Source organism: Brachybacterium netajii (SeqCode), from assembly GCF_054114245.1.
This window is the reverse complement of record NZ_JBSYXB010000012.1, coordinates 1-56,147: the sequence shown is the minus strand read 5'-3', so window position 1 is coordinate 56,147 and position 56,147 is coordinate 1. Positions and strand designations below refer to the sequence as shown.

General features: G+C 72.0%; 47 protein-coding genes, 2 pseudogenes and 1 other annotated feature. Of the genes and pseudogenes, 25 read left to right on the top strand and 24 right to left on the bottom strand.

What is annotated here, in order from left to right; all coding sequences use genetic code 11:
* Positions 1 to 87: 87 nt before the first annotated feature.
* The 3 genes from ACXET9_RS15420 (at position 88) to ACXET9_RS15410 (ending at position 3,374) form a co-directional block, all read left to right on the top strand.
* The gene (locus ACXET9_RS15420; RefSeq protein ID WP_457887570.1) at positions 88 to 825 is read left to right on the top strand and encodes a hypothetical protein; all 738 of its coding nucleotides are present in this window, start codon (positions 88 to 90) and stop codon (positions 823 to 825) included.
* On the top strand, positions 822 to 1,478 hold the full coding sequence (locus ACXET9_RS15415) for an OmpA family protein (protein ID WP_457887569.1): 657 nt from the start codon (positions 822 to 824) through the stop codon (positions 1,476 to 1,478). Before ACXET9_RS15420 ends, ACXET9_RS15415 begins: the two co-directional genes overlap by 4 nt.
* Positions 1,479 to 1,586: 108 nt before the next feature.
* Complete coding sequence (locus ACXET9_RS15410; RefSeq protein ID WP_457887568.1) at positions 1,587 to 3,374, top strand: helicase; 1,788 nt, start codon at positions 1,587 to 1,589, stop codon at positions 3,372 to 3,374.
* Positions 3,375 to 3,541: 167 nt separating this feature from the next.
* Here the strand turns inward: ACXET9_RS15410 and ACXET9_RS15405 are convergent, their stop codons facing one another.
* On the bottom strand, positions 3,542 to 3,988 hold the full coding sequence (locus ACXET9_RS15405) for a cytidine deaminase family protein (protein WP_457887567.1): 447 nt from the start codon (positions 3,986 to 3,988) through the stop codon (positions 3,542 to 3,544).
* Positions 3,989 to 4,031: 43 nt separating this feature from the next.
* A complete protein-coding gene (locus tag ACXET9_RS15400) occupies positions 4,032 to 5,045 on the bottom strand; it encodes a LacI family DNA-binding transcriptional regulator (RefSeq protein ID WP_457887566.1) in 1,014 nt (337 codons plus the stop codon).
* A gap of 150 nt (positions 5,046 to 5,195) precedes the next feature.
* Between ACXET9_RS15400 and ACXET9_RS15395 the strand changes: the two genes are divergently transcribed.
* Genes ACXET9_RS15395 through ACXET9_RS15380 form a run of 4 tightly spaced genes read left to right on the top strand, consistent with a single transcriptional unit; the run spans position 5,196 to position 10,871 of the window.
* Positions 5,196 to 6,572 (top strand): ABC transporter substrate-binding protein, encoded by a 1,377-nt coding sequence (locus ACXET9_RS15395; protein WP_457887565.1) that lies wholly within the window; start codon positions 5,196 to 5,198, stop codon positions 6,570 to 6,572.
* A 44-nt stretch (positions 6,573 to 6,616) separates the two neighbouring features.
* Positions 6,617 to 7,594: a carbohydrate ABC transporter permease gene (locus ACXET9_RS15390; RefSeq protein WP_457887564.1), complete on the top strand. Its 978-nt coding sequence runs from the start codon at positions 6,617 to 6,619 to the stop codon at positions 7,592 to 7,594.
* Between the two features lie 2 nt (positions 7,595 to 7,596).
* Entirely contained in the window at positions 7,597 to 8,415 is an 819-nt protein-coding gene (locus tag ACXET9_RS15385) for a carbohydrate ABC transporter permease (RefSeq protein WP_457887563.1), read from the top strand.
* Positions 8,416 to 8,423: 8 nt separating this feature from the next.
* Positions 8,424 to 10,871 (top strand): TIM-barrel domain-containing protein, encoded by a 2,448-nt coding sequence (locus ACXET9_RS15380; RefSeq protein ID WP_457887562.1) that lies wholly within the window; start codon positions 8,424 to 8,426, stop codon positions 10,869 to 10,871.
* 84 nt (positions 10,872 to 10,955) lie between these two features.
* On the opposite strand, the gene ACXET9_RS15375 is transcribed toward ACXET9_RS15380, so the two are convergent.
* Genes ACXET9_RS15375 through ACXET9_RS15365 form a run of 3 tightly spaced genes read right to left on the bottom strand, consistent with a single transcriptional unit; the run spans position 10,956 to position 13,880 of the window.
* Entirely contained in the window at positions 10,956 to 13,022 is a 2,067-nt protein-coding gene (locus ACXET9_RS15375) for an acetyltransferase (protein WP_457887561.1), read from the bottom strand.
* Positions 13,019 to 13,681 carry a hypothetical protein gene (locus ACXET9_RS15370; protein ID WP_457887560.1) on the bottom strand — a complete coding sequence of 221 codons (663 nt, stop codon included), beginning with the start codon at positions 13,679 to 13,681 and terminating at the stop codon, positions 13,019 to 13,021. Before ACXET9_RS15370 ends, ACXET9_RS15375 begins: the two co-directional genes overlap by 4 nt.
* Before the next feature lie 10 nt (positions 13,682 to 13,691).
* Positions 13,692 to 13,880: a hypothetical protein gene (locus ACXET9_RS15365; RefSeq protein ID WP_457887559.1), complete on the bottom strand. Its 189-nt coding sequence runs from the start codon at positions 13,878 to 13,880 to the stop codon at positions 13,692 to 13,694.
* A 107-nt stretch (positions 13,881 to 13,987) separates the two neighbouring features.
* Here ACXET9_RS15365 and ACXET9_RS15360 point away from each other — a divergent pair, with 107 nt between their 5' ends.
* The gene (locus ACXET9_RS15360; protein WP_457887558.1) at positions 13,988 to 14,359 is read left to right on the top strand and encodes a hypothetical protein; all 372 of its coding nucleotides are present in this window, start codon (positions 13,988 to 13,990) and stop codon (positions 14,357 to 14,359) included.
* Between the two features lie 30 nt (positions 14,360 to 14,389).
* On the opposite strand, the gene ACXET9_RS15355 is transcribed toward ACXET9_RS15360, so the two are convergent.
* Positions 14,390 to 15,028, bottom strand: a complete 639-nt coding sequence (locus ACXET9_RS15355) for a LysE/ArgO family amino acid transporter (RefSeq protein ID WP_457887557.1) — start codon at positions 15,026 to 15,028, stop codon at positions 14,390 to 14,392.
* 85 nt (positions 15,029 to 15,113) lie between these two features.
* Here ACXET9_RS15355 and ACXET9_RS15350 point away from each other — a divergent pair, with 85 nt between their 5' ends.
* Together ACXET9_RS15350 and ACXET9_RS15345 are read left to right on the top strand one after the other, a co-directional pair.
* The gene (locus ACXET9_RS15350) at positions 15,114 to 16,106 is read left to right on the top strand and encodes an ArgP/LysG family DNA-binding transcriptional regulator (protein WP_457887556.1); all 993 of its coding nucleotides are present in this window, start codon (positions 15,114 to 15,116) and stop codon (positions 16,104 to 16,106) included.
* A gap of 219 nt (positions 16,107 to 16,325) precedes the next feature.
* Entirely contained in the window at positions 16,326 to 16,823 is a 498-nt protein-coding gene (locus ACXET9_RS15345; RefSeq protein WP_457887555.1) for an N-acetyltransferase family protein, read from the top strand.
* Positions 16,824 to 16,939: 116 nt separating this feature from the next.
* Here ACXET9_RS15345 and ACXET9_RS15340 read toward each other — a convergent pair whose 3' ends face one another.
* Both ACXET9_RS15340 and ACXET9_RS15335 read right to left on the bottom strand, forming a co-directional pair.
* Positions 16,940 to 17,332, bottom strand: a complete 393-nt coding sequence (locus ACXET9_RS15340; protein WP_457887554.1) for a hypothetical protein — start codon at positions 17,330 to 17,332, stop codon at positions 16,940 to 16,942.
* Positions 17,333 to 17,342: 10 nt separating this feature from the next.
* Entirely contained in the window at positions 17,343 to 18,260 is a 918-nt protein-coding gene (locus ACXET9_RS15335) for an NAD(P)-dependent alcohol dehydrogenase (protein WP_457887553.1), read from the bottom strand.
* A 143-nt stretch (positions 18,261 to 18,403) separates the two neighbouring features.
* Between ACXET9_RS15335 and ACXET9_RS15330 the strand changes: the two genes are divergently transcribed.
* The gene (locus ACXET9_RS15330) at positions 18,404 to 19,054 is read left to right on the top strand and encodes a TetR/AcrR family transcriptional regulator (RefSeq protein ID WP_457887552.1); all 651 of its coding nucleotides are present in this window, start codon (positions 18,404 to 18,406) and stop codon (positions 19,052 to 19,054) included.
* A gap of 145 nt (positions 19,055 to 19,199) precedes the next feature.
* On the opposite strand, the gene ACXET9_RS15325 is transcribed toward ACXET9_RS15330, so the two are convergent.
* Positions 19,200 to 20,339, bottom strand: a complete 1,140-nt coding sequence (locus ACXET9_RS15325; protein ID WP_457887551.1) for an ADP-ribosylglycohydrolase family protein — start codon at positions 20,337 to 20,339, stop codon at positions 19,200 to 19,202.
* Between the two features lie 232 nt (positions 20,340 to 20,571).
* Here ACXET9_RS15325 and ACXET9_RS15320 point away from each other — a divergent pair, with 232 nt between their 5' ends.
* The 3 genes from ACXET9_RS15320 to ACXET9_RS15310 all read left to right on the top strand — a co-directional run bounded on the left by ACXET9_RS15320 (position 20,572) and on the right by ACXET9_RS15310 (position 23,476).
* Positions 20,572 to 21,435, top strand: coding sequence for a YoaK family protein (locus ACXET9_RS15320; protein ID WP_457887550.1), 864 nt, complete (start codon positions 20,572 to 20,574; stop codon positions 21,433 to 21,435).
* Between the two features lie 53 nt (positions 21,436 to 21,488).
* Positions 21,489 to 22,727 (top strand): ATP-binding protein, encoded by a 1,239-nt coding sequence (locus ACXET9_RS15315; protein ID WP_457887549.1) that lies wholly within the window; start codon positions 21,489 to 21,491, stop codon positions 22,725 to 22,727.
* Between the two features lie 83 nt (positions 22,728 to 22,810).
* On the top strand, positions 22,811 to 23,476 hold the full coding sequence (locus tag ACXET9_RS15310) for a hypothetical protein (protein WP_457887548.1): 666 nt from the start codon (positions 22,811 to 22,813) through the stop codon (positions 23,474 to 23,476).
* A 94-nt stretch (positions 23,477 to 23,570) separates the two neighbouring features.
* On the opposite strand, the gene ACXET9_RS15305 is transcribed toward ACXET9_RS15310, so the two are convergent.
* The gene (locus tag ACXET9_RS15305; protein WP_457887547.1) at positions 23,571 to 24,737 is read right to left on the bottom strand and encodes a hypothetical protein; all 1,167 of its coding nucleotides are present in this window, start codon (positions 24,735 to 24,737) and stop codon (positions 23,571 to 23,573) included.
* A gap of 282 nt (positions 24,738 to 25,019) precedes the next feature.
* Here ACXET9_RS15305 and ACXET9_RS15300 point away from each other — a divergent pair, with 282 nt between their 5' ends.
* The gene (locus tag ACXET9_RS15300; protein ID WP_457887546.1) at positions 25,020 to 27,797 is read left to right on the top strand and encodes a glycoside hydrolase family 78 protein; all 2,778 of its coding nucleotides are present in this window, start codon (positions 25,020 to 25,022) and stop codon (positions 27,795 to 27,797) included.
* Positions 27,798 to 27,861: 64 nt separating this feature from the next.
* Here ACXET9_RS15300 and ACXET9_RS15295 read toward each other — a convergent pair whose 3' ends face one another.
* The 4 genes from ACXET9_RS15295 to ACXET9_RS15280 form a co-directional block, all read right to left on the bottom strand.
* Positions 27,862 to 28,548 (bottom strand): hypothetical protein, encoded by a 687-nt coding sequence (locus tag ACXET9_RS15295; RefSeq protein ID WP_457887545.1) that lies wholly within the window; start codon positions 28,546 to 28,548, stop codon positions 27,862 to 27,864.
* Positions 28,545 to 29,324, bottom strand: coding sequence for a hypothetical protein (locus ACXET9_RS15290; protein ID WP_457887544.1), 780 nt, complete (start codon positions 29,322 to 29,324; stop codon positions 28,545 to 28,547). The genes ACXET9_RS15295 and ACXET9_RS15290 overlap by 4 nt, the downstream gene beginning before the upstream one ends.
* Positions 29,321 to 29,938 carry a DUF624 domain-containing protein gene (locus ACXET9_RS15285; protein ID WP_457887543.1) on the bottom strand — a complete coding sequence of 206 codons (618 nt, stop codon included), beginning with the start codon at positions 29,936 to 29,938 and terminating at the stop codon, positions 29,321 to 29,323. The genes ACXET9_RS15290 and ACXET9_RS15285 overlap by 4 nt, the downstream gene beginning before the upstream one ends.
* A 164-nt stretch (positions 29,939 to 30,102) precedes the next feature.
* A complete protein-coding gene (locus ACXET9_RS15280; RefSeq protein ID WP_457887542.1) occupies positions 30,103 to 31,074 on the bottom strand; it encodes a PfkB family carbohydrate kinase in 972 nt (323 codons plus the stop codon).
* A gap of 173 nt (positions 31,075 to 31,247) precedes the next feature.
* Here ACXET9_RS15280 and ACXET9_RS15275 point away from each other — a divergent pair, with 173 nt between their 5' ends.
* The 4 genes from ACXET9_RS15275 to ACXET9_RS15260 are packed head-to-tail and all read left to right on the top strand — an operon-like array spanning position 31,248 to position 33,603.
* A complete protein-coding gene (locus ACXET9_RS15275) occupies positions 31,248 to 31,643 on the top strand; it encodes a helix-turn-helix domain-containing protein (RefSeq protein ID WP_457887541.1) in 396 nt (131 codons plus the stop codon).
* A gap of 41 nt (positions 31,644 to 31,684) precedes the next feature.
* Positions 31,685 to 32,707 carry a DUF3039 domain-containing protein gene (locus tag ACXET9_RS15270; RefSeq protein ID WP_457887540.1) on the top strand — a complete coding sequence of 341 codons (1,023 nt, stop codon included), beginning with the start codon at positions 31,685 to 31,687 and terminating at the stop codon, positions 32,705 to 32,707.
* A 33-nt stretch (positions 32,708 to 32,740) separates the two neighbouring features.
* A complete protein-coding gene (locus ACXET9_RS15265; RefSeq protein WP_457887539.1) occupies positions 32,741 to 33,331 on the top strand; it encodes a GntR family transcriptional regulator in 591 nt (196 codons plus the stop codon).
* Positions 33,328 to 33,603: a UTRA domain-containing protein gene (locus ACXET9_RS15260; RefSeq protein ID WP_457887538.1), complete on the top strand. Its 276-nt coding sequence runs from the start codon at positions 33,328 to 33,330 to the stop codon at positions 33,601 to 33,603. The genes ACXET9_RS15265 and ACXET9_RS15260 overlap by 4 nt, the downstream gene beginning before the upstream one ends.
* Positions 33,604 to 33,685: 82 nt before the next feature.
* On the opposite strand, the gene ACXET9_RS15255 is transcribed toward ACXET9_RS15260, so the two are convergent.
* Both ACXET9_RS15255 and ACXET9_RS15250 read right to left on the bottom strand, forming a co-directional pair.
* Complete coding sequence (locus ACXET9_RS15255; protein ID WP_457887537.1) at positions 33,686 to 34,012, bottom strand: hypothetical protein; 327 nt, start codon at positions 34,010 to 34,012, stop codon at positions 33,686 to 33,688.
* A 421-nt stretch (positions 34,013 to 34,433) separates the two neighbouring features.
* Entirely contained in the window at positions 34,434 to 34,691 is a 258-nt protein-coding gene (locus ACXET9_RS15250) for a glycine zipper domain-containing protein (RefSeq protein WP_457887536.1), read from the bottom strand.
* Between the two features lie 441 nt (positions 34,692 to 35,132).
* On the opposite strand from ACXET9_RS15250, the gene ACXET9_RS15245 reads away from it, so the two are divergent.
* Positions 35,133 to 36,377 (top strand): MFS transporter, encoded by a 1,245-nt coding sequence (locus tag ACXET9_RS15245; protein WP_457887584.1) that lies wholly within the window; start codon positions 35,133 to 35,135, stop codon positions 36,375 to 36,377.
* A gap of 94 nt (positions 36,378 to 36,471) precedes the next feature.
* Here ACXET9_RS15245 and ACXET9_RS15240 read toward each other — a convergent pair whose 3' ends face one another.
* The 4 genes from ACXET9_RS15240 to ACXET9_RS15225 all read right to left on the bottom strand — a co-directional run bounded on the left by ACXET9_RS15240 (position 36,472) and on the right by ACXET9_RS15225 (position 44,243).
* A complete protein-coding gene (locus ACXET9_RS15240) occupies positions 36,472 to 37,110 on the bottom strand; it encodes a hypothetical protein (RefSeq protein WP_457887535.1) in 639 nt (212 codons plus the stop codon).
* A 113-nt stretch (positions 37,111 to 37,223) separates the two neighbouring features.
* Entirely contained in the window at positions 37,224 to 41,297 is a 4,074-nt protein-coding gene (locus ACXET9_RS15235; protein WP_457887534.1) for an nSTAND1 domain-containing NTPase, read from the bottom strand.
* Between the two features lie 190 nt (positions 41,298 to 41,487).
* Positions 41,488 to 42,651: a variant leucine-rich repeat-containing protein gene (locus ACXET9_RS15230; RefSeq protein ID WP_457887533.1), complete on the bottom strand. Its 1,164-nt coding sequence runs from the start codon at positions 42,649 to 42,651 to the stop codon at positions 41,488 to 41,490.
* Positions 42,648 to 44,243 (bottom strand): outer membrane protein assembly factor BamB family protein, encoded by a 1,596-nt coding sequence (locus ACXET9_RS15225; protein WP_457887532.1) that lies wholly within the window; start codon positions 44,241 to 44,243, stop codon positions 42,648 to 42,650. The genes ACXET9_RS15230 and ACXET9_RS15225 overlap by 4 nt, the downstream gene beginning before the upstream one ends.
* Positions 44,244 to 44,882: 639 nt before the next feature.
* On the opposite strand from ACXET9_RS15225, the gene ACXET9_RS15220 reads away from it, so the two are divergent.
* A protein-coding gene (locus ACXET9_RS15220) for an IS3 family transposase (RefSeq protein WP_457887531.1) occupies positions 44,883 to 46,105 on the top strand; the annotation gives its coding sequence in 2 pieces (ribosomal slippage) (positions 44,883 to 45,162 and positions 45,162 to 46,105; 1,224 coding nt in all).
* Positions 45,152 to 45,254: a sequence feature (AL1L pseudoknot), on the top strand. It overlaps the preceding gene by 103 nt.
* A 49-nt stretch (positions 46,106 to 46,154) precedes the next feature.
* On the opposite strand, the pseudogene ACXET9_RS15215 reads toward ACXET9_RS15220, so the two are convergent.
* Positions 46,155 to 46,313 (bottom strand): annotated as a pseudogene (locus ACXET9_RS15215) (transposase); the annotation flags it as partial.
* Between the two features lie 199 nt (positions 46,314 to 46,512).
* On the opposite strand from ACXET9_RS15215, the gene cmtR reads away from it, so the two are divergent.
* Together cmtR and ACXET9_RS15205 are read left to right on the top strand one after the other, a co-directional pair.
* Positions 46,513 to 46,872: a Cd(II)/Pb(II)-sensing metalloregulatory transcriptional regulator CmtR gene (gene cmtR / locus ACXET9_RS15210; protein ID WP_006590980.1), complete on the top strand. Its 360-nt coding sequence runs from the start codon at positions 46,513 to 46,515 to the stop codon at positions 46,870 to 46,872.
* Positions 46,869 to 47,471: a cadmium resistance transporter gene (locus ACXET9_RS15205; protein WP_016997609.1), complete on the top strand. Its 603-nt coding sequence runs from the start codon at positions 46,869 to 46,871 to the stop codon at positions 47,469 to 47,471. Before cmtR ends, ACXET9_RS15205 begins: the two co-directional genes overlap by 4 nt.
* 79 nt (positions 47,472 to 47,550) lie before the next feature.
* Here the strand turns inward: ACXET9_RS15205 and ACXET9_RS15200 are convergent.
* Positions 47,551 to 47,739 (bottom strand): annotated as a pseudogene (locus tag ACXET9_RS15200) (transposase); the annotation flags it as partial.
* A gap of 382 nt (positions 47,740 to 48,121) precedes the next feature.
* On the bottom strand, positions 48,122 to 49,525 hold the full coding sequence (merA, locus tag ACXET9_RS15195; protein ID WP_075892188.1) for a mercury(II) reductase: 1,404 nt from the start codon (positions 49,523 to 49,525) through the stop codon (positions 48,122 to 48,124).
* 105 nt (positions 49,526 to 49,630) lie between these two features.
* Here merA and ACXET9_RS15190 point away from each other — a divergent pair, with 105 nt between their 5' ends.
* Together ACXET9_RS15190 and ACXET9_RS15185 are read left to right on the top strand one after the other, a co-directional pair.
* Entirely contained in the window at positions 49,631 to 50,020 is a 390-nt protein-coding gene (locus tag ACXET9_RS15190) for a heavy metal-responsive transcriptional regulator (RefSeq protein WP_010552305.1), read from the top strand.
* A 259-nt stretch (positions 50,021 to 50,279) separates the two neighbouring features.
* A complete protein-coding gene (locus tag ACXET9_RS15185) occupies positions 50,280 to 52,343 on the top strand; it encodes a hypothetical protein (protein ID WP_457887530.1) in 2,064 nt (687 codons plus the stop codon).
* Here the strand turns inward: ACXET9_RS15185 and ACXET9_RS15180 are convergent.
* Positions 52,331 to 55,798 (bottom strand): DEAD/DEAH box helicase, encoded by a 3,468-nt coding sequence (locus ACXET9_RS15180; RefSeq protein WP_457887529.1) that lies wholly within the window; start codon positions 55,796 to 55,798, stop codon positions 52,331 to 52,333. The genes ACXET9_RS15185 and ACXET9_RS15180 overlap by 13 nt on opposite strands.
* Between the last annotated feature and the right edge of the window lie 349 nt (positions 55,799 to 56,147).

The following is a 56,147-nucleotide window of genomic DNA, read 5'->3' as shown; positions in this document are numbered from 1 at the left end:
CGTCCGCCCGCGACAGACAGGTGACCGCACATCCCCGCCCCGTCCCCGCAGCCCGCGCCGACGGTGCTCACGAGGAGGAGAACGACCATGACCATCCCCCGCTCCCCCGCATCCCCCCGATCCGTCGATCCCACCCGCCGCGGGGCCCTGCTGGCCCTGGGCTCGCTCGCCGCTCTGTCGCTCTCGGCCTGCGCCTCCCTCGGCGGCGCCGAGTTCGATGAGCCGACCGCCGCCGGCGGGACGACGGACGGGCCCAGCGACGAGGCGACGCAGCCCGCCTCCGACGCCGGCGGCCAGTCCCAGGACACCGACAGCTCGGCGAACTCCGACGGCACCAATGCCTCGGGCGACGCCTCCGGGCAGATGGAGTCCGCGGAGACGATCGATCCGGCCGACGCGGTCGCGACCGTCAGCTACGCCCTGCCCTCCGGCGAGGTCGACGGGACGATGACGGTGGGCCTGCACCACCTGCGCCTGCGCGGCGAGTCGATGGAGCTGCTGCTCACCTTCACCCCGGAGTTCACCGGGGACGGCGCTTACACGCTCTGGCAGCTGCACGGCGGGAACCACGCCGTCGTCTCGCCCTCGCTCGTCGACCGTGCGCACCTCACCCGCTACGACATCCTCAGGACCACCGGCACTTGGGACACGGAGGGCGTCTGGAACAGCCCCCAGGGCGAGATCGAGCTCGCCTCGGGCGAGACCCAGGCGTACTGGGCGAACTTCGCCGCACCCGTGGACGAGATCGACGTGGTCGACGTGGCCCTGCCCGCGGGCGCCACCTTCGAGGACGTCCCGATCGAGTCCGCCGGAGAGGAGGGATGACCGTGCTCCGCACCGTCCGCGCCCGCCGCACCCTCGCCGACCGCCGCGTCCCTGCCGATCGCCGCGCCTCCGCCGTCGGCCGTCTGCTCGCCGGCTCCTCCGCGCTGCTGATGCTCGTGCTGACCGCGTCGCCCGCCCTGGCCGACGGCGAGGCGGAGGGTCCGCCCGAGCAGCCCTTCGAGATCACGCAGGAGGTCATCGACAAGTCGATCACCGTCTACGACCCGGCCGATTCCATCACCGTCTACGATCCCGCCGCGTCGGTCACGGTGCTGGGCAGCGCGGAGCCGGCCGAGGACGAGGTCATCGTGCTCGAGGCCGACATCCTGTTCTCCTCCAACGCCTGGGACCTGTCCGACGGCGCCGCGGACCGGATCGCCGAGCTCGCCGCGGCGATCCCCGAGAGGGCGACCGTGCAGGTGGGAGGGCACACCGACTCCCTGCCCGTGGACCGTTCGCGCTACGACTTCGACAATCGCGAGCTCTCCGAGCACCGCGCGCAGGCCGTCGCCGACGCCCTGGCCGCCGAGCGTCCCGACCTCACCCTGGAGGTGACGGGGTACGGCAGCGAGCAGCTCGCGGTCCCCGAGAGCGCCGACGTTCCCTCGACTCTCGCGGCCAACCGCCGCGTCGAACTGCGGTACGGGGACTGACGGCGGCGCGCCCATCGCCCGCGGCGCGCCCGTCAGCGACGGGTGCGACGTCGGCCGGCGCGGGCGAGCCGTCCCGGTTCGTCGGCGGATCCTCGATACCCTCGCCGGATGGCCATCCGTCGACGCACCAGCACCCGTCGGCGCGGCGGATCCTCCTCCCGCAGGAGCGGACGGCAGGCGCCGCCGGAGCTGCCGCTCGTCGGCCCGGGCGAACGGCTGCGGATCCTCGACGTGCCCTACGGGACGCAGGTCGAGGGCGCGAGCTGGCATCCGGCGGTGCGGATGCATGTGCACGTCGGCCGCGAGCTGCCGGAGCATCTGGTCCCCTACGCGCCCGGCCCGCACACGCTCGGCCGCTTCCTCGAGAACCTCCACAATCCCGGCTCTCCGGCCGCGATCCCGGAGCCGTCGGAGGAGCTCGAGCCGCGTCAGCACCAGTACGAGGCGGCCGACGCGATCGCCGCGCATGCCGCCGCCGGCGGGCGCCTGTTCCTGCTGGCCGACGAGCCGGGCGTCGGCAAGACGATCTCGGCGGTGCTGGGCGCGAGCGCGGCCGGCGACCTGCGGGGCGCCCGGCGGGTGCTGGTGGTCGCCGACCGTCCCGCCGCGATCACCATCGGCCACTGGTGCCGGACGATCACGGCGCTCGGGGACAGCGGCCTGGAATGGGTGGTGATCACCTGGGACCGTCTGGAGAAGGTGCTCGATCACGAGTGGGACGTGATCATCGCCGACGAGGCCCATGCGCTGCGCCGCACCACCACGAAGCGCTGGACGCGGTGGGCGAGGCTCTCCGGGCACGCGCGGGCGCACGAGAAGGCGCCCTTCGTCATCGCGACGACGGCGACGCCCGGGCACACCCCGCTCGAGCTGCCGTATCTCGCCCCCGCCTACGCGCAGGCGCATGACGAGCCGATCTCCCGCTGGGCCACGGCGAAGGATCCCGCGACGACCTTCGCGCGCGCCCTCGAGGAGCACGGGATCGGGATCGAGCGCGGCCGCTACGGCGCGACCTGGACGTCGGACGCGACCCGGCGCTCCGCCGACCTCTCCCGCGTCCGCGGCTGGCTCGCCGACGCCGCACCGCCCGCGATGCTCCACCGCGCCGCCCCCTGGGGCCCGGTGCCGATCTCCGGGATGCCCGTGACCCTGACTCCCGCCGAGCGCTCCGCCTATGAGGCCGAATGGGGCGAGTTCTGCCGCGAGATGGACGTGGCCCGCCGCGGACGCAGCACCGCCAAGGGCCGCGCCGCGCTCCTGCGGTTCCGGCAGAAGGCGGGCCTGATCAGGGTCGATTCGACGGTCGCGTGGATCGCCCAGCAGGTCGAGGCGGAGCGCCAGGTCGCCTGCTCCGTCGAGTTCGTGGGGACCGCCGCCGAGCCGATCACGGAGCGTCTGCGGGATGCCGGCCTCGAGGTCGCGACGATCTACGGGCAGGGCCGCTTCGACGTCGAGGCCGAACGGCTGAAGTTCCAGACCGGGCAGGCGCGCGTGTGCGTGTTCACCGCGGTCGCCTCCATCAGCCTCCACGCCGGCGAGACCCTCGCTGGCGCGGGGCCGACGGGCGCCGCGCGGGCCGACGCCGGCTCGTCGGGCGCCGGTTCGTCGGGCGGCCGACGGGCGAGCACGGAGCCGCGCGTCGGCGTGTTCCATCAGGCCCGCTTCTCGGGCATCGCCGGACGCCAGGTCACCGGCCGCACCCACCGCGACCACCAGGTCTCCCCCTGGCACATCGCCTACGCGCAGGGCACCGTCGAGGAGCAGATCTCCAAGGTGATGGTCGAGCGGATCGCCGCCGCCTCCGACACCGTCGGCGGGGACACCGCCGGTCTCGCCGACGTCGCCCGCCTGCTCGGCGCCGACTGGCTGCCGTCGGCGGCGCTCACGGAGGGGTAGGGCGGGGCCGACGGGCGCTGTCAGCGAGCGTCCAGCGCACCCGTCGCCGACGGGCGGAGCACGACCGATGTTTCACACGAAACGTTCGGGGAACTCCCCAGAGGCATCCATGCGTCGCACCGGCGCCCTGCTCGAAGCACTTCTCTCAGTGCTCCGCAGCGCCCCGCTCACAGCGCTTCGGCGTGCCATCCCGGGTACGGCAGCAGCTCCCTCAGGGTCGCGGTGTGCCCGGGGCCGAGGATCACCGTGGCCTCGAGGTTGGCCTGCGAGATGGTCCGCAGGAACTCGCGGCAGCGTCCGCACGGCGGGAGCACGTGCAGGGAGCGGTCCTCGGGGTTCCGCCAGACCGCGACGATGCGCGAGATCGTCGGCCCGGTGACGGAGACCATCTGGCTGAGCGCCCCCATCTCCGCGCACACCGACAGGTAGCCGCCGAGGCAGGCGCCCGTGAACACGCGCCCGTCGGCCGACTCCACGGCGGCGCCGACGTCGGCGATCCACTCGCCGTCCCGCTGCTGCGGGTTCAGGGCCGATGCGGCCCGGGCGATGAGCTCGGCATCGGAGAGGCGGGGCGCGTCGGCGGGCGGGATGGCGGGCATCTCGGCGGGCGTCATGCGGGGTCCTTCCTCGCGGCGCGGCGGGCTCCTCCCGCAGCGCTCACAACCTATCCGCCACGGACTCCCCGTCGATGAGCCGCACCGGGATCGGCTCGGGATGCTTCGCTGCGGCGGCCTGGACGCCGTCGTCGAGCGCAGCGAGGAGGAGGTCCACGCTCTGCTCCGCCTTGGACGTCATATCCTGGCCGATCGTCGTCAGCGTAGGGCGGGTGACCTGGGCGATGTCGAAGCCGTCGAAGCCGATGACGGAGATGTCCTCGGGAACTCGCACGCCCGCGGCGACGAGCCCGCGCAGGAGGCCGGCGGCGAGATCGTCGGCCGCGCAGAAGACGGCAGTGGGCCGCGGCTCGAGGGCCACCACCTGAGCGGCGACCTCGAAGCCGGCGGCGACGGTGGTCTCCGAGATCGCGATGGAGGTGCGGGGCGCGGGGAGCCCGGCGTCCTCGAAGGCGGTGCGGAAGCCGCGCCAGCGCTCGTCGTCGACGCTGACGACCCCCCGCAGCGGCCCGAGGAAGAGGGCGTCGCGGTGGCCGTGCCGGATGAGGTGCTCGGCGGCGAGTCGCCCGCCGGTGACGTCGTCGGCGCAGACGGTGAGCGCGCCGTCGGCATCGGAGTAGTTGTCGGAGAACAGCATCGGCACGTCGTGCGCGTCGAGGAGCCTCTCGATCTCGGTGCCGAGGGTGTTGATGACGATCGCGCCCTCGACGTTCCATGAGCGCAGGCTGGCCGCGGTGGCGCGGAGGTCGGCGGCGGGGATCAGCATGGAGACGTAGCCGCGAACCTGCAGGATGCGGGCGAGCTCCCCGACGTAGCGCGCGTCGTGGGTGGAGGTCATGGCGCTGCCGTCGCCCTGGACGACCAGCGCGACGATCCGTGAGCGCCGTCGCGACAGCGCACGAGCCGCGCCGCTGGGGACATAGCCCGTGGCCTCGACGGCCTCGCGCACCCGCTGCGCCGTCTTCTCGCTGACCTTCTTGGTCCGCCCGGCGAGCACGTTCGACACCGTCATCATGCTCACCCCGGCCTCCTTGGCCACGTCCGCCAGCGTCGTCATATCCCTCTCCCCCGCATCGAACCCGACTCTTGCCGTCCGCGCCGGCCTGCGCTACTGTATCCGACGTTTAGCGCTAAACCACACTGATGTGGCAGGCCAGCCGCACACCCCTCCCGATCGACTCTGAACACCTAGCAAGGATGGTGGACCATGTTCAGCCGACGCTCCCTCCTGTCCTCCACAGCCCTCGGGCTCCTCGGCGCGGCAGGCCTCTCCGCCTGCTCCTCGAGCGGCCCGGAGAAGCTCGAGACCGCCCCCAGCGGTCACCCCGTCCAGGGCGAGACCCTCACCTACGACCCGAACCACCTGGTCAACGACGGCGAGCCGATCAGCCTCGAATGGTGGCTGTGGGACGGCGACGACATCTTCGGCGCCTTCGCCGACGCATACACGGCGATCCACACCAACGTCGAGATCACGATCGTGAAGCAGCCGTGGGAGGACTACTGGACGAAGCTGCCCCTGGCGCTGAAGGACAGCGGCAACCCCGCCCTGTTCAACATCCACAACAGCTACCACGAGAACCTCTTCCCGTACCTCGAGCCCTACGGCGTCGACCTCGACGCCCTCGCGGCCGACTACACGGCGGTCGACGCCCACGTGATCGACGGGAAGGTCTACTACGTCGACTACGGGCTCATGTCCGGGGTCATCTACTACAACACCGACATGTGGGCCGCCGCCGGGCTCACCGATGCCGACATCCCCACCACCTGGGACGAGCTGCGGGAGGTCGCCAAGAAGCTGACGATCGCCGACGGCGACTCGTTCACGCAGGCCGGGTTCAACATCAACGGCCAGTTCAGCGCCTTCTCGCCGGGCCTGCCGTACCAGCTCGGCCAGAACCTCTTCGCCGACGACCAGACGACCCCCACCTTCGACACCGACGCCATGGCCGAGGTCGTCTCCCGCTTCCAGGGCCTCTACGACGAGGACCGCGTCGGCTCCAAGGACTTCGGGACCGCCGCGGGCGACTCCTTCGGCCAGGGGCAGTCGGCGATGGTCTACTCCTGGACGCACCTCGGCGGGACCCTCGCCGCGGACTTCCCGGATCTGCCCTACGCCACCTTCCCGACGCCCGTCCCCGAGGCCGGCACCGCGCCCTATGCGCGCGACCGCTACAACGGCGAGTCCACGATCGGCATCAACAAGGGCGCCGACGACGCGGCCAAGGCCGTCGCGCAGGACTTCCTGGCGTTCTTCCTGACCAGCCAGGAGAACCTCAAGCAGCTCTGCCTGAACTACCACGTGTTCCCGATGTACGGGCCCCTCGCCGAGGACAGCGAGATCATCGCGGACCCGCAGCTGTCCTCCCTGGCCTCCGATCTCGAGCGCTACATCTGGCCCGGCCCGATCCCGGCGACCTTCGAGAACAGCTCCACCGCCATGTGGGAGGACATCCTCTACAACGGCGTCGCCCCGGCGGACGCGATCGCCGCCGCGCAGGCCACGATCGAGACCGATCTGGCCTCCCTCGACTTCACCGCCGTCGAGGACAAGTACGAGTTCTACCAGCCCTCCCACTGATCTGGTCGCGGGGCCCGGCACGTGCCGGGCCCCGCGGAGGAGCCATGCACACCACCACCGCTTCCATCCCGCGCGCCCGCCGCCGGAGGAGGATCGTCTACAAGGGCGAGGCCTCGATCCGCAACACCGTGGTCCTCGCGATCATCCTCTTCAACCTGCTGCTCCTGGTGATCCCGGTGATCATCGCCTTCGCCGGCAGCTTCCACGACTGGAACCCGCTCAGCGGCGTCTACGACCCCGTCGGCATCGACAACTACGTCCGGATGCTGCAGGACCCCCGTCTGCTGCGATCCATCACCAACACCACGCTCTTCGGCGTGGTCGTCATCGTCGCCCGCGTCGTCCTCGGCCTCGCCCTGGCGATCGCGATCTTCTCGAAGGCGACGCGCTTCAAGACCTTCTTCCGGGCGCTGTTCTACATGCCCACGGTGACGCCCCTGGTGGCCGTCGCGTACGTCTGGAAGATGATGTACGACCCGCAGATCGGCGCCATCAACACGATCTTCGGCCTCGACGTCAACTGGCTCTTCGACACGACCTTCGCGCTGCCCGCGATCATGGCGATGACGATCTGGAAGGACTTCGGCTACGCCGTCATCCTCTTCCTCGCCGGCCTGTACTCGCTGCCGGAGGACGTCATGGAGGCCGCCCAGGTCGACGGCGCCAGCGCCTGGCAGCGCTTCCGCCTCATCACCTTCCCCCTGCTGCGGCCGATGACGATCTTCGTGGTCATCACCTCGCTGATCTCCTATCTGCAGTCGTTCATCCAGGTGCTCGTCCTGACCGCCGGCGGACCCGGCTACTCGACGTTCCTGCTCTCCTACCTGATCTATGACGAGGCGTTCGTGAAGTACAACTTCGGCTACGCATCGGCCGTCGCGTTCTCGCTGTTCGTCGTGACGGCCCTGCTCACGATGCTCTCCTTCGCCGCCACCGGGATGCGCATCCGCCGCCCCGCCTCCAGCGCCCCGCGGAGGGCGCGCACGCCGCGATCGGCCGACGCCCGAGGAGAGGACGCCTGACCATGCGACGCCTGACCTCCACCGCCCTCCACGCCGGACTGCTGATCATCGGCGTGATCACGGTCTTCCCGTTCGTCTGGATGCTGCTGAGCGCGTTCAAGCCCAACAGCGAGATCCGGGCGCTCGACCAGACCCTCCTCCCGCAGGAATGGACGCTCGACAACTTCCTCTCCATCCAGGAGAACTTCGACTTCCTCCGGCTGTTCGGGAACTCCGTCGTCCTGGCCGTCGTCATCACGACGATCTCGATCTACACGAGCGTGCTGGCCGGGTTCGTCCTCGGGAAGTACGTCTTCCGCGGCCGCGGCCTCCTGTTCGGATTCATCCTCTCGACGATGATGATCCCCTGGGCCGTCACGATCATCCCCCGCTACACGATCTTCGCCGAGGTCGGCCTCAAGAACTCCTGGGCCTCCCTCATCATCCCGGCGGTCTTCAGCGGCTTCGGGATCTTCATGATGAAGCAGTCGATGGATGCGATCCCCGACGAGGTGCTCGAGGCCGCCCGCATGGACGGTGCCTCCGAGCTGTACATCTTCCATCGCATCGTGCTGCCGATGAGCACGAACTCGATCAGCGCCCTCGCGATCTTCCAGTTCCTGTGGGTGTGGGAGGACTACCTCTGGCCCTACCTCATGATCGACGACGACTCGCTGCAGGTCCTGGCCGTCGGCCTGACCACCTTCAGCGGTCGCTACTCCACGGACTACGGCGGCCTCTTCGCCGCCACGACCCTGTCGATCGTCCCCGTCCTCGCCGTCTATCTGATCTTCCAGAAGCGCTTCATCGCCGGTGCGGCGAGCGCTGCTGTGAAGGGGTGACCCCGTACATGACCGATTCCCTCCTCTCCGCGGACGGCACGATCCGCGGCGATCGCTACCGCATCTCCCCCGTCGCCCCGCGCGTCGTCCGCCTCGAATGGTCGCCCTCGGGCCGCTTCGAGGACCGTCCCTCCACCTTCGTCGTCGAGCGCGAGCTCCCCATGCAGCCGGTGCGGGTCTCCCGGGAGGGCGGCCGGCTGGTCGTCGTCTCGGATCATTACCGGCTCGAGTACGACGAGGGCCCGTTCCGTGCCGATGGCCTGCAGGTGCAGGTCACGGGGTCGGTCTCGGCCTACCACTCGGTGTGGCGCTACGGGCAGGACCTGTCCCTGCCGGCGCACCGCGAGGGCCGGCGCCGCGGCGAGGACGTGCGCGTCCTGGACGGGAACCTCGGCGGGGCGGCCCGGACCCTCGACGAGGCCGACGGGCCCGTCCCCCTCGATCCCGGCATCAGCTCCGTCTACGGGTACGCCCTGATCGACGATTCGGCGTCCATGGTGTTCGACGCCGAGGGGCGGCTGCAGCCCCGTGATCCGGAGCCCGGCGCGCTGGACCTGTACCTGTTCACCGCCGGCCACGACCATGTCGGCGCCCTCGCGGACTTCCACGCCCTCAGCGGTCCGCAGCCGCTGCTGCCGCGCTTCGCGCTCGGCAACTGGTGGAGCCGCTTCCACCGGTACGACGAGCAGTCCTATCTCGCGCTCATGGATCGCTTCCGCGCCGAGGGGATCCCGCTGTCGGTCGCCGTGATCGACATGGACTGGCATCTGACGGACGTGGATCCCGCCTTCGGCTCCGGCTGGACCGGGTACACGTGGAACCGGGAGCTCTTCCCCGATCCGGCGCGCTTCCAGCAGGAGCTGCACGACCGCGGTCTCGCCGTCAGCCTCAACGTGCATCCCGCGGACGGGGTGCGCGCCTTCGAGGAGGCCTATCCCGCGATGTGCGCCGCGCTCGGCCGCGAGCCCGATGGCGATCCGATCGTCTTCGATGCCGCGGACCCCGCGTTCATGGACGCCTACTTCCGCGTCCTCCACCGGGGGCTCGAGGAGCTCGGCACCGACTTCTGGTGGATCGACTGGCAGTCCGGCCCGTACTCCCGCCGTCCCGGCCTCGATCCCCTCTGGGTGCTCAACCACGGGCATTTCGTGGACAGCGCCCGCGACGGCCGACGGCCGCTGACGTTCTCCCGGTATGCGGGGCCTGGCTCGCACCGCTACCCGATCGGCTTCTCCGGCGACACGATCACCACCTGGGAATCCCTCGCCTTCCAGCCGCGGTTCACCGCCGCCGGGGCGAACATCGGGTACGGCTGGTGGAGCCACGACATCGGCGGCCATATGGAGGGGTATCGCGATGACGAGCTCGCCGCGCGCTGGGTGCAGTTCGGGGTGTTCTCGCCGATCATGCGCCTGCACTCGAGCGACTCCCGGTTCACCGGGAAGGAGCCCTGGCGCTTCGGAGCGGCGGCCCGGGAGAGCATGGTCCGGCATCTGCGCCTTCGCCACGAGCTCCTCCCCTATCTCCACTCCATGAACCGGCGCGCCCATGAGGAGGGCCGTCCGCTCGTCGAGCCGACGTACTTCGTGGACCCGGCCCCGGAGGCGTACCGGCACCTGGACCAGTACTCCTTCGGCTCGGAGCTCCTCGTCGCCCCGATCACCGCTCCGGCCGATCCGGGCACCGGGCTCGGCGCCGTCGACGTCCGCCTCCCGGAGGGACGGTGGCTGGACATCATGACCGGCCTCGCCTATCGCGGCGGTCGCACGCTGCGGATGCACCGCGATCTCGCCTCGATCCCGGTGCTGCTGAAGGCCGGCGGCATCCTGCCTCTCGCGCAGCCGACGACGGGACCGCGGGTCGACGACCGTCGGCCGCCCCTGGAGGTCCAGGTGGCGGCCGGCGCCGACGGCGAGCTCATCCTCCGGGAGGAGCCCGAGGAGGACCGCTGGACGGGTCTGCGGTTCGCCCTGGACACCGCCGCGGGCACCTTCCGCGTCGAGGACCTCGGCGGAGCGCTCGGCGACGATCGGCAGCTCAGCCTGCGGTTCCGCGGCTTCGATCCGGCGGCCTTCGAGGATCTCGAGATCGCGTTCGACGACGCGCAGCCGCTGATCACCGAGGACGGCCATGATGTGCTGGTCGAGCTCGGTCGACCGAGCGCGGGAGAAACCGTGGAGCTCCGCTCCGTCGGCTTCGCGACCGTCGGGACGGATGCGGAGACCAGGGCCGACGATGCCGCGGCCCGCGTCGAGCGGCTGCTGAACAACGCTCAGATCGGTTTCGCGCTCAAGGAGCGGGTCTTCGACGCGGTCCGACGAGACGGCGGCAGCGCGCTCGCCGCGCTCAGCGCCATCGGGTCCGCTCCCGAGGGGCATGCACCGCGGACCCCCGCGTATGACATCGCCTCCCCCGCCCTGATCTCGGCGATCACGGAGATCCTCGCGGCCGAGTGATGCGCGGGGTTCGAGGGGTGCGAGGCGGTCCGTCCCGACGGGCCGCCTCGCACCACCACCGCGCCGCCTTCGCCTCGCGCAGCGTCACCTCGCGCCGCGACCGCCGAGCCTCAGATGGAGCAGCGGGTAGGGGCGGCCCGCGTCGTCGGTCTCGCTGCGGCCGACGACCTCGAAGCCGCGTGCGGCGTAGAAGCCGGCGGCCTGCGCGTTCTGCTCGTTGACGTCGACCGAGACGACGCCGAGCTCGTCGACCGCATGGGTGAGCAGGGCGGTGCCGACGCCGGTGCCCCGTTCGTCGGCCGCGACGAACAGCATCTCCAGTCCGTCGCCGACGACCCCGGCGAAGCCCACGGGACGGCCGCCGCGCTCGGCGACCCAGAGGTCGACCGCCGGGAGGTAGTCGGCGGCGAGCCGGCTCTCGATCTCGTCGCGATCCTGCGCGGCGAGGAATTCGTGGGTCGCGTCGACGGCGCCGCGCCAGATCCGCACGAGCTCCGGATGCTCGGCCGCTCCGACGGAGGGGCGGATGCTCATGGCCGACGTCTCAGGACCCGCGGCAGCCGACGCCTCAGCACGAGCGGCCTCCGACGACGCCGGGAGGATCTGCGCCGCCGCATAGAGCGCGCGATGCGCCGGTCGCAGCTGCGCATAGGCCGCGGCCGCCGCGGGATCCGGCTGCACGATCTCTCCGCCGCGCGCCGCGAGCGGGGCGATGGCGTGCTCGAGGCCGAGGGCCTCGGCCGCCGCGAGCGCCGCGCCCAGCAGGGTCGCGTCGGGCACCTCGCCGTCGGCCTGCAGGGTCGCGCCCGGCGCCTCGCCGTCGGCCTCCGACGCCGCCGAGCCGGCCCCGGCAGATTCCGCCGCCCCGATCGCGAGCACGGGCCGGCCGGTGACGTCGGCGAGGATCCGCCGCCAGGGCGCGGAGGCCGCTCCCCCGCCGACGACGGGCAGGACCCCGTCGGCCGACGCGATCCCGTGCGAGAGCGCGAAGGCCACGCCTTCGAGCATGCCGGCGTAGAGGTCGATCGGCCGAGTCGTAGCGTGGAGCCCGAGGACGGCGCCGCGGAGGGCGTCGTCGCGGACGGGGAACCGTTCACCGCCGAGCGAGGGCAGCGCGATCAGGCCCGTCGGACCGCGTCCGTGCTCCCGCTCGCGGGCGGCGAGGAGGCGGTCGGCCTCGGCGGCGTCGGCCCCGCCGAGATAGGCGGAGCGGGCCCAGTCGGCGGCCGCACCGGCGGCGAGGACGGCGGAGATCCGCAGCTCGGCGCCGTCGGCGAGCGCGAGCCGATGCGTCGCAGGGTCCGCGGACGCGACCCCGCCATCGAGCGCGGACGCGTCGACCGCGCGGATGCTCGCGATCCAGCCGCTGGTGCCGAGGGAGGCGTGGTCGCGGCCGGGGCCGAGGCCGGTCACGCCGAGGGCGGCGGCGCCCGCATCGCCCGGGGCCAGCACGATCGGCACCCCGGCGGCGAGGCCGAGGAGCGCGCGGGCGTCGGCGCCGGTGCGCCCGATGATCTCCCCGGGACCGCGGGTCAGGTGCGGCAGGAGCGCGAGGTCGATGCCCGCGGCGCGGGCGACAGCGGCAGACCAGGATCGGGTGCGGGCGTCGAGGAGGCCGGTCGCGGCGGCAGTCGTCGGATCGCAGTGCCGGCCCGCGCCGAGCACATGCGCGAGGTGGCCGGCGGGCCCGAAGACGATGCCGCGTGCGGCCGCGACCGCGGCCGGGAGGATGCGCGCGAGCCGCCGGTGCATGGCCGCGCAGCTGCTCGCGTCCTGCAGGTTCCCGGCGATCGCGTCCCAGTCCTCGCCGTCGCGGGCGAGCCGCGCGCGGATCGCGCGCGCCTCGTCCGCGGCGCGGAGGTCCGAGTAGAGGATCGCCGGATGCACGGCGCCGCCCTCGCCCTCGAGGACGAGGTCCTGCATCTGGCCCGTGAGGCACAGCGCCGCCACGTCGGCCGACGACGGGAGGACGCCCGCGATCGCGGCCCGGGCGGCGCGGACCCAGTCCTCGGGGTCCTGCTCGCGGCCGCCGTCGGGCGTCGTGCGGGTCGGATAGGCGGCGCCCGCGGTGGCGAGCGCCCGCCCCTCGAGGTCGATCAGCGCGGCCTTCGCACGCGAGGTGCCGAGGTCGAGGGCGAGCAGGACGGTCATAGCCCCAGGCTAGGGGAACGTTCGCCGGCCTCCTGCCGGCCGTCCGTGGGAACAGGCGGGACCACGGGGACAGCCGGACCCGCCGGCTCGCCGGACGGCGGCGGGAGGGGCGAGAGCGTCGGGAGGATGCCCGCGGTCCGGGCGGCGTCGACGGCGAGGGCCGCGAGGGTGTCGGTGTAGGAGCCGATGGGGCTCTCCCACTGCGAGCCGAACTGCGAGTTCCCGATCAGGCGTCCGGCGCGGATGTGGATCCGCACGAGGACCTTCTCGACCTCCTCGACGGTGGGCGCCTGCGCGATGCGGTGGCGCTCGCCCAGGCCGTCGCAGGCGCCGCCGCCCCAGCCCTCGCGCGCGATGATCGCGAGCGCCGCCGTCGGATCGAAGGCGGCCGGATCATAGGAGAGGCCGCGGCTGCGCGCGCTGTTCTCCCGCCACAGCGCGACGAACCCGGAGAGGATCTCGCGCGTGTGGTCGAGGTTCGAGAACCGCTTCTCCTCGGCATGCCGACGCACGCTCGCCGCCTTCCCGACGTACAGATCGACGTCCTGGTCATCGACGATCACGTAGAGGTTCGCGTCCTCCGGCGGAGCCTCCTCGAGGGCGATGCCGACGGTGCGGGCGATCGCCAGGAGGTCCTCGAAGCGCAGGACGGGTGCCACGGCGCCCCGCTCAGTCGAAGATCGCGAGCAGCAGACGGAACGGCGCCTTGACCAGCCACCAGATCCCGCGCAGCAGCGTCCACAGGCCCCGGTCGAAGATCAGCTCGATGACATCCCAGAACCCGATGCCGCGGCCTCGGCCCCGGCTCCTGCGGCCGTTCTGCTGGTCATCCTGCTGGCGGTCTCGTCGTCGGCTCATGGAGCGCCCCCTCGTCGTCCGTCCGCCCGACGCTACAGTGTCCGCAGTCTCCGGCCGACGCATCCGCCGCGTCGCGCCGCCTCTGATCCCCTCGACCGAGGAGCGCCATGACCTCCGTGCCGCCGTCCACGCCGCCCGAGTTCCCGCCGTCCGCCCCGGCGGCGAACCCGCTGGGCGTGGCCGCGCTCGTCGCGGGCGTCCTGCTGCTCCTGCTGCGCGTCGCCGCGTCGCTGACCTCGATGTTCATCCCGCTGATCTCCGAGCGGATCGGCTTCTCCTACGTGACGATCAGCGGGGCGATCCAGGCGCCGCAGGTCATCATGGCGCTGATCGCGACCGTGCTCGGCGTCATCGCGCTGCTCCTGCCGCGTCGACGCCGCGCCGCCGCCATCATCGCCACGACCCTCGGCGTCTCCGACCTCGTGCTCGTCCTGACCGCATGGATCGGCGTCCCGATCCTCGCCGCGCTGACGTACTGACCGGGCCACTGGAGCGCTCGCGCCGCGCCGTCAGCCGAACGCCAGCACCCCGGCGACGATCACCATCGTCGCCGCGACCACGCCGTCCAGCGCCCGCCACGCCCGCGGACTCGAGAGCACGCGCCCCAGGCGCCGGGCCCCGAGGCCCAGCGCGGTGAACCACAGGACACTCGCGACCATGGCACCGGCCGCGAACTGCCAGGCCAGGGCGCCGTGGGTCGCCGCGATCGAGCCGAGCAGCAGCACTGTGTCGAGATAGACGTGCGGGTTCAGCCAGGTCAGCGCCAGGGCCGTCGCGACCGCGGCGAGGATCCCGGTGCCGGCCGAGCGCCCGCCCGCCACACCCGTCTCGCCCGTCTCGCCCGCCGCGCCCGTCTCGAGGGCCTCCCCGCCGCGCAGCGCCCGTCGGGCGGCGAGCACGGCATAGCCGAGCAGGAACGCGACGCCGCCCCAGCGGGCCGCGACCACGACCTCCGGCACGGCCCGGACCAGCGCGCCGAGGCCGCCCGCGCCGGCGGCGATGAGCACGACGTCGGACAGCGAGCACACCAGCACGACCGCCAGCACATGCTCGCGGCGGATGCCCTGGCGCAGCACGAAGACGTTCTGGGAGCCGATGGCGATGATGAGGGAGAGGCCGACGAGCAGGCCATGCAGAACCGGAGTCACCCGCTCGACGCTACGGCCGACCCTTCTAAAGCACCAGCGATGATTTCTGATGCTCATGAAGCAGTGCTTCATCTAGGATCCGGGCATGCCGATCGATCCCGCGCTCGCCGAGACCCTCCGCGTCGTCGCCGAGGAGGGCACCCTCGAGGCCGCCGCCAGGCGCCTGATCATGACGCCCTCCGCGGTCAGCCAGCGCCTGAAGCTGCTCGAGCAGCAGCTCGGACAGCGCCTCCTGGTGCGATCGCGCCCGGTGCGGCTCACCGAGCCCGGCCAGGTCGTGGTCCGCTTCGCCCGCGCGCATGCGCTGATCGAGCACGAGACCCGCGCCGCGCTCGGGCTCGAGGCCAAGGGCGAGCACCCGCGGATCGGCATCGCCGTGAACGCCGACTCCCTGGCCACCTGGTTCGTGCCCGCGCTCGCCGACTTCTCCCGCGAGCACCGAGCCCAGCTGGAGCTGCTGCGCGATGACCAGGACGAGACCGCCCGTCTGCTGAGCGCCGGGTCGGCGATGGCCGCAGTATCCTCCTCGTCCGTCGCGCCGCCCGGCTTCCGCTCGCTCCCGCTCGGCGAGCTCGTCTACGTCGCGGCCGCCTCGCCCGAGTGGTGGGGGCGCTGGGTCGACGGCTCGGCCGACGGCGGGACTGTCGCCGGGGCGACCGACGGCAGCGCGGCCGACGGCAGCGCCGCCGACGGCGGAGCCTCCGCCGTCGGGGCGGCTCGGCCGGAGACGCCGTCGGCCGACGTCCTCGCCCGGGCCCCGCGGATCGACTACGACCTCCGCGACGATCTGCAGGCGACCTGGCTGCGCGCGCAGGGCGTCGACCCGACGCAGACCCCGCGGCACCTGGTCCCCTCGACGCATGAGCTCGCCGACGCCGTGCGGGCCGGGCTCGGCTGGGGCATGCTCCTGACGATGCAGGCCGAGCCGCTGCTCGCGAGCGGGGAGCTGCTCCCCCTCGGCGGCGACCCCGTCGTCACGCCCCTGCACTGGCAGGTCGCCCGGACGCCCTCGGTGCTGCTCGACGCCCTCACCGACGCCGTGGTCACCGCCGCCCGGCGCGAGCTGCGGCAGCACTGAGCGCGCGGGTCGCGGACCGCATCGGACTTCGCATCCGCTGGTCGGGGGATCGATCCCCTCCGGGCCCACTGCAGGTCAGAGCCGAGATCGCGGGTCTGCTCTGCGCGCTGCAACGGGCCTTGAAAGCAACGTGGCTGCGAGCGCTGTATTGGACTCGCCGTACCTGCAGCACCTCCCCCAAGCCTCTTCCTGCATCTGGCGAGCGGGCATACTGACCGGATGGACATTCGCCCCTGCACGCCCGCTGACCTGAGGGTTCTGACCGTGAAGTGGCCTGTTCCGGGTGGCGTCCATGAGGCTCATGCGGCGAACGCTGCGCACGGCGCGGCTGACTACCTCGTCGCATGGCGCCAAGGCGAGCCTCTCGGTTCCGCGGTGATCCGATGGGCTGGGTACCACGGTGCCGAAGGGCACGCGGCGCATCCCGGCGTGGTGGAGATCTGCCACCTTCACGTCCGCCCCGAGCACCGGGGACAAGGCGTCGGAACTGCGCTGATCGTCGGCTCCGAGCGAAGGGCGGTGGAGCGCGGTCACCGGCGCATCGCAGTGGGGGTGGCCGACGACAATCCTGATGCGAGAAGACTGTATGAGCGCCTGGGATACCGGCCCACGGGGGTAGTCGACGTCATCGAGTACGACTGGATCGATGCCGATGGAGTGACGCATCACGCCATGGAGCGCGATCAGATGCTCCTCAAGGAACAGGACCCGGAATGATCGCGCGGGAGCCACAGCGAACGGTGGCATCCCGCAGTCTGTTCGGCATCGCGTGCGGCACGAGCAGACTGCATCCGCGTCGACCGGCGACGTGCGCTCCGCCGGTGCATTTCGGCTCAGGCGCTTGCCGGCTGCCAGGTCCAGGCGAGCCAGACGATGAGTCCGTTCACGGCGAAGCTGATCACGAGCAGCATCTTGTCGTAGAAGCCTGCGTAGGAGGAGAAGCCCGCCAGGTTGAAGATCACCAGGGCGATCGACACGATGATCTCGATCCACCGCAGCGGCGTGGCGGGCACCATGAGGGAGATGAGGATCATCGCGATCGGGAGGAGCATGATCGCCGAGGCGAGCGTCCACACCCAGCTCGCGACCTCCTGTCCGTCGATGGTCCCGGGCCCGGCGTGACCGGCGAAGATGCGGATGACGTCCCCGAGCAGGTATATGAGCATCACGCTCACCCATGCGCCCGCCAGGAGGATGCGCCGGGACTCCATCTCGATCACGATCATGCTCCGGCGCTCATCCCTGGACGTCGTGGGGGAGCACGACGAGGTTGCCGACCTTGCGACCGGAGTCCACGAGTCGGTGGGCATCCGGCAGCGCGTCGAGCCCGCCGGCGGATTCGGTGACGGGATCGAGTTCGCCGGTGGTGATCAGGTTCAGCAGCATGGCGATGCCGTCGGCGCGTTCCGGTGCGACACCGGCGAAGATCCTCCCTCGGCCGCGGAGCGTCGCATGGAGGGTGTCGGGGAGCCCGGCGGCCACCAGGAGCAGCCGCCCGCGCTCCGTCAGGAGCTGCATCCCGGTCCTGCTTGCGATGGTGCCGACCGAGTCGAGGACGACGTCGAATCTGTCTCCGATCGCGCCCACGGGAGTGGCCGCGTAATCGATCGTCTGCGCTGCGCCGATCCGCCCCACGAACTCCTGGTTCCGCGCACTGGCGACGCCGGTGACCGTCGCTCCAAAGTGACGTGCGAGCTGCACAGCTGCGGAGCCCACCGCTCCCGATGCTCCGTTGACCAGGACGGCCTCCCCTGCTGCGAGCTTCGCGCGATCATGGAGGAAGTGCAGCGCGGTCGTACCGCCGAACAGGATCCCCGCCGCGTCCGCATGGCTGATGCCCGCAGGCTTGCGCGCGAGCGAGTCGGCTCCGATGGTCGCGTACTCAGCGTGCGCTCCCATCCTCCCGCCCGTCATTCCCGCGACCTCGTCGCCGAGGGAGAAGCCTGTGACGCCGTCACCGACGGCCTCGACCGTGCCGGAGAGGCAGTTGCCGAGAACCCGCACCCGTGGGCGGACGAAGCCAATCGCCGGGCGGGCGATGACGCCGAATCCGGCGGGGAATCGTGCCGCTCGCATCCGCGAGTCGCCTGCTGTCACGGCGGCTGCCTCGACTCGTACGAGCACCTCGCCCGCCCGCGGCTGCGGGGTCGGCATCTCGACGATCCTGACGACGTCCGGCGGTCCGTACCGATCGACTGCTGCTGCCCGCATCTTCGCCCCTTACGCCCGTAAGTTCCTGTGGGAAAAAGGGTATCCTTACAGCCGTAAGCACGCAAGCAATCAGTCGAGGGGTCAGTGTGAGAGGACGCCAGCCGCTGAACCTGGCACGGATCATCGATGCCGCGGTCGCGGTCGCCGACCGAGGCGGCGTCTCGGCAGTGAGCATGCGCAGCGTGGGCCGGGAAGCCGGCGTGGAAGCGATGTCGCTGTACCATCACGTCGCCGACAAGGAAGCGCTGCTGGATGCACTCACCGATCAGGTGTTCGCGCAGATCGCGCTCCCGGATTCCGGCAGGCCGTGGCGTGAATCGATCAGCTCGCATGCGAGGTCGGTACGACAGGTGCTCACCGCGCACCCCTGGGCGTTGAACCTGGTGGAGACTCGCAGCTCGCCCGGGCCGGCCGTGCTGCGACGGCACGATGCAGTGATCGGCTGCCTGCGGCGGTCTGGATTCTCCGTGCTCCTCACCGCGCATGCGATCTCCGTGATCGATGCCTACGTCTTCGGCTTCGCCCTCACCGAGCGCAACCTGCCCTTCGACGCCGCCACCGGCGCCAGCGACTTCGCCGACGAGATCGCCGTCGATGAGGACCGCTACCCTCACCTGGCTGAACTCGTTCGCGTGCAGATCAGGTCGACGGACTATTCCTTCGCTGCCGAGTTCGACGTGGGTCTGGGCATCGTTCTCGACGAGCTCGAGCGGCGCCTAGCCGCCGAGCAGGACTGATGCACCATCAGGTGCCGCATCGACCTGACGTGCGCGAGCCCTGACCCTCTCAGGCAAGCTGTGCCGCCCATGATCGGTCGAGCTCTTGATCCGCAGGTCGTGGGGCGCCGCCCCTGAGTCCGCGCGTCACTGCGGACCGCGACGCTCAGCCCTGGACGATCCGCTCGGCGAGCACCCGCAGGCCGGGCCCGTCGACGCCGGGCCAGCCGTGCACGACGGCGGTCCATTCCGGCGGGATCCCCTCCGCCCCGACCCAGGCGCCCAGCAGCGAGCCGGTGATCGCGGCGATGGTGTCGGTGTCGTCCCCGAGCGCGACGGCCGCGGCGATCCCCGCCCGGAAGGCCGCGCCGGGGTGCGAGTCCGCGCCCACGTCGGCGCCCGCGTCGGCCGACGACCGTCCGTCGGCCGCAGCGAGCGCGACGAGGGCCGCCTCGAGCGCGTGGCGCGCGGCGAGCAGCGCGGTCACGGTGAAGCCGTTCGGGGCGAGGCCGATGCGCGGGGCGGAGCCGTCGTCGGCCGCGCGCCAGCTGCCGTCCTCGAGCGCTGACCATGCGGCGCGGTTCTCGGGCGGGAGGAGGTCGAGGGCGTCCTCGGGCAGGGCTGGCTCGCCCGTCGTCACGGACCGTCGGATCGCCTCGCACCACAGCACGCAGGAGTCTCCGGCCAGCGGATCCGTGTGCGTGAGCTCGGCGATCGCCCGCGCGGCGCGGGCAGTGCGGGCGGGGTCGTCGAGGAAGGCGAGCGCGACCGGGGCGGTGCGCATGAGGGCCCCGTTGCCGGCGGTGCGGCCGGTGCTCGCGTGCAGACGGGCGGCGGCCTCGGTCATGCGGCGCGCGATGCCCGCGTCGGTCGCATCGCTCGCGTCGGTCGCGTCGGCCGCGTCGGCGCCAGGGCCGCGCACCGGGCCCTGCACGGCGCCGAGGACCTGGCGGGTCTGGGCGCCGACGTCGGTCGCGCCCTCGCGCAGCCAGCCGAGGAACCCGCGGGCGATCGCGTCGAGGCCCTCGGGGCTGTCGAGCGGGGCGCTCGCGGCGGCGACGTCGTCGGCCGCGGCGGCTCCCGTCGCGGCGTCGGCCGCGGCGCGCGCGATGCACAGCGCCATCTGCGTGTCGTCGGACCATTCGCCCGGCGCGTACGGGCCGAGCCCGCCGCCGATCATCTCCGGTCCGCGGACCGGGTCGTAGGGGGCGGTCGCGAACTCGTAGGGGACCCCCGCGGCGTCGCCGCAGGCGAGGCCGAGCAGGGATCCGGCGGCACGGTTCCGGCGGGCGGCGATCGTCGTCATGCCCGCACAGTAGCCGCCGCGGCCGACGCTCCCCCGGCCCTCCCGCGGCGTCCGCGCGCCGGGCTCCCGACGTTTCCCGCCATGCCCGCGCGGCGCTCCCGACGGCCGCCGACGAGACCCGCCTCTCCCCGCACCCGCCCTGGTCGTGGCCCAGGTCGCCGCTTTCCTCGCGCTTACGCGGTTGTTGCTCACTTGTCCAACCACAGTCCCGAAAAGTGCGTAATCTCAAGATATGCCCACCGCTTCTCCCCTGGTCGACCCTGCCCATCCCGTCTCCGAGACCGCAGCGCCGGCGGTCGCCGCCGAGACCACGACGAGCACCCCCGCGAGCACCCCGGCGTCGCCTGACGGCACCGCATCCGCGACCGCCGCAGGCAGCGCGACCGCCGCGACGCGCACGGCCACCGTCTCCGCTCCCGCTCCCGCTCCCTCGGCGGTCGACGCGGACCGGATGCACCTGATCCTCATGCTCGCGCTGACGTTCTCGACGGGCATCGTCGACGCCGTCGGCTATCTCGGCCTGGACCGCGTGTTCACGGCGAACATGACCGGCAACGTCGTCATCCTCGGTCTCGCGCTGACCGGCGCCGGCGATCTGCCGCTGCTCGGGCCCGTGCTCGCGCTCGTCGGCTTCGTGCTCGGCGCGATGATCGCGGGCCGCGCCCTCGGCCGACGCGCCGGCTCCTGGTCCAACGCCGTCACCGCCCTGTTCGTGGGCGTCGCCGTGGCGGTCATCGGCATCGGCACCGTCATGATGCTGTGGGAGAGCGTCCCGCACGCCGCGATGCTCGCCGTGACCGGCACCCTGGGCCTGTCGATGGGCGCGCAGGCCGCGACCGCCCGCTCGATCGGCGTGAAGGACGTGACCACCGTGGTCCTGACCTCGACGATCACGAGCCTGTCGATGGACTCCTATATCGCCGGCGGTTCCGGCGAGCTGTGGCAGCAGCGCCTGCTCGCGGTCGTGCTGATGCTCGCCGGCGCCATCCTCGGCGCGCTCACCCTGCGGATCCACCCCGGCATCGGCCTCTTCCTCGCCGGCGCGATCTGCCTCGTCGTCGCGATCATCGGCCAGTCCCGCCTGCGCACCGTCTGAACAGCCGCTTGGTAATATTACCAACGACCCTCGCCGTTGGTAATATTACCAACATGCGCACTCCCCTCGACTCGCCCTTCAGCCCCGGCTCGGACACCGTCCCCCAGGTCTGGGCGGGCCGCACGGAGCAGCTGGCGGACTGGCGCAATGTCCTGCGGCCCCGCCGGCTCGCCGGCCTGCCGGAGCGCGGACGGACGGTGCTCGGCGAGGCCGGGCTCGGCAAGTCCTCGCTCGTGCGGAAGATCGCCGCCGACGCCGCCGACCGCGGCGACTGGGTCACGCCCCAGCTGCGCATCCCCACCGGCACGGACCCTCTCAAGCGCGTCGCCCAGGCGCTGCTCGACGTCGCCGCACAGGCCGGTCTCCCCTCGCGCCGCGAGAAGGGGATCGCCGAGCTGCTCGGCCGCGTGGAGTCGGTCGCGGCCGCGGGGGTCTCCCTCACGCTGCGGGAGCAGCCCGGCCCGGAGCCCTACTCCACGCTGACGGAGCTCCTGGTCGAGCTCGGTCGGACAGCCATGCACCGCGGCGATGCGATGGTCCTCGTCCATATCGACGAGATCCAGAACATCACCTCGGAGCAGGCGCTCTCGCAGCTCCTCATCGCCCTCGGCGACGCCCTCGTGCACGAGGAGACGGTGACTACTCCCGGCGGGATGATCATCCAGCGCGCACTCCCCGTGGCCGTCTACCTCACGGGACTGCCGGAGTTCACCGACATGGCCGGCGCCCGCAAGGGAGCGACCTTCGCCCGACGCTTCCAGACCACGGTCCTCGGCCCCCTCGAGGACGACGACCTCGCGAGCGCCCTGCAGCCCTTCCTCATCTCCGGATGGGAGATCCCCGATGACGACGGCGGCACCAGCCTGGTGTCGATGACCCCGGAGGCGCAGGACACGATCGTCGAGCTCTCCTGCGGAGAGCCGTTCCTGTTCCAGCTCGCCGGGCAGCAGGCCTGGTTCGCGGGGAGCGGCGCGGTCATCACGCGCGACGAGGTGCTGCGCGGCTGGCAGGTCGTCCGCCGTGAGGCCGAGGCGCATGTGGAGCGGATCCTGGCCCGTCTGCCCGACCGGGAGCGGACGTTCCTCGAGGAGATGGCCGCCCTCGCTCCCGAGGAGCGCACGCTCACCGCCATCGCGAAGCAGATGGGGCTGGAGCGAGGATCGGCCGTCGGCACGACCTCGCAGCGCCTCGACTCGACTCGCGGCATCATCCGCCGGGGGCCCCGTTACACCTTCCGGCATCGCGCGGTCGAGGCCTATCTGACGACGGACTGGCCCGACGTCGCCAGCTGAGCGCCATGGCTCGCCCCGACGCCGCTCGCACCGCCTCCGGCCGCCTCCGCTCGTGGCTCCCCCGCCGCCCCTAGACTCCGGCCATGGGTGAATGCACGGCGCCGAAGACGGGACGACATCGGACTCTGAGCGGCGCCGAGCGCTGCCCCGTCCACGGCACCGGGCGCATCGCCGCACCCCGCGACGCCGAGGCGGAGGACGCCCCCGTCCTGCCCTCCCTCACCGCCGCCGCGGTCCCTCCGGCCCCGCCCCGTCGCCGTGTGCGGCCGGCGCGCCGAACCGCTGTGGGCGGGTCCGCCGCCTCTCGGTCCGACGCCGGGTCGACGACGGGCGCCGCCTCGGTGTCCGCGGCCCAGGCCGGCCTGTTCGCCGTCGTCGCCCCGCCCGCCCCGCGCCCGGACCCCGCGGACGCGCTCTTCGAGCTCGCCGCCGCGCTCAGCGAGGAGGCCGGAGCGCGCGACCTGGCCGGGCACGCGCTCTGCACGATCCTCGCCGACGCCGCCGATTCTGCGGACGCCGACGGCGAGGCCTCTGCCCGCTCCGCCGGCATCCCGGACTGGGTCGCCGAGCTGCTCGAGCTCGGTCTCGAGAAGACCGACGAGGCCGACCAGGCCGACGAGCCATCGGACGAAGAGCAGGACACCGCGACCGACTCGCAGAGCACGCCGTCGCGCCAGAACCTGCGCGCACTCCAGGCCATGGTCTGCCCGTCGGCCGAGGACTGCCCCGCACAGGACCGGCCCCGCTGAAGGGCCCCGTCGACCGAGTCTGCCGCCTTACGCCGGAGACCGACCCCGCCCCCGCCCCCGGTGTAGCTGGGCGTCGTCTTTCGCGCGCGGGGACTCAGGGGATGAAGGCCAGCGCCACGTCGAAGGCCGCGAGCAGGGCGGGCACGCAGGCGAGGACCAGGGTGAGGCCGAGGTCCGCGGCGGTCACATCGCCGCCGGGGGCGCGGAGCTCGCGCACGAGGGCGGTGTGCCGCCACCAGGCGACCACGGCCACGAGCCACAGCACGAAGGCGAGGCCGTCGATGATGAACGGCAGGATGATCTGCACGAGGTCGTCGTCGCCCGCGAGGCCGAGGATCAGGATCAGCAGCCCGGGGACCGCGAGGGCCACGCCCGTCAGGACCGCGACCGCGGTCGACGTCGGCTGCAGCGGGGCGGATCCGATCGCGAAGCCGCGCTGACGGAGCAGGCGGACCGCCGCGAGGATGATCATGACCAGCGGGATCAGCAGCCCCTGCACGATCCCCTTCCCGTTCATCTGGAGGGTCTGGATCATGACGGCCTTCATCGCGAGAGACTCCTCGTCGAAGGAGTAGACCCCCGGGAGGAGCTCCGCCAGCAGCATCGGCAGCTGCATCGCCATGAGGCCGAGGTACGAGGCGGCGAGATGCGCGATGGCCGCGACGAACAGGGCGATGGCGAGGACGTCGAGGTGCAGGGCCGCCCTCCAGGTGCCGATCGCGAGCAGGCCCAGGCCGATCACGAGGATCACGAGGCCCAGCAGCAGCACCGGCAGGTGCAGGTCGATCCCGGGCACCGCCTCCGTGATCAGCCGCGGCCAGAAGCCCTCGTTGTTCGCCGTCACGGCCGTCGAGTTCCCGACCATGACGGTGAGCGCCCCCGTGACGACGTACAGCCAACCGCGCGGCCACCGCAGCAGCGCATTCGCACCGACGATCACGGCGAGGGAGAACGAGATGATCTCGATACCGGCCGCCCATTCGATCGCCGCGACCGCGCCGACGACGACGCCGGCCGCGATCTGCAGGCCCGTGCGCGGCAGGTGCCGCAGCAGCAGCGCGGCGACGAGGCCGATCAGCGTCAGCAGCGTGGACAGGGGCGCGGCCAAGGAGATCCCCGCGGCGACCACCAGCAGCAGGATGCTGACGGCCACGACCAGCACACGGGGTCCGAGGCGTCGGCGCGATCGCGGACGCTGCCGGAGCGAGGAGGCCGGGGCGAAGAGCAGCGAGGAGGCGGCAGTCGGGGAGGGGGTCTGCATGCCGCCACGATACGGGCGGTTCCGCGCCCTCCGGCGGTCACGGCGCAGAGCCACGACCAGGCTCGATGAGGAGCGAAGCGACCCCGAGCCTATCGGGTCTGTCAAGGGGCTTGACAGGGTTTCCATGCGGGCGGGCATGCCGAGCGGAGGCGGAGGCCCGACGCGGCCACCACCTCGATTGACCCAAGCATTGAACCGTTCTAATCTCGCCGCGTGGTGCGATCTCCGACGCCGGAGCTGCAGCCTCGCCCCCTCCCTTCCCCGTCCCCCGGAGGACTCCTGATGATCGCCCTCACCCCGCCCCGCTTCGAGCACCTGCCCGCCGCGGCCCCCGCGACCCGCCCCGGCAGCGCACCCGACCTCGACACCGCCCCGCGCACCCTCGGCATCGGCGTCGCAACCCCGCGCCTGAGCTGGCAGATCCGCCCGTCGGCCCCGTCGTCGGCCGCCCCGCTCGACCTCTCGCACCTCGAGCAGCGCTCCTACGCGCTGCGGATCGAGCGGCGCCTGCCGGGCGCCGAGCCGGTCCTCGAGGAGCATGCCGCGGACTCCGCCTCCTCGGTGCTGGTGCCCTGGCCGGGCGCTCCGCTGCGCTCCCGCGAGGAGGCGCGCGTGCAGGTCAGGATCACGACGGCCGACGGGACCGTCTCGTCGTGGTCGCCGCCGGCGATCGTCGAGGCGGGACTTCTCTCGCCGCTGGACTGGCAGAGCATGGGCGTCGGACCGGGCTGGGACGAGGACGCCTCGGAGGATCTGCGTCGGTCGCCGCTGCTGCGGCGCGCGCTCACGGTCCGGGCGGGCGTCGGCGTCCGTCGGGCGCGGCTGTATGCGACCGCGCACGGGGTGTACGAGCTGGAGCTGAACGGCGTGCGCGTCGGCGAGGACGTGCTGAGCCCCGGGTGGACCGTCTACCCGCACCGCCTGCGCTACCGCACCTACGACGTGACCGCCCTGCTCCGCGAGGGGCCGAACATGCTCGGCGCCTGGCTCGGCGACGGCTGGTGGCGCGGGCGCCTCGGCTTCAGCGGCGGCACCCTGAACGTGTACGGCACGGGCATCGCCCTGCTCGCGCAGCTCGAGATCGAGTACGACGACGGCGCCGTCCAGACCGTCACCACCGACGACGACTGGCGCAGCCGCCCCTCCCCGATCCTCTCCTCGAGCCTCCTGACCGGCGAGACCTACGACGCCCGCGAGCTCCCCGACGGCTGGAGCTCGCCCGCCGACGGCCCCTCCTCCGACACCGCCGTCTCCGACGGCCCCGCCTCCGACACCTCCGGCACCACAGCCGCGAGCGCCGACGACGGCTGGCAGGGCGTGCGCCTCGCGCAGTTCGCCAACGGCACCCTGATCGCGCCCGAGGGCCCGCCGGTCCTGTGCACGCAGGAGCTGTCCCCCGTCTCCGTCGACCGCCGGGCCGACGGACGGATCCTGCTGGACTTCGGCCAGAACCATTCGGGGCGGCTCCGCGTCGTCGCCGGCTCCGGCGTCGGCCCCGAGCTCGTGATCCGCCATGCGGAGGTGATGCAGGACGGCGAGCTGTACACGCGGACCCTGCGCGGGGCCGTCTCCGTGGACCGGCATCTGGGGTCGACGGGGGCGATCGCCTGGGAGCCGCGGTTCACGATCCACGGCTTCCGGTATGCGGAGATCACCGGCTACGACGGCCCGCTCGAGGGCCTCGACGTCGTCTCCCGCGTCCTGCATACGGCGATGGACCGCACCGGCTGGCTCGAGACCTCCGACCCCGCGCTGGACCGTCTGCACGAGAACGTGGTCTGGAGCCTGCGCAGCAATATGGTGGACATCCCCACCGACTGCCCGCAGCGCGACGAGCGGCTCGGCTGGACCGGCGACATCCAGGTGTTCGCGCCGACCGCCTCCTACCTCTACGACGTCTCCGGGTTCCTCTCCTCCTGGCTGAAGGACCTCGCCGTCGAGCAGCGCCGCTTCGGCACCGCCCCCTGGTACGTGCCCGTCATCCCCGGCGGCCCCTTCTGGAACCCGGCCCGCCCGGGCGCCGCCTGGGGCGACGCCGCGGTGATGGTGCCCTGGGCGCTGCGGGAGCGGTTCGCCGACGACGGGATCCTCGCCGAGCAGTTCGCGAGCGCCCGCGCCTGGGTCGACCAGGTCGCCGAGCTCGCCGGCCCGAGCCGCCTGTGGGACACGGGCATCCAGCTCGGCGACTGGCTGGACCCGAGCGCCCCGCCGGAGGATCCCGCGAAGGCGCTCACCGACCGCCATCTTGTCGCGACCGCCTTCTTCGCCCGCTCCTCGCAGCTGCTCGCCCGCACCGCCGCCGTCCTCGGGGAGGAGGACCTCGCCGTCCGCTATGCGGCGCTCGCCGAGGAGGTCCGGCTCGCGTTCCTGGACCGCTGGCAGGTCTCCCCCGGGCGCCTCGCCGACGAGACCCAGACCGGCTATGCGCTGGCGATCGAGTTCGAGCTCCTCACGGATCCGGAGGCGCTCGCGGTCGCCGGGGCCGCCCTCGCCCGGCTCGTCCGCGCGGGCGGGCACCGGATCGGCGCGGGCTTCGCCGGCGTGAACCTGGTCTCCGACGCCCTCTCCCGCACCGGCCACCTCGAGGACGCCTTCGCGCTGCTGCTCGAACGGAGCACCCCGTCATGGCTGTCGATGGTCGACAAGGGCGCCACCACCATCTGGGAGCGCTGGGACAGCCTCCTGGACGACGGCACCGTCAACCCCGGCGAGATGACCTCGTTCAACCACTACGCCCTCGGGTCGATCGCCGACTGGATGCATCGCACGATCGGCGGGATCGCCCCGCTCGAACCCGGATATCGCCGGATCCTCTTCGCCCCCCGTCCCGGCCCGCTGACCTCGGCGAGCGCCCGCCACGAGAGCCCCTACGGCATGATCGCGAGCCGCTGGAGCGTCGAGGACGGCCGACTGCGGCTCGCCGTCGAGCTGCCCGTCGGCACCCGCGGGATCGTCGACCTGCCCGACGGGACCCGGCGCGAGGTCGGCCCCGGTCGGCATGAGCTCGAGGCCGCGGCCGTCGGCGCCGATCGTCCGGAGGGCGCGGCCGTCGGCGCCTGACGGGCGGACGCGCCGTCGGCCGACGGGCCGACCGCCGGGCGGGCCGCCGGGCTGGCCGACGCACTCAGAGGCCGGCGGCCCAGGCGTCGAGGAGGCCCAGCAGGTGCTCGGTGCGGGGCGAGCGGACGGGGACGTCGCGCGCGTGCTCCCCGTTCCCGCGGGCCTCCTCGGCGGCCTCGCCGCCGACGAGGGCGTGCTCCTCGCCGCCGATGTCGGCGACGATGCGGGCAAGGGGCGTGCCGGTGACCTCGACGATCAGGGCGAGCAGCTGCTCCTGCCCGGTCCAGGCGGACTCGATCCAGGCGTCGGGGTCGTCGGCGACCTCGTCATAGGCCGCCTCGAAGAGGAGGTCGCGGGCGCGCCGGGTGAGGGCGTGGACCCGGACGGTGGCGTCGACGACGCCGACGAGGTCCATCGCGCGTCGCATCGCCGCCTCCGCGGTGCGGAAGTCCAGCGTGTCCAGGAGCTCGTCGACGGCGTGATGGACGATCGCGAACCAGCCGGTGCCGTCGAGGTGGGCGCCGTGGAGGATCGCCGTGGCGGACGCGAGATGCGCGGCGACGGCGGAGCCGAGCACCGCGGAGTCCTCCCGCGGGTCCATCAGCTCCACGACGTGGACGTAGACGGTCGCGATATCGCGATCGGCGGCGAGCGGATGCCCCGTGCCGAACAGGTCCGGCACCGGCAGCAGGTCCACGCCCCGCACGCAGGACCCCTCCGGCAGGCGCAGCATGTCGCGCAGGACGCTCATCGCCACCACTCCTCGAGGGCGTGGGCCGCGCTGATCAGCTCGCTGCGCCGCACGTCCATGATGAGGCCGACGGTCGCGCCGCCGCGGTCCTCGCGGTCCTCGCGGTCCTCGATCGCATCGAGATCGTCGATGACGACGATCTCGAGCTGGACCGTCGTCTCGTCGGATGCGAGGACGCGCACCCGCAGCCCGGCCAGGAGATCGACGTGCTCGAGCAGCGCCTCCTCCTCGTCGTCCGGGCGCTCGCCGTCGTGCGGTTCGCCGTCCGAGCGCTCGGCGTCGCGGGGCTCGTCGTCGTGCGGCTCGCCGTCGCGGGGTTCGGCCGCGGCGGCCTCCTGGAAGAAGCGCGCGAGGTGTTCGAGGGCGCGGTCGTCGCGCGGCCGGGCGAGATAGCGGACGAGACGGTCCGGGGTGACCAGCTCGAGGTCCATCGCGGGACCCTGCAGGTCGTCGATGCTCGGCACGGGCAGCAGCGCGAGCATCCCGCCGGTCTCCGAGCGCAGGCGCAGCGGCCTCGGCGGCGCATATCTCTGCGTGGACCACGTCGTGAGGCAGTTACGGCACCGGAAGGCCTCGGCCGCCGGCCGTCGGACGAGCGCCCTCCCGCGCTCGGGGTCGAGGAGCGCCGCGAGCTCCTCGTCGAGCGTCAGCTGGGGCGCGGACTCCGCGGTGATCCGCGCGGAACCGCAGGTGGGGCAGCGTTCGGTGCGGGAGCCGGCCCAGTCGCCGCTCGCGGGGCGGATCTCCGGGCGGTCGGTCCTCCTCCGGCGCGTCATCGGGGGATCCGACGCAGGGCGAGGACGGCCAGGAAGCATTGCAGGCCGGGGACCAGCAGCACGATCTGCCACAGCCCCGACCAGGCCATCAGCACCGGCACGGCGATCACGGCGAGGGTCGCGATGCCGCTGCCGAGGGGCTGGTGCAGCACGGTCCGGGCGGCGCCGCGCAGGCCCGGGCTCGCATCCGTCGCACCGCGCAGCCAGTGCTGGGCGGTGCCGTCGACGAGACGGATCAGGATCGCCAGCGCGATCGTCGCCGCGAGCAGCTGCACCGACGCTCCCGCCGTGCGGAAGGCGCCGGGATCCGTGCCCAGGACGTAGGAGGCGCCGGTCAGCACGAACAGGCTGATCGCGGCGAGGAGCACGAGGCCCCGCCAGGTGACCCGGCGGAAGCTGTCGCGGAAGACCTCGAAGTAGGGCTCGAGGAAGCCGCGATGGCGCTCGTCGAGGTGGAGGCGGATCGTGGCGGCCGTCGCGGTGAGCGCCGCGGGCGCCGTCACGATCGGCAGGCTCAGCAGGATCCCCAGGAACGACAGCAGGACGACCCGGACCACCAGCTCGAACAGACGGAAGACCCGGTCGATCGGGTCCGACTCCGCGGGCGACGACATCGGCGGGCTCCTTCGGGACGTGCGGGCGCGTCGGACCTGCGCAGCAGCGAGGCCGGCGGAGCGGCGGGGGCACCGCCCCGGAGGACGTCCGTGGCGCGGGCGGCGGGGGAACCGCCCTCCGAAAACGGTACGCGATCGCCCTCGCGCGATGGAGGTCGCACCGCTCACAGCCGGGCCCCGCCGTCGGACCTCACAGCAGGACCTCGCAGCCGGACGCGGGCGACGGCCTCCGTCCAGCTGCGGGGGCCGACGAACGTGCAGCGGACCGCCGCGACCTCGGCGGCGAAGGCGAGCCGCCGCTCGAGATCCGCGCCCCGCGCGAGCGCGAGGGCGTAGGCGCCGTGGAGCACATCCCCCGCCCCGAGGGTGTCGACGGCCCGCACCGCCGGCACGGCGACGCTCCCGCTGCCCGGCGGGACGGCCGACCACCAGCGCACGGGCCCCGGGCCGGCGGTCGTCGCGACGGTGCGCACGCCGCGGTCGTCGGACGCGCCGCGGCGCAGGATCGCGGCCGCGGACTCCTCGGCCGCGGTCGTGCCGGGCAGGCGGAAGCCCTCGGAGGTGACGACGTCGGTGACGGCGCCGACGAGCTCCTCCATGATCGGCTTCCAGCGTCCGGCGTCGAGGACGACGGGCAGGCCGCGGCTCCGGGCGGCGTCGAGGACGGCTCGGGCGAGCAGCGGATGGTGGCCGTCGAGGAGGACGACGTCGGCGCCCTCGACGGCATCGGCGACGACCGCTTCGTCGATCGTCGGGAGCACGAGCCCGGCGGCGTCCCCGCCGACGATCGACCGCTCCCCCGTCGCCTCCCGCACCGCCACGGAGGAGACCGGGGCCGCGTCCTCGAGGTCCGGGGCGAGGTCGACGACCTCGACGCCCTGCTCGGCGAGCTCCGCGGCGATCGTGCGGGCGATCGGGCCGCGGCCCAGGGCGGTCAGGAGCACGGCGCGCCCGCCGAGGGCGGAGAACGCGACGGCGGCATTCGCGGCCGGTCCCCCGGCGGCGACGAACTGGGCGCGCGCGGTGACCTTCTCGTCCGGCCCCGGCGCGGGATCGACGCGGTGGATCACGTCCAGCGTCGCCAGGCCCGCGAACAGGCCGCGGGGTCGGATGGTCGGGGTGCCGTCGCTGGTCATGGGGTCAGCGTGGCACAGGGGCGCGGGTCGCGTCATGCGGGGACCGGCCGCAGCAGAAGGCGCTCCGATGCCGGAAGGGTGATCTCCGGCAGAAACAGGTTGTCACCGTGGATCGCCACCCGCTAGTGTCAGGTATGACAGGTGTTGCATCTGTGACATCTGGAGAAGGAGCCATGAAACACCTCACCGACACCCCCATGCCCAGCGCGCAGCTCGATGAGCTCGAAGCTGTCGCACGCGGCGCATCCGCCGAAGTGCGCGACCTCCTGACCTCGATCGTCTCGAGCCTCCGCGACGGCGACGAGATCGTGGCCGTCGGGCCCAGCGAGACCCTCACCCCGAACCAGGCTGCGAAGACGCTCGGCATGAGCAGAACTCATCTGTACAAGCTGCTCGACGACGGGACGATCGCCTCGCACCGTGTGGGCCGAGATCGCCGCATTGCGATCAAGGACCTCGCGGATTTCGCAGATCGCCGAGGAGCCGCCCGCCACGCTCTCGCCGAGCGCTTCGCCGATCAGGACCGCATCCGCGAAGCTGCGATCGACGAGATCGCCGATCTCCTGTAACACCCCTTGCCCTGTCGCGGCCTTCAGGCATGATGGATCGCATGCCTCGTCGCGCCCGCCCCACGCTCCGTACCCTGCGGGAGGACTTGGACGACGGATGGGAAGACCGCCGAGCGCTCCGCGCCATCAAGGCAGAGGACTTCACCTCGCTTCAGCCCCTCGATGCACTCGCCCATCCCATCCTGAGGAAAGCCGGAGAATCCTTCGGCGATGATGCTTCGGAGGACCAGTACGTCACCACGATCGCGTGCGTCACGGACGTGGACCTCTTGGAGATCAAGCACGGGCAGTGGCGGGCTGCCATCTGGCTCGACGCGACGGCATGCTGGGTGGTCGCCGCAGGTCTCGCGAAGGGCAACCATCAGGACCGAGATGACTTCTATAAGCGACTCGAACGAGTTCAGGATTCTCGCTCCGTCCGCTCCCTCCTTCCTGCCGGCGATGACCACAAGCTGCTGAAGAAGGAGGACGCGGCTCGACGGCTCACGGAGTGGCAGCGAATCACCCAGAGGAAGATGATCGAGGCACTCGCCGAGATCGTCGACGGCGGAGAGACCTCTGTCGACATCCTGTCACCTGACCCCCGCGCCGCAGCGAGCGATCTCTTCGCCACCGTCACGATCAACCACGAACCTTTCGACGACGGGGAGGCCCTCGAAGATGTCTACGTGGAAGTGGATGTGGCTGACCGGTGGAAGCCGACACAGCTGAGCTGGACCCTCACCATGCAGATCCTGGCGACGATCCACCCGCCCGAGCAGCATTGGGATACGAGCGACACCTACAGGTTCGCGAATCTGCTCCCTCGTGGCAGTCTCGCCGTTCGCATCGCGGAGCTCCGGCAGATGGAAGAGCGCGGCGCGATGGCAACGTCGGCTGCCGGCAAGAGCGCCCACTACGTCCACAGTCGGAGCATCGCAGAGGCGGCCGTCGAAGGGACGTCGGTCAGAGCCATCTGCGGCGTCTACTTCGTTCCCCGCCAGGACCACCACTCCATGCCCGTCTGCCCCTCGTGCAGATCGATGCATGACGACATTCCCGAGCCGGATGGGAGCTCCGAGTAGGAAAAGACCGGGCTGCGCCTGGCCTTCCTTCAGATGCCCTGCTCAGCGCCGTCCCCGCACTACCCTGGACATCCGCCCTGCCGCACGTCCGGATGGAGTCCCATGCCCCTCACCGCTGATCAGGATGCCCCTGTCGTGGAGATCGGGAGCGGGGTCCTGCGGGGCGCTCGCCGGTTCGGGATCGAGGAGTTCCTCGGCATCCCGTATGCGGCGCCCCTGGTCGGCGCCGCACGCTTCGCCCCGGCCGGGGCCGACGGGAGCGCCGCCTTCTCCGAGGCCGAGGTCATGGACTTCGTCCCCGGCAGCCGGACCGAGGTCCGCGAGGCCCTCGCCCGGCTCACCGAGGAGGGCGTGCTGAGCCGCACGCCGCGCATCGGGACCCGGCTCGAGTTACGCCCGTCTCCTGGTCCCTCACCCGGGGGATCGACCGTCCCGAGCGCCACCGGATCGTCGTCACGGAGCTGCGACCCGCCCGCACGATCGACGCCTCCCCCATCCTCCGCGCCGCCTTCGGCCGCCCCCTCGAGTCGCTCCGGCAGCGCGACGAGGTCTTCGACGTCGACGACGCCCGCGTCTGCCTGCGCTCCTCCTACTGGGACCGCGGCGAGGTCGGGAGACCCGTGATCCTGCCCGGCGCAGGTCCCGCGCTCGCCGACAGCGTCGAGCAGGCCTACGGCGTGCGCTTCGGCGGCCTCGCCTCCTCGATGAGCGCCGTCAGCGCCGACTCCCGCCAGGCCGCGGTGCTCGGTGTCCACGTCGGCGAGCCGCTCTTCTGGCGCCGGACGACCATCACCGACGACACGGGCGCCGTCTGCGAGATCAGCCATTCGTTCTATGTCGCCGCCCGCGTCTACTTCGAGCTCGGCGAGGGCCGCGAGGACGGCTTCGGGCTCTGAGCCCGACGACGGGCGACGCCCGTCGGAGCAGTGCCGGTCGGAGTAGCGCCCGTCGGAGCAGCGCCCGTCAGAGAGGCACCCGTCAGAAGTGGACGATGTCGCTCGCGCCGCCGCGCTGGGCGAGGCGCTCGCGGACGCCCCGGACCGCGCGGCCGATGCTCGAGTCGTCCTCCTCCTCGGCGGGGGTGTCGAGGTAGCGGACGATCGCGCGCATGTTCGCGAGGTCGATGCTGAGGGTGCCGCTGGACAGGAGCTGACCGATGCGCTCGCCGACCCGCTGCTCGAACTCGTCCGCGGCCTCTGCGCCGCGCTCCTCGCGGATGGCCGCGAGCTTGTCCGTCAGCGCCTTCGCGGCGATCGGCGACGTGCTGATGGGCTCCGGATGGCCCGCGACGGTGATGTGCTCCATGGTGATGGCGTCCCAACGTGTCGAGGTGCGGCGCGCGGCAGATCCGATGGCACGCGCCTGCCGGTCATCTGCGAGCGGCTGACCCCCAGGTTACCGGGGATGCCTGGAGGGAGGGCGGGAGGTCCGGCGGGCGCGCTGCGCACGGCTCGGCTCTGCTCCACTCCGATCCGCTCCGATCCGATCCGATCCGATTCGATCTGATCTGATCCGATCCGATCCGATCCGATTCGATCCGATCCGATCCGAGGTGATGCGGACCGATCTCCGCTCATGCGTTCAATTCTCCAGCGTGTTCACCATCGTTGAACACGCGATGCGGTGGAACATCCGGCAGCCGCGCTACCGCGTCCCGTCGCGGAGACCCCGGCGCCGGCGCTGAGCAGCGCCGCGAGGACGTACGAGCCGACGGTGCGGATCGCCATCATGCCCGCTCCGCCCCGACAGCCGATCCGTCGGTCGTCCCCGCAGCCGGGCCGACGGTCGTGCCGATCGCCGCACCGACCGTCGTGCCGCACGCCGACCCGCGGGCCGGACCGCGGAGCGGGCCGACGGCCGTCCCGATCGCCGCGCCCGCCGCGGAGCCGGACGGGTCGATGGCAGAGCCGGACGGCCCGACGGCAGAGCCGGTCGGTCCGACGGCGGGGCCGCCGCCCGCGATGTCGCTCGAGGTACCAATCATGGCGCCAGTGTGATCGGCGAAGGTGTCCGACGACCTCCCTGGCCTGGCCCTCCACCGATTCCCGAACGGTTCCGAACGGCACCCGGCATCCGCGCGACGCCTCCGCGCCGCTCGTCCGCCGTCCCCGCCGCGGTCCGTCCGGCGCCGTCGACGACGGCAGATCGCTCACCTTCGGCCGTCGGACCCTGTCGCGGGAACCCGTCGCGGATCTACGATCAGTGATGTCCCCACACCGCTTCCAGCGTCGGCAGCGATACCCCGTTCCTCACACGCTGGAGCACCGTGAGCACGAAGCAGGCCTCGTCGTCCTCCCCGACCCCGTCGACCGCCGCCGGTCCGTCGTCGACCGGTCCGTCGCCGGCCCCCGCCGCATCGGCCCCGTCGGCCGACCCGTCGTCGTCCCCGCTGGCGCCCGCGCGCCTGCGGCTGGTCATCCTCGCGATGTCGCTGGGCGCCTTCGCGATCGGCACCACGGAGTTCGCGTCCATGGGCCTGCTGCCGCAGATCGCCGACGACCTCTCGGTGTCGATCCCGCGCGCGGGCATGCTCATCAGCCTGTACGCGCTGGGCGTCGTCGTCGGCGCACCGCTGGTGACGATCGCGGCCGTGCGGATGCCGCGCTCGCAGCTGCTGGTGCTGCTGATCGCCCTGATCGGCCTCGGGAACCTGCTCTCGGCGATCGCCCCGAGCTTCACGGTGCTGGCCGGGGCGCGCTTCGTCGCGGGCCTCCCCCACGGCGCCTACTTCGGCGTCGCCTCGCTGGTCGCCGCGCGTCTGTCCCCCGCCGGCCGGCGCGCCCGCTCGGTCTCGCTGATCATGCTGGGCCTGACGATCGCGACGATGGTCGGCGTGCCCGCCTCCACCGCCCTCGGGCAGAACCTCGGCTGGCGCACCGCCTACGTCATCGTCGTGGTGATCGCCGCGGCCAGCACCCTCGCGATCTGGCGGCTCGTGCCCGAGCCCGAGAACGCCGGCGTCACCGGCTCCATCCGCGCCGAGCTGCAGGCCCTGCGCCGTGCGCAGGTGTGGTTCGGCGTCGGCATCGGCGCGATCGGCTTCGGCGGCATGTTCGCCATGTACTCGTACATCGGCGAGCTCGTCCCCGGCGTCATGGGCCTGACCGAGCAGTCCGTCCCGATCGCGCTGCTCGTGTTCGGCACCGGCATGACCGTCGGCAACATGGCCGCCGGCCGGCTCGCCGACCGCAGCGTCTACCTGACGATCTTCCTGGGACTGATCGGCATGGGCATCAGCCTCGCGCTGTTCGCGCTGCTCGCCCACCACGTCATCGCCGGGTTCCTCCTGATGTTCGCGGTCGCCACGACGAGCCAGCTCATGGGCCCCTCGCTGCAGCTGTTCCTCATGGACGCCTCCCCCGACGCCCCGTCCCTCGCGGCCGCGCTGCACCATTCGGCGCTGAACGCCGGCAACTCCCTCGGCGCGGCGCTCGGCGCGGCCGTGCTCGCCGCCGGCATGGGCCTGCTCGCCCCGTCGTGGGTGGGCGTCGGCCTGGCCGTCGCGGGCATCGTGGTGGCGACCTGGTCGCTCCTCGTGCACCGTCGGCAGGCCGCGCAGGCCGCGCTGGTGGAGCAGACGGAGCAGACGGAGCAGGTCTCCGGCGCGGCGGCGCTCGCGGCGGCCGACGCCGACGTGCAGGCCGAGGCGTCGGTGCCCGCCGGCTGCTGAGGCCCGACGAGCGGATCGCTCCGACGGGCGGAGCGCTCCGACGGACGGGCCGCCCTAACGGCCGGAGCACCGGCAGCCGGTCCGCGGAACCGGTTCAGCGCCCCGGCAGCACCTTCGACAGCCCGACCGCGAGCCAGGCTCCGCCGACGCCGATCACGGCGAACGCCAGCAGGTTCGCGAACCAGCCGATGGCCGCCGGGGCGCCGTTGACCAGCAGGACGTAGGTCAGGATCCCCGGGAGCACCGCCGCCACGACCCCGATCCACGTCAGCGGATGGCGCCCGCGCACGATCAGCCACCCCAGCAGGCCCGCGGCCAGGGCCGCCGTTCCCGGGGTCACGATGATCAGGAGGAGCGGCGGCAGGATGGGCAGATCGCCTCGGAACCGCAGGTACGTCAGCAGCGCCGTCAGGACCACCGCCCCGATCGCGAGCACCGCGGCGATCCCGACGCGCGCGGGATGCGCGGGCGCGACCGCGAGGCCGACGGCCAGCAGCCCGATCCCGATGGCCAGCTGCACGAGGTTCTGGGCGACCCAGAGCGGATCGATGAGGGTCATGAGCGCCGTCGGCGACCAGGTCATGACCTCGTACACCCCGACCAGCACGAGCGCGAGGGACAGGCCGTAGCGGACGCCCCGGCGGGTCGCCCTGCGCACGGCCGGATCCGCGGCCGACGAGGCGGGGCCGACGGGCACGGCGGGCGCGGCGGACGGGGACGGGTGCTCGGACATGGCGGCTCCTCGGAGCATCGGCGATCACGGGGACGGCCTCACCGTAGTACGTCGGGCGATCCGCACTGCGGCCGTCGGCCCTCCCGCCCGTCTGCCCCGCCGCGTCCGCGGCCTCACCCGCACATCGCGGCGTCCTCCGGCAGGGTCGGGGCGAGGGCGACCGCGGCCTCCTCGGTGAGGGGATCGCCGATCCTGGAGCAGATGGTCGCCGTCGCCCGCTCGGGGTCGAGGTCCCAGCGCCAGATGCCCGCCGTGTAGGTGGAGGCCGCGAGACGGGTGTCGCCGCCGAGGAAGGCGACGTCGGTGATGTGGCCGTCGGCGGGGCCCGTCAGACGCAGACCGGTCGCGCTGATCTCCCCGTCGTCGGAGACCTCCCGCAGCTCCGCGGCGCTGACGGCGGCGATCGCGATCGTGCCGCCGTCGGAGGTGAAGTCGAGGCTGAGCGGGTTGTCGGTCAGCTTGGAGATCCGCGAGAGGATCTGCGGGTCCGACGGGTCGGAGAGGTCCATGATCCCGACGCTCAGATCGCTCATCGTGAAGCCGATCTGCCCGGGATGGCCAGGGCGGGCGAGCACGAAGGAGGGGCGGTCGCCGTCGACCGTCGCGGCGCCGAGCTGCTCCCCCGCCGCGACGTCCCAGATCTGGAGGGCGCTGTGCCCGTCGTCGAGCGCGAGCGTGTCGTCGTCGAGGAAGGTCAGCGTCCCGCCCGCGGTGACGGGGATCGACAGCGCCTCGGTCATGATGCCGGCCTCGGCCCCGTCCGCGCCGTCGGCCCCCGGATCGACGTCGAGGACGAGGACCTCGGCGCTGTTCTGCGCGGCGACCGCGAGCCGGGTCCCGGAGGGGTTGAACCGGATGTAGGTGATGAGGGAGCCCGGGTCCATGGCCTGCACGGACACGGGTTCGCTGAGGGAGGCCTCGCCGATCGCCCACAGGTGCAGGTCGCCGTCCCAGCCGCCGGTGGCGACCATGCTCGCATCCTGCGTCATGCCGATGCCGTAGCTCGTGGGCTGGTCGAGGGCGGGGACGGCGAGCGGCCGGAACGTGCCGTCAGCCTGCAGGCGAGCCGCCCGGAGCTTCCCGTCGTCCTCCCCGAGGCTGGCGGTGACCTGCTGGTCCTGCGAGCCGGCGACGACCTCGAAGAGGCGGCCGCGGCTCTCGACGTCGGCGAACGCCGCCGCGGGCCACACCGACACCACGCCGTCGATCGACGAGGTCACCAGGGCGCTGCCGACGAGCTCGACGGCGGTGAGCAGCGAGGCGGTCTCCTGGACCTGCAGCTCGGTGCCGTCGGCGGCGAACACCCGCAGGGACTGGTCGGAGCTGACGGCGGCGACCCGTCCGTCGGGCAGGAAGGCGGCCTGGTTGACCCAGGACTCGAACTCCGCGACCGCCGTCGGCTGGCCGATCTCCCCGGCGACGATGCTCCCGAGCTCGAGCGTGCTGTCGCGGGTCGAGATCGCGTAGCGGGTGCCGTCGGCGGAGAGGGCGAGCGACTGCAGGCCGGGCAGCTGCCGGACCGTCGTGTAGTGCGCGTCGCCGAGCGGGTCCGCGAGCAGCGCGACGGAGCCGTCGTACCCGGCGACCACGAGGATCCCGTCGGCGGAGACCAGCGCGCGCACGGCCGAGACCACGGGCTCCTCCGCCGTGCCGTCCTCCGCGGTGCCGTCCTCGCCCGTGCCGTCCTCGCCTGCGTCGTCGGGCGCGGTCGCGAGCGGGCCGACGAACGGGTCGAGCACGGTCACCTCGTCGCCGTCGACGGCGAGGCGGACGATCGTGCCGTCTCCCGCGCCGAAGAGGACGCCGCTGCCGTCGTCGAGCACGAGCACGGCGTCGGACTTCGCGGGGATGAGGGTGCAGCCGAGCCGGTACGGCGCACCGGTGACATCCCAGAGGCAGCCGTCGGCGGCGCCGCCGTCGGCCCCGCCGAGGTTCTCGCCGGAGGCGGCGAGGAGGATCCGATCGCCCGTGTCGACGAGGCTGACGGCGTAGACGTTCGTGACCGGCGCGGTGATCTCGGTGCGCAGCTCGCCCGTGCTGGCGGAGTAGATCCGCAGCTCGCCCCCGGCCCCGCCCCGGACCAGCAGGTCCCCGGCGGAGGCGAGGTCCGCGGGGCCGACGGCGGTCAGCAGTCGGCGCGGGAGCGGGGCGGCGGTCTGCGACAGCAGCTGCCCGCGGGTGGCCGTGTTGTCGTCGAGGGTGTACGCGGCGACCGCGAGCTGCGCGGCCTCCGCCGGCATGGTCCGGGCGGCGGCGTCCGAGTACAGGGCGATCTGCCCGGACAGGGCGACGGCGCGCGCCTCGGCGAGGCCCCGGTTCGCCGCGAGCGCGACCCCGGCCGCGATCATCGCGATCACCAGCAGCACGGAGGCTGCGGCGGCGACGATCCGGAAGCGGCTGCGGGAGGAGCGCAGGCGACGGTTGTCCGCCTCCGTCTCCTGCAGCATCGCATCGCGGGCGCCGCGACCGGCCTCGAGGAACTCCCGCTCGAGCCGCGTGTACGGCGCCTCCTCGGCGAGCGCGACCGCGCGCTCCCCCGGCGGACGGTCGCGGCCGCCGGGCCGCGATCCCGCCTGCTCGTGGGCGTCGAGGAGCACGGCGGCGCTGCGCGAGGCGAGGAGGTCGTCGGGCCGTCCGGACTCGTCCCAGAAGGCGGCGAAGCGAGCGAGCAGCTGGCGGGCGGTCGACCATTCGGTCGCGGCCTCGAGCCAGTTCGCGAGCCGCGGCCAGGCGGTCAGCAGGAGGTCGTGGCCGAGGGTGATGCCGTCGGCGTCGCTCGTGAGCAGCCGCGCCGGCAGGAACACCTCCAGCACTTCGAGGGACCCGGGATCGGTCCACCCGTCGACGGCGACGGTGCGCCGGGTGGGGACGGGCGTGTCCTGGCGGATCATCTCCCGCAGCACCGCCCAGACCTTCGCGCGGCCGGCGTCCGAGAGCTGCGCGTAGGCGGCCTCGGCGCTGTGCTCGACGGAGCGGGCCAGACCGCCGCTGCGCCGGTAGTCCTCGACGGCGATCCGCTCGGGGTCCGCGCGGTCCAGCCAGAGGCTGCGCATGGTCTGCGACAGCAGCGGGAGCACGCCGACGAGCGTCCGGTCGCCCGCACCCGCTCCGCGGGCGGACCCGCCGGTCGCGCCCGCATCGCGCAGGATGATCTCGACGAGGCCGGGCTCGACGACGATCCCGGCGCGCCGCGGGGGCTCGGCGATGATCCGGACGGCGTCACGCTCGGTGATGGGGCCGACGACGACGGCCGAGTCCTCGAGCGCACGCCGCAGCACGTCGACGTCGGTCGCGGGGGCGACCGCGTCCGCGCGCAGCACGACGACGACCGCGGCGGGCGGGCAGGCGGCGGGCGGACGGGCATCGGCCGACGGACGGGCGTCGAGCCGGGCGAGGCGCTCGAGAATCTCGTCGCGGACGGCCTCGCTCACCCCGGTCCACAGCATCTCGGCATGGTCGAGGACGAGGACGTCGCACTCCCCCGCCTCCACCCGCGCGAGCGCCTCGATCGCGAGCATGCCCGGCGAGACGATCTCGCGGCGCAGCTCCCGCTCGGCCCCGGCGGGCCGGGTGCTCGTGGCGGGCAGGGTGCCCACGGCGGGCGGCAGGGTGCCCACGGCGGCCGCGACGGCGGAGGACTTCCCGACGCCCGATCGGCCCGTGACCAGCAGCAGCGGCGACTCCTCTCCGGCGAGCCGACGGGCGATCCGCTCCTGCAGGGCGGCGAGGAGCTCCTCGCGGCCGACGAACGCCGCCGCGGACTCGACGTCGTAGGGCCGCACGCCCGGGTACGGCGGCGGGATCTGCTTCTTGCGCCCGGGATCCACGCGCAGCGCGTCCCACCAGTCGGCCGCGGTGATGCCTCCGGGGGTGCCCGCGGGGTCGGTCAGGCCGACGACGTCGACGAGCTTCTCGAACTCCGCGCGCATCGACAGCTGCGGGACGTACCGGCCGGAGAGCCAGCCCTGGAGGGTGGCGGTGGAGATGCCGGTGAGTCCGGTGAGCTTGCGGTAGGAGAGGCCGGCGGCCTCCTTGGCGTGCCGGAGCGCGTCGACGACGCCCTGGACGCCGTCGGGCCGCGAGCGGTCGAGCGCCGCGCGCGGGCTGGCCCCGGCCTCCTCCCCGTCGAGGTCACCGGTGGGTCCGTCGTGCTGCGGGGGTGCGGGATGCGCAGGTTCTGCGTTCACCGGTGCCTCCTCGGGGAGTCTAGATAGTTACGGTATCCCGAGATGCGTCCGGGGCGCCACGCACCGTCCGAGGGGAGAGATTATCGGACATTTCAGGCCGCCGGGGGCCGTCCGCGGACATGTCCGGCCATGTGTCGCCGCGCGTCGCCCTCCGCCGTCATCCGCCACGCGGCGGCCGGGTCGCCGCTGGTCACTGCAGGGAGTAGCGGGCCCGGCTCAGCATCATCCAGGCGTCGGAGTCGAGGCGCCCGCAGCTGAGGCCCGTCGTGTCCGAGAAGCAGGAGACGTTGTCGGTGATGAGCACCTGCCCGTACTCCAGCGTGTAGGCGTCGTCGCCGGCCCGGCCGAGGAAGCTCCGCTCGCAGTCCGTGGTCGCCGACCCTCCTCCGACCGAGACGAAGGAGGCGAGGGCGTGCTCGGGGCAGGCGTCCTCCCATTCCCGCTCCGCGATCGAGCAGCCGAAGACGTCCCGTCCGATCTGGCACGAGATGTTCTGCGAGGGCGAGGAGAGCAGCAGATAGTCGCCCTCCGCGAGCGACGGCACCCGGACCTCCAGGCCGTCGACGCTCACGTCGCCGACCGGGATCGCCGACCCCGACCAGCCGTCGTCCGGGACGACAGGATCCGCGGACGCGCTGTCGGTCGTCGCGCTGTCCGTCGTCGGGCCGTCGGTCGCGGCATCATCGGTCGCGGTCGACGATCCGGCATCCGTCGGCGTCGACTCGTCCGTCGGCTCGCCGACGGCGTCGCTCCGGCGCGGCGGGTCCGCCTCGCTCCCCGCGACCGTGCTCCCCGTCCGCCCGCTGTCGAGCACCCACCAGGCGACGCCGGCGCCGACGGTCACGAGCAGCATGAGCGTCACCAGCACGGGGACGACCACACGCTTCGGCCGACGGCCCACGGCGCGCGACGGCTCCGCCGCCACGGGCACCGCGGCGGTCGACGCACCCGGAGCCGGCGTCCCGCCGACCGATGCACCGACGATCGGTGCGCCGATGGTCGATCCGCCGACAGCCGGGGCGCCGGCAGCCGCTGCGCCGACGGTCCAGGTGCGGTCGGCCGGAGCGCCGTCGGCCGACGGGGCCGGAGCGCCGGACGTCGGGTAACCGGCGGCGTAGCCGCCGAGGGCGTACCCGTACTCGCCCGGGCCGTCGGCCGTCGGCGCCGCGGAGTCGGCCGCGCGGAGATCGGGGCGCTGGGCGATGATCCAGTCCCGGTAGGCGGCGTCGCAGGACGGGTTCGCGACGATCAGGTCCCACAGCTGCCGGTGGTCGACCGCCAGCTGGGCGAGGCGCCCGGCCGACGTCGTCGGGTCCGCGGCCTCGCGCCGCAGCTGCTCCCAGGTCCGGTTCATCGCAGCCTCTCCATCGTTCCGTGCACGGGGTCGACGAGCATGACCGCGGTGCCGATGCTCGCCGGGAACACGCCGTCGTCCAGGGTCAGCGACCACAGCCGAACGCCGGTATCGACGTCCCAGGCGCTGAGCTCGTCGCCGTCCTCCATGTAGACCAGGTCATCCGCGAAGAGCACGGGGACACCGGGGATCCGGTGGGCGACCTGCCCGGTGCTCGCGTCCAGCAGCGCCGTCCCGCCGATGCCGTCGGCGGCGGCGATCGAGACATCGCCGGCGACGACCCGGGGCGCCATCGTCCCGAACGCCTCGTCGTACTCGTGGCCCCACAGGTCCTCGCCGGTGGCCGGGTCCAGTCGCCGCAGACCGCGCTGGTCGCCGTCGGCCTCCCGGTCGGCGACGAAGAGCTCGCTGCCGTCGGCGGTCTCCGCGGAGAGCACCGTCGCCGCCGTCTCCCGCCAGAGCGTCGTCCCGTCGGGCGCGAGGGCATCGAGCACATACTCCCCCTCGCCGTCCTCCCGGTCGACGAGGTCCACACGCAGGACCATGTCCTCGAAGACGGGCCAGTAGGAGACGCTCCCGCTGCCCCCGGCGCTGGCACCGGCGCTGTCGCCGTCGAACCAGGCGGGCTCGAAGCCGGTGTCCGCGTCGAGCCACCACTGGGTCTCCCCGACCGAGAACTGCACGTAGTCGCGATCGACGGCCACGCGGTCCGCCCCGGGGATCGCAGCGGACCACACGGGATCCCCGTCGAGATCTCCCGTGTCCAGGCGCCGCAGGCCGTCATCGGTGACGACGACCAGCGCCTTGTCCACGACACGGTCCTGCCAGGCGGTGGTGGGGATCCCGAGGGCGACGGAATCCCCGGCGGCGCGGCGGAGGGAGGCGCCCTCGAGCTCGGCCGTGGAGACGATGCCGCCGTCCTCCGGACGGATCGACACCAGCTGCAGGGGCGTCGCGTCGGTGAAGCCCTCGACGGCGACCGTGAGGTGGCCCTCGGGCGACGGCGCCAGCAGCCGCGCCTGGTATCCCTCGCGCAGGCCGAGCCGCTCGAACGGCTGCGACCAGAGGACCTCGCCGGTCTCGCCGTCGATCATGTCGACCCGGCTCTCGCCCTCGGACAGGTTCGGGACGACGAGGACGGCGATGTTCCCGTCGGGCATGGGGACGACCGCGTCGATCGTCGGCGCGCCGTCCCCCCGCTGGCCGCTCGTGCGGTACGCATAGGTCCAGGCCACGGCGGGCTCCTCCCGGAGGCTCTCCACGGCGGGACTGCTCAGGTCCAGGTCGCGCGTGCCTCCCAGGGCTCGCGAGGCGACGACCGCGCCGGTGGTGACCAGCCCGAGCAGCAGGATCACCGCCACGATGATCAGCACGACGACGCCCTGCCGCCGCCGACGCGGCGCGGCGGGCGCCTGCGGGGCGGGCGATGCCGACGGCTGCGACGATGCTGACGCCGAGGGCTGCGGCGTCGCCGACGACGGCTCCCCGAAGATCGCCTGCGCGAGATCGACCGGCGGATACTCCGGGGTGATCGCCGAGTAGGAGAGCGTGGCCGCCGACCGCGCGCGATCCGCTGGCAGCACCGCGGACACCGCGGGAGAGGCGGACGCTGAGGGGGAGGCGGCCGACGCGGGCAGGTGCGCATCTGCCGTCCCGGGGGCGCCGGCACACTGCCGCGCCTGAGGATCGTGCTCATTCATCGGGCGATGGGCCTCCTGTCCATACGGATGGCGGTCGACGCCCTGCTCCTGAATCGGTGCTGGATCGCTCCGCCGGAGCCGGGGGCGTGCCGCACCATGTGCCGCGATGTCTGCCCTTCCGGACCGCGTCATCGCGCATTCCACTATCGCCCGCCCCGTCTCCTCTCCGCTGCGGTCAGCCGCGGACCCGAACACTCCCGGACCTGCGGCACTGCACGTCAGAGCCCTCTGAGCTGGCGCTCTTCCTGCTCGCCGCCTCGAAGCCGCCCCCTCGCCATCGGCGACCTCGGCCGGTCGCAGCGGCCGCCCGCCGTCCCGCTCCACCGCTCTCGGCCACATCCGGACGATCCCGAACCGCGTTTCCTGCGGAATCGGGTCGCGCGGTTGTGACTTCGTCTGCTGAATGGCGGGGTTCTTCGGTCGCTTCGTGGCGGGGTCAGGTGACACCGATGACCAGGGTGCTCTGTGCGGCTTCGATGACGTTGAAGCGCCCTGGGTTCCGTTCCGAGTCTCAGCAAGGAGAATCGGAGCATGCCCAAGAAGTTCAGTCCAGAGCTGCGTGACCGCGCCGTGCGCATGGTCTACGACCGCCAAGCCCGCGAGGGTGGTCCCCGCGCAGTATCGATCCGTGCGGTCGCCCCGCAACTCGGGGTCGGCACGGAGACGCTACGGATCTTGTGCAACCGCTACGGCCCCACCGAGCCGTCGGGACCGGAAGGGTCGCTCGAGGAGGAGAACCGTCGTCTCCGGCGAGAGCTGGCGGAGGCGCAGCGAGCCAACGAGATCTTGAAGGCCGCCTCGACGTTTTTCGCAGCGGAACTCGACCGCCCCACAACGAAATGATCGCGTTCATCGATAAGCACCGCGAGAAGTTCGGGGTCGAGGCCATCTGTCGCATCCTCGGAGCGACAGAATGTGGGTTCATCACCTCCCGCGGATACCGCGCCTTGAAGAATAGGCCGGCCTCCGCTCGAAGCATGCGGGACGAAATCCTCCTGGAGGAGGTGAAGCGGATTCATCAGGAGAATTACAGCGTCTACGGGGTCCGGAAGATGTGGCGCGCCATGCGGCATGCGGGATGGGACGTGGGCCGAGACCAGGTGGCACGACTGATGAAGATCGCAGGACTCCAGGGTGTCCGCCGAGGTCGCATGCCCGTCACCACCCGTCCAGAGGCCGGAGATGACCAGCGACCCGACCTCGTCGAACGGAAGCTCGTCACGGATCGCCCGCAGCAGCTATGGGTCGCCGACATCACCTACGTCCGGATCCTCACCGGATTCTGCTACGTCGCATTCATCACCGATGTCTTCAGCCGCAGAATCGTCGGCTGGGCGGTCGCACCCACCCTTCACACGGAGAATCTGCCACTGCTGGCACTGGAGCACGCACTTCTCTCAACGGGGGCAAGCAAGAATGAGAGCGGTCTGATCCACCATTCTGACAGGGGTAGTCAGTACGTCTCGCTGGCCTATTCGGACGCGCTCATCACAGCAGGCGTGAAAGCTTCAGTCGGCACCGTCGGAGATAGCTACGATAACGCGCTGGCCGAGACCGTGAACGGTCTCTACAAGGCGGAGTTGATCTACTCGAAGCGGATCTGGGAGTCCGTCAGCGAGGTCGAGCTCGCCACGATGGGATGGGTCCACTGGTGGAACACGTCCCGGCTCCATGAAGCTCTCGACTACCGCACCCCCGCAGCGGTCGAAGCGGCCTACACTCACCCCACGACGACCGCGTCCGCGACCGTCTAACCACGGAACGAAACCCAGGGCGCTTCACCTCGCGGGTCTTGCCGGGCCGGGCGCCGTCCTCGACGTCGGCCTGGCGCATCCAGTTCGTCAGGCACGACTCGGAGATCCCGAAGTCGCGCGCGATCGTGGAGAGTTTCTGGCCGGGTTCACGGTTCCTCGCGACGCGGACGACGTCGTCGCGGAACTCCTGGGGATAGGGAGCAGGCATGGTGCACATCCTTCCCTGCGACGCTCCTCAGCGCCACAGCTGATGTGACACCTGATCATGCATCAGTCCCGCCCGCCAGGCGTGCCGTCGTTCCTCTCGATAAGTAGCGGTGGTGTCCGGTGAGGGTTCCCCTTACGGGCATGCGATCTGGGCTGACGCCTGTGACCGAGTGTTCAGTGCGCGCTGTATAGTTCAGTCCATGCTGACTATTGCTTCGCGTCTCGACGTGATGAACCGCCTGGGTCGTGCACTGGCCGACCCCACTCGATCCCGGATCATCTTGACCCTGCTCGACCATCCCGCTTACCCGGCGGAACTGGCCCGAGATCTGGACCTGACACGCCCGAACGTGTCCAACCACCTGGCATGCCTGCGCGATTGCGGGATCGTCGTCTCCGAGCCCGAGGGTCGTCGGACACGATATGAGATCGCCGATTCGCACCTGGCGCAGGCGCTGACGGCACTGGTCGATGCCACCCTGGCAGTGGACGAAGACGCCCCGTGCATCGATCCCGCCTGCTCGCTTCCCGGATGCGACGCAGCTGGGGAGGGCGCATGATCCTCACCTCGGTCTTGCAGGCGATGGGCCTGTTCGCAGCGACCAACATCGACGACATCATCGTGCTCTCCCTCTTCTTCGCGCGAGGGGCAGGCCAGCGCGGCACTACCGCCCGCATTCTGGCCGGCCAGTACCTCGGATTCGCCGGCATCCTCGGTGCCGCGGTCCTGGTGACCATCGGTGCCGGAGCATTCCTGCCCTCGGCAGCCATCCCGTACTTCGGTCTCATCCCTCTGGGCCTCGGCCTCTGGGCCGCATGGCAGGCCTGGCGCGGAGACGATGACGACGATGACGACGAGGCCAAGGTTGCCGGCAAGAAGGTCGGCGTGTGGACCGTCGCAGGCGTCACCCTTGCCAACGGCGGCGACAACATCGGCGTCTACACCCCTGTCTTCCTCAGCGTGGAACCTCTCGCAGTAGTCGCCTACTGCATCGTCTTCCTCGCGCTCGTCGCGGTCCTGGTGGCCCTGGCAAAGTTCGTCGCCACCCGCCCCCCGATCGCCGAAGTGCTCGAACGCTGGGAGCACATCCTCTTCCCCATCGTTCTCATCGGCCTCGGCATCGTGATCCTCGTCAGCGGCGGAGCCTTCGGACTCTGACGTAGCGGCGGCGATCCAAACGGCCCCGACCGGGCGCACCCCTCTCGGTTCAGACCGCGACACCTACCTGCAGCCAGTCCTGCGTGATCGCGGCAACAAGACCGCCACGGAGCGCTGCAAAAACCCCGCCACCAAGCGAACGAAGCCACAGCGCGCCTCGGACGATCCCGAGGTCCTCCGCGATACCGCGGAGCGTCGCTCCCGGTGTCGACTCGTACAGGTCAACCGCCTGCTGGCGAAACTCTTCGGAGTAGTTCTTCCTGGCCATGGTTCATGATCTCGCTTCCCCAGCAGATGCTGGAATCAGCGTGTCCACGAACAAGGGTCAGGCCCCCACCACCACCGGCGAGTTTTCTCAACGCCACCCTGAACCGGCCCAACCACACAGCGAGGATTCAGCCTCCGTGCCGCCACAGCTACCGGCGAGATGAGGTCGGCGCGGCGTGCTCCGGTCACTGCCAGGACGATGGCGGCGATAGTGAGCACGGCGGCGGTGCCGGTGAAAACACCGCGCCGAGACCGGCTACACCGAAGGCCAGCAGCAAGGGTGCCCGATGCAGAACAGGCGCACTGCTGCACCAGTACCGAGGACCAGGCGTCCCCGGCGCCCCGGCCCGGGCCTCGGATTGGGCCAGTGGATACGAGGGATCTCAGGCGCAGCAGGACGTCGGCATCTGGTTGCGGAAGAGGCCGGCGACGATGCGCAGACTCTCCGCCATGGTCAGGTACGGCGCCCAGGTGTCGGCCAGATCATCAACGGTCATGCCGGCCTTGATGGCGTAGGTGGCCGCCAGCATGATCTCCCCGGCGCCGTCGGCCAGAGCGTGCACGCCCAGCACCTTGCCGGTCGTGGCGTCAACTACGAGCTTCACCGCGCCCCTGGTGTCGTGCTGGACCAACGCCCGAGGGACGTCGGATAGGCCCAGGACCCGGCAGTCGCACACGTACCCGCGGGCGAGGGCCTCGTCCTCTGTCAGCCCTGCCGAGGCCAGCTGGGGCCTGGTGAACACGACCGCAGGCAGACCGGTGTAGTCCACGCGTGCGGGCGTGGCCCGACCGTCGTCGGCAAGTGCGTTGAGCGCGGCGGCCCGACCGCCGGCGGCGGCTACGTAGACGTACTGAGGAGCCCCCGAGACGTCACCGGCGGCGTAGATGCGCGGGTTGGAGGTGCGCTGGGACTCGTCGACCACGACGAAGCCCCGCTCGTCCACGTCCACCGCGGCAGCGGCCAGGTCCAGGCCGTCGGTGCGCGCGAAGCGCCCGGTGGCCACCAACAGCCGTGCTCCGCGGACCTGCGCGCCGGAGGCGGTGCTCACCACGACGTCCTGTCCATGAGGACCGATGCCGGTGGCCACCGCGGTCGCGTGCTCCTCGACCACCGTGATGCCATCGTCGGCGAAAACCTCCCGAAGCCCCTGGGCCAGCTCCGGCTCGGCGTGGGGCGCCAGACGCCCGACCACCGACACCCGGGCACCGAGGTGGGCGAACAGCTGGGCCTGCTCCATCCCGACATAGCCGCCACCGATGACGACCAGGGACTTGGGCAGCTCGGTGAGCTCCATCGCCGTGGTCGAGGTCAGCCAGTCCACGGACTCAAGGCCGGCCACGTCCGGGACGGCGGGGGTGGAGCCGGTGGCGATCAGGTAGGCCCGGGCCCGCAGCACCGCGCCGTCGACGGCCATGGTGTCCTTGTTCAGGAAGGCGGCCTGGCCCGAGCGGACCTCGAAGCCGTAGGCGGCGGCTACGTCGGCGTACTTCGCCTCGCGCAGGCTCTCGATCAGGCCATCCTTCTGCGCCACTAGGGCGCCCAGATCCACCGGTCCGGCTGACGTCGGGACGCCTGCGAAGGGGTTGGTCAGCGCGGCGTGCCGCGCTCCGGCGGCCGCCAGCAGCGTCTTGGACGGCACACAGCCGATGTTCACGCACGTGCCGCCGAGGACGCCGCGTTCGATCAACACCACACTCTTGCCGGCCTGGCTGGCCGCGATCGCCGCCGACATGGCCGCGCCTCCTGACCCGATCACGGCCAAATCGACGTCGTAGTCCTCACCCATATCGCACATCTCCTTTGCGTTGCACGTCTCCAGTGACCAGAATGGACCTTCCAGTGCAGGGAAAGGTCAAGATGAACGTGGAAGCCGTTCGAGCAAGGAGGCGCCGTGCGGATCGGTGAGCTGGCCGAGGCCAGCGGCACCACAACCAAGACGCTGCGCTTCTACGAAGAAGCCGGGCTGCTGCCCGCACCGGACCGAACCGCCAACGGCTACCGCGACTACGCCGCTGAAGCCCTGGCGCGCCTGGGCTTCATCCGCCGCAGCCGCACCGCTGGGTTCACTCTGGCCCAAATCCGCGAGGTCCTCGACATCCGCGACGCCGGGGTCGCACCCTGCCGGCACGTGCAAGATCTGCTCGAGACCCGCCTGGACGACCTGGACCGCCAAATCGCCGACCTACAGGCACTGCGACACACCGTCGCCCAACTCAGCGACGCTGCCGCCACGGTCGACCCGACCAACTGCGACGCCACGACCATCTGCCGCTACCTGTGATCCGCACGGTCCCGAACCTGGCTGGCGCAGTGCCTACCGCTTGGTGCCGAACAGCGTCCCGGGGACCGATCGACCCGGCCCCGCTGGCCATCGCTCGTCAGTGAGACCGCCACGAAGCGACCGAAGAACCCCGCCAATTAGCGGACGGAGTCACAGCGCGGTCCTGAGGACCTCCGAGAATGGCGGTCGGGCGGTCGGGCTCCCACCCTCCGTCTCCCAGCCCCATCCCCAGTCCCAGCCCCGGTCCGAGAGGCTCGCCATGCCCGTCGTGCATCGTCCCCTGCGGCTCCTCCTCGCCGCGCTGCTCCTCGGCGCGCTCGTCGTCGGCTGCGCTCCGCCGGCCGGCACCGATCTCCCGACGACGTCCGCCGCCGCGACGGCGATGACGACGGGCGCCGACGGCAGCGCCGTCGTACCGATCGGGGAGGACGGTGCTGAGGCGTCCGTCGGCGAGTTCGCCGTGTCGATCCCGGCGGGCACCGCCCCGGCCGGGACCGATCTGATCATCGAGACCGCGGTCGCGAAGGACGCCCCTGTCGGCGAGCTCGACGACGAGGACATCGAGCTCGTCACCGCGGTGTACGACCTGAGCCTCAGCACCGGCGAGCAGCCCGCCGCCCCGATCTCGATCACGGTCCCGGTTCCCGACGACATCGATGCTGACGCCGATGCCGAGTTCCTCGCCGCCGTGACGCTCAACAGCGAGACCGGCCTCTGGGAGGGCATCCCCGTCACCGTCGACGACGGCGTCGCGACGTTCGCCATGGACCACTTCTCCTGGTTCGGCGTCGTCATCGCGCGGCCCCTCTGGAACGGGCTGATGGAGTTCGCGCAGGACGCGCTCCTCGAGATCGACGATCCTCCGGAGTGCTACGGCCAGACTCTGACGGTCGACGACGTCCTCTACAGCGCGTCCTCGTCGTCGGCCCTCTACCACGCGTGCGTCGTCGAGACCGACGAAGGCGGCGTCGCGCTGCGGATCCGCAACAGCGGCCCGTACACCTGGCTGCTCGAGGCCGACGACGGGATCGCCCTCGCGGCGCCCGCCGTCCGCACGCCGATGACGTTCCTCGACCCCTCGTACGGGCAGCAGGCCGTCACCGCCATATCGCAGGCGGTCTACGAGGCGAGCGACGGGGAGGCCGTCCAGCTCCCGCCGGCCTCGACCGTCGACCTGCCGCTCGGCGACACCGCGCAGACCCTCGAGATCGACCTGGACCTGGCGCTCGTCCTCTCCAGCTCCCACATGCTCCTGCAGGCCTCGATCGATCTGGCGATGGGACAGGTCGTGGACACGGTCGGCGAGGCGCTCTTCGACGGCTACGGCTGGCTGACGTGCATCGGCGGGTACGCGGCCGCCACGACGGATGTGGGCGATGCCGATCAGCTCCTCGAGTGCGTCGGTCCCGCGCTCGATCTGGGCCTCACGTCCCTCGACGCGAAGGCAGCGAGGTGGGTGTCGCTGCGCCTGGCGATCTACACCTCCTTCGGTCCGAAGATCGTCCAGGTCATCACGGGCCTGGTCGCGGAAGCGCGGGGCGATGGCACGGGCACCGTCGAGGTCTCCGTCATCCCGGTCGCCTCCTCCGGGGCGACGAGCCGCCCCGCGCCCGACCTCACCGGGATTCCCGCGGTGGCGGAGTTCCCGGGCTGCGGCGGCACTGCCCGCTGCACGATCGTCGACACCTTCCGCGTCGACCATCCGACGCAGGGTACGCTCCGGCTCGCCCTGGTCACCCGGCTGGAGCGGGACGCCATCGCGCTGAGCGATGCGGGGCTCGACCATGCCATCGCCGGGGCGCTCCTCGTCGTCGACGCGGACGGACGGATCACGGATCTGCACGGGGACTCCGCCGACGACGTCTGGTCCGGCGGTGCGGGTTCCGGCTCCTCCGACGGGCCCGAGCTCGACCGCGTCACCTGGGAGTCCTGGGAGTACCCCGGCTCGACCTCCCCCGCCGATCTGTTCCAGGTCCACGCTGCGGTCTCCGGCCGCGACGGCACCGACGGCACCGGCGGCGCGAGCATCTTCCTCGACTCCCCCGGGGAGATGGGGACAGCCGCGGTGACGCTGAGCGTCGAGCCCGCCGGATACTTCACCGTGGCGGAGGTGGTCTCGATGTACACCTCGGACTCGATCGACTACGCGACGATCCCCGACGACGCAGCCCCGCCGACGGACTACTTCTCCGTCTCCTGGCTCGGCACCGATGCCTCCGGGTATCCGACTCTCGAGCTGGTCTCCCACGGCGACGAGTCCGCGTCATACGAGACGCGCACGCCGCTGCGCCGCGAAGGAGGGGTCTGGGTCTACGACGGCTGATCCCCCTCGCCGCCAGCCAGATCGTCCGCTGCCGGATCGCCCGCGCCCAGCAGGCCCCTGATCTGCTCAGCATCCAGCATCCCGCCGTCGGCACCGTCGGCCCCGTCGGCACCGTCGGCCCCGCGCGCTCCGTCGCCGAGGAATGCGGCAGCGAGGTCCCGCTTCCCGGCCTGGAGGGCGAGGACCTTCTCCTCGATGGTGTCGGCGGAGACGAGTCGGTAGACCGTCACCGGCTTGTCCTGGCCGATGCGGTGCGTGCGGTCGATCGCCTGCTCCTCGACCGCGGGATTCCACCACGGGTCCAGCAGGAACACGTAGTCCGCTTCGATGAGGGTGAGGCCGGAGCCGCCGGCCTTGAGGCTGATGAGGAACGCCTGCTGGTCCCCGTCGCGGAAGGCGTCGATGACGGCATCGCGGTCGGCGGTGGTGCCGTCGAGATAGGCGGTCGTGATGCCATGCCCCTCGAGGATCCCCCGGACGACCCGCAGATGCTGCGTGAACTGGCTGAACACGAGGGCCCGGTGTCCGGCGCCGGCGAGCTCCCGCAGCCTGGTCACGAGCTCGCGGACCTTCGCCGACGGCTGCTCCGCGCTCCCGGGATCGGTGGCGAGCAGCCGCAGACGGGTGAGGGACGCGAGGATCTCGAGACGGTTCGCCGCAGGATCCTTCAGGAGGCCGAGCATCCGCTGGCGCTCCTTGTTCAGCGCCGTCGTGTACCGGTTGATGTGCGCGACGGCGAGGGGCAGCACCAGCGTCGTCTCGGTCTTCGGCGGGAGGTCCTGGGCCACGAGATCCTTGGTGCGGCGCAGCAGGAGCGGTGCGATCCGCCGACGGAGCAGCTCGAGCTTCCCCTCTCCACGGGCGGTGCCGCGCTCGATGGGGCGCCGCCACGCGGAGGTGAAGGTACCCAGCGGCGGCAGGAGCCCGGGCGCGGTGAGCGCCGCGAGCGACCACAGATCCTGCAGGGAGTTCTCGATGGGAGTCCCGGTGACCGCGATGGTGACCTCGCGGCGGATGCTGCGCAGCGCCCGGTGCAGCTGCGAGACGGGGTTCTTCGCGACCTGCGCCTCGTCGACGATCATCGCCGCCCACTCGACCTGCCGGTACCTCGCGGCATCGCGTCGCAGCAGCTGATGGGACACGACGATCAGATCGGCCGACGACGGATCGATGTCCTCCTCGAGGCTCTTCGTCACCACACGGACGCGCAGGTCAGGGACGAACTGTCCCGCCTGCTGTGCCCAGGTCCCGAGCACGGAGCGGGGCGCGACGACGAGCACCGGGCGCAGGTCCGCCGGCCGCGATCCTGCCGAATGCGGCTCTGGCGGGTGCGGCCCTGCCGAATGCGGCTCTGATGGGCCGCGGCCCTGCCGATGGCGCTGGATCGCGGCGAGCAGCTGGAGCGTCTTGCCGAGGCCCATGTCGTCGGCGAGGATCGCGCCGAGGCCGGCGTCCCAGCGTGCGCTGAGCCAGCGATAGCCGTCGAGCTGATACGGGCGGAGGTCCGCGTCGACCCCGCTGACGAGCGGCTCATCGCTCAGATCAGCCGGACGGACCCTGGCCAGCTGCCGACGCCAGTCGGCGGCGTCGGCGGCGAGGCCGTCGAGATGGGCGAGCTGTTCGATCGCGGTGAGATCGTGCCGGTTGATGAGGAGCCGTTCGCGATCGGGCAGGGCGGCGGCCGTCTCCAGGAGGGTGCGTAACCGTTCCAGCTCAGGAGTGCCGAGGTCGAGGCAGGCCTCCCCCACCGCGGCATACCGCCGCCCGGAGCGCAGCAGCACGATGAGGGTTGCGAGCGACATGGTCGCCCCCTCGACGTCGACGCGGCCGTCGAGGTCGAGCCAGTCCCGCCGCGGGGCCCCGTCGTCGTGCTCCTCGTCGTCCGCGCCGTCGTCCCTGTCGTCCTCGGCGTACAGAGGATCGGGATGGTCACGGGAGCCGAGCAGTTCCCCTGGACCCGACGGTTCATCCGCTGGAGCCGCCGCATCGTCCGCTGGACCCGCCGGGTCGTCCGCCCTCCCGCCGAGCCGCCACCGGATCATCACCGCACCCGCGTCAGGAAGCATCAGCCCTCGCGCAAGGGGTCTGAAGAGGACACGGGAATCGTCGTCGAGGAGCGCTCTCCATCGTGCGAGGAGGTGGCGGGCCTCCTCCCGGCCCACCGTCCGCTCCTCGGTGACCCGTTCGAAGATCTCCGGGTGCTCCGCGATCAGTCCACCGAGCAATCGCCCCTCCTCACGCTCGCGCCGCCCGGGCTCGCCATGAGGCAGCAGTGGAACGATCCGATGGCCCGGCTGCCCCTCGTCCCCGTACTCCCAGCTCCAGCAGAGGCGGATCCTCTCGTCGACCTGCAGCGCCTCCGGGACCCCAGCCCCCGGCTCCGAGATGCCCCGCCCGTTCCCATCTCCCGCGGACGGCGGCGATTCTTCATTGGCAGACTTGTCGATATGGGTGCCGGCGCCTTCCAGCGTCAGACGGAGGCGTATCGGCAGCAGCCCGGTCAGGAGCTCGTCGGCCGCACCGGTCAGCCGGATGCCAGGACGATCCGCGAAGTCCGGCAGAACCTCCCGTGCGAACTCCTCGGCCTCGTGATCCGGTATCCACAGCTCCGCAACGCTCAGCAGCGACCGCAGGCGCGGATCATCGGGCAGGGGATGCAGGTGCGGGATCGGCGTTCCCCCGGCATCATCCTCACGACGGAGCTCGGCGACGATGCTTCCGGCGGGGTCCCCGTGGAGATGCCAGCTGAGGGGTTCGGCGCTGTGCTCCCACGACGGCCGTGCCGTGACGATGAAGCCGCCGTCCTGACGAGCGACCCTCACCTCGATGTCCACGGGACCCGCGAGCACGAGCGTCCCGTCCCCCACGATCTCGAGCCCTGCCGCTCGGGCCGTCTCCAGCAGGGGCCAGAGCTCGGGCCCGAGATCGGCGATCGTGGTCCCGATGCCCAGGGCGCCGCGGGAGCGGGAGAGCATCCGCAGGACGGCCTGCTGCCCCGCGGGCATCGCCTCGATCGCGTCGTCGATGGCGGCCCAGGTGACTCTGCGGTGCCAGCTTCCGGACGTCGTGGGCCGCGATGGACGGATGACGATCGGGGTGCCGTGGTCGCGGGGCAGATGCGCTTCATGCGACATCACCAGCGCCGTCACCAGGGGAACGTTCCAGGCGCTCGATGCCGGCGTCGGCCCTGACTCCGCTAGACGCCGCCAGGAGGTCCGACAGCGGCCCTCCGCCAGAGCACGCAGCGCTGTCGCCTGGTGCTGGCAGGACTCGACACCGCAGCTGCACGAGTCGAAGGTGCGGAAGAAGTGCCGCTCATCGATCTGCGTGAGAGTGCCGTCGGGGAAGCGGAGCTGCAGCAGCCTCCCCTTGCGCCCCGCGAGGAGGGGAGCGTGCCCGGCGTCGAGCTCGCGCCGTGCTGCTGTCCAGCCGTCTTCCGTGACTGCCAGACCCATTCGCCCGAGACCCTTCCATGCTCGAGCGAGCCGTGCGAGCTCCATCGGATCGTCGAGATGGGCGGGGTCTGCCGCACCGTCGACAGCATGGACGACGGGACGAGGGGCGGTGAGCTCTGCGGGAGATCGATTCATCCCGTCAGGATGTCGATCTCCGAGCGTGTCCACGTCGTCGTCAGCATCAATGTGGAAGAACCCGGGATGGGGAGGAGTATTGAGCCGTGGCGGGCGCATAGCTCAACGTTTCACGTGAAACATTCCTGGCTCTCGACAGCACGGAGCTCTTCGACACACAGGCTGCGGAAACCAGCGGCCATAGCCCCCTGCTTTCGGGCATGCGAAAAGGGGC

What these genes read in the sequence shown, in the direction of transcription:
- ACXET9_RS15420 (WP_457887570.1), top strand. Translation starts at nt 88, where the DNA reads ATGACCATCCCCCGCTCCCCCGCATCCCCCCGATCCGTCGATCCCACC.
- ACXET9_RS15415 (WP_457887569.1), top strand. Translation starts at nt 822, where the DNA reads ATGACCGTGCTCCGCACCGTCCGCGCCCGCCGCACCCTCGCCGACCGC.
- ACXET9_RS15410 (WP_457887568.1), top strand. Translation starts at nt 1,587, where the DNA reads ATGGCCATCCGTCGACGCACCAGCACCCGTCGGCGCGGCGGATCCTCC.
- ACXET9_RS15405 (WP_457887567.1), bottom strand. Translation starts at nt 3,988, where the DNA reads ATGACGCCCGCCGAGATGCCCGCCATCCCGCCCGCCGACGCGCCCCGC.
- ACXET9_RS15400 (WP_457887566.1), bottom strand. Translation starts at nt 5,045, where the DNA reads ATGACGACGCTGGCGGACGTGGCCAAGGAGGCCGGGGTGAGCATGATG.
- ACXET9_RS15395 (WP_457887565.1), top strand. Translation starts at nt 5,196, where the DNA reads ATGTTCAGCCGACGCTCCCTCCTGTCCTCCACAGCCCTCGGGCTCCTC.
- ACXET9_RS15390 (WP_457887564.1), top strand. Translation starts at nt 6,617, where the DNA reads ATGCACACCACCACCGCTTCCATCCCGCGCGCCCGCCGCCGGAGGAGG.
- ACXET9_RS15385 (WP_457887563.1), top strand. Translation starts at nt 7,597, where the DNA reads ATGCGACGCCTGACCTCCACCGCCCTCCACGCCGGACTGCTGATCATC.
- ACXET9_RS15380 (WP_457887562.1), top strand. Translation starts at nt 8,424, where the DNA reads ATGACCGATTCCCTCCTCTCCGCGGACGGCACGATCCGCGGCGATCGC.
- ACXET9_RS15375 (WP_457887561.1), bottom strand. Translation starts at nt 13,022, where the DNA reads ATGACCGTCCTGCTCGCCCTCGACCTCGGCACCTCGCGTGCGAAGGCC.
- ACXET9_RS15365 (WP_457887559.1), bottom strand. Translation starts at nt 13,880, where the DNA reads ATGAGCCGACGACGAGACCGCCAGCAGGATGACCAGCAGAACGGCCGC.
- ACXET9_RS15360 (WP_457887558.1), top strand. Translation starts at nt 13,988, where the DNA reads ATGACCTCCGTGCCGCCGTCCACGCCGCCCGAGTTCCCGCCGTCCGCC.
- ACXET9_RS15350 (WP_457887556.1), top strand. Translation starts at nt 15,114, where the DNA reads ATGCCGATCGATCCCGCGCTCGCCGAGACCCTCCGCGTCGTCGCCGAG.
- ACXET9_RS15345 (WP_457887555.1), top strand. Translation starts at nt 16,326, where the DNA reads ATGGACATTCGCCCCTGCACGCCCGCTGACCTGAGGGTTCTGACCGTG.
- ACXET9_RS15340 (WP_457887554.1), bottom strand. Translation starts at nt 17,332, where the DNA reads ATGATCGTGATCGAGATGGAGTCCCGGCGCATCCTCCTGGCGGGCGCA.
- ACXET9_RS15335 (WP_457887553.1), bottom strand. Translation starts at nt 18,260, where the DNA reads ATGCCGACCCCGCAGCCGCGGGCGGGCGAGGTGCTCGTACGAGTCGAG.
- ACXET9_RS15325 (WP_457887551.1), bottom strand. Translation starts at nt 20,339, where the DNA reads ATGACGACGATCGCCGCCCGCCGGAACCGTGCCGCCGGATCCCTGCTC.
- ACXET9_RS15320 (WP_457887550.1), top strand. Translation starts at nt 20,572, where the DNA reads ATGCCCACCGCTTCTCCCCTGGTCGACCCTGCCCATCCCGTCTCCGAG.
- ACXET9_RS15315 (WP_457887549.1), top strand. Translation starts at nt 21,489, where the DNA reads ATGCGCACTCCCCTCGACTCGCCCTTCAGCCCCGGCTCGGACACCGTC.
- ACXET9_RS15310 (WP_457887548.1), top strand. Translation starts at nt 22,811, where the DNA reads ATGGGTGAATGCACGGCGCCGAAGACGGGACGACATCGGACTCTGAGC.
- ACXET9_RS15305 (WP_457887547.1), bottom strand. Translation starts at nt 24,737, where the DNA reads ATGCAGACCCCCTCCCCGACTGCCGCCTCCTCGCTGCTCTTCGCCCCG.
- ACXET9_RS15300 (WP_457887546.1), top strand. Translation starts at nt 25,020, where the DNA reads ATGATCGCCCTCACCCCGCCCCGCTTCGAGCACCTGCCCGCCGCGGCC.
- ACXET9_RS15295 (WP_457887545.1), bottom strand. Translation starts at nt 28,548, where the DNA reads ATGAGCGTCCTGCGCGACATGCTGCGCCTGCCGGAGGGGTCCTGCGTG.
- ACXET9_RS15290 (WP_457887544.1), bottom strand. Translation starts at nt 29,324, where the DNA reads ATGACGCGCCGGAGGAGGACCGACCGCCCGGAGATCCGCCCCGCGAGC.
- ACXET9_RS15285 (WP_457887543.1), bottom strand. Translation starts at nt 29,938, where the DNA reads ATGTCGTCGCCCGCGGAGTCGGACCCGATCGACCGGGTCTTCCGTCTG.
- ACXET9_RS15280 (WP_457887542.1), bottom strand. Translation starts at nt 31,074, where the DNA reads ATGACCAGCGACGGCACCCCGACCATCCGACCCCGCGGCCTGTTCGCG.
- ACXET9_RS15275 (WP_457887541.1), top strand. Translation starts at nt 31,248, where the DNA reads ATGAAACACCTCACCGACACCCCCATGCCCAGCGCGCAGCTCGATGAG.
- ACXET9_RS15270 (WP_457887540.1), top strand. Translation starts at nt 31,685, where the DNA reads ATGCCTCGTCGCGCCCGCCCCACGCTCCGTACCCTGCGGGAGGACTTG.
- ACXET9_RS15265 (WP_457887539.1), top strand. Translation starts at nt 32,741, where the DNA reads ATGCCCTGCTCAGCGCCGTCCCCGCACTACCCTGGACATCCGCCCTGC.
- ACXET9_RS15255 (WP_457887537.1), bottom strand. Translation starts at nt 34,012, where the DNA reads ATGGAGCACATCACCGTCGCGGGCCATCCGGAGCCCATCAGCACGTCG.
- ACXET9_RS15250 (WP_457887536.1), bottom strand. Translation starts at nt 34,691, where the DNA reads ATGATTGGTACCTCGAGCGACATCGCGGGCGGCGGCCCCGCCGTCGGA.
- ACXET9_RS15245 (WP_457887584.1), top strand. Translation starts at nt 35,133, where the DNA reads ATGTCGCTGGGCGCCTTCGCGATCGGCACCACGGAGTTCGCGTCCATG.
- ACXET9_RS15240 (WP_457887535.1), bottom strand. Translation starts at nt 37,110, where the DNA reads ATGTCCGAGCACCCGTCCCCGTCCGCCGCGCCCGCCGTGCCCGTCGGC.
- ACXET9_RS15230 (WP_457887533.1), bottom strand. Translation starts at nt 42,651, where the DNA reads ATGAACCGGACCTGGGAGCAGCTGCGGCGCGAGGCCGCGGACCCGACG.
- cmtR (WP_006590980.1), top strand. Translation starts at nt 46,513, where the DNA reads ATGCTGACTATTGCTTCGCGTCTCGACGTGATGAACCGCCTGGGTCGT.
- ACXET9_RS15205 (WP_016997609.1), top strand. Translation starts at nt 46,869, where the DNA reads ATGATCCTCACCTCGGTCTTGCAGGCGATGGGCCTGTTCGCAGCGACC.
- merA (WP_075892188.1), bottom strand. Translation starts at nt 49,525, where the DNA reads ATGGGTGAGGACTACGACGTCGATTTGGCCGTGATCGGGTCAGGAGGC.
- ACXET9_RS15185 (WP_457887530.1), top strand. Translation starts at nt 50,280, where the DNA reads ATGCCCGTCGTGCATCGTCCCCTGCGGCTCCTCCTCGCCGCGCTGCTC.
- ACXET9_RS15180 (WP_457887529.1), bottom strand. Translation starts at nt 55,798, where the DNA reads ATGGGTCTGGCAGTCACGGAAGACGGCTGGACAGCAGCACGGCGCGAG.